The organism is Citrobacter telavivensis (assembly GCF_041807075.1).
Taxonomy (GTDB): domain Bacteria; phylum Pseudomonadota; class Gammaproteobacteria; order Enterobacterales; family Enterobacteriaceae; genus Citrobacter_A; species Citrobacter_A telavivensis.
The window spans coordinates 228,377-272,574 of sequence record NZ_JBGUBF010000005.1; the positions used below are offsets into that span (position 1 = coordinate 228,377).

The 44,198-nt window shown below is 50.8% G+C and carries 34 protein-coding genes and 2 pseudogenes (1 of these 36 cut by a window edge); 15 read left to right on the forward strand and 21 right to left on the reverse strand.

Annotated elements, in window-relative coordinates:
- On the forward strand, nt 1-50 hold the end of the coding sequence (locus tag ACERJC_RS19755) for a cold-shock protein (protein ID WP_152403149.1). The gene continues 433 nt to the left of window position 1, outside the view; 50 of the gene's 483 nt are visible here — the last part of the coding sequence; its start codon lies beyond the left edge, outside the window; the stop codon is at nt 48-50.
- Between the two features lie 36 nt (nt 51-86).
- Here ACERJC_RS19755 and ACERJC_RS19760 read toward each other — a convergent pair whose 3' ends face one another.
- Together ACERJC_RS19760 and ACERJC_RS19765 are read right to left on the reverse strand one after the other, a co-directional pair.
- Entirely contained in the window at nt 87-821 is a 735-nt protein-coding gene (locus ACERJC_RS19760) for a LytR/AlgR family response regulator transcription factor (protein ID WP_373672313.1), read from the reverse strand.
- A gap of 14 nt (nt 822-835) precedes the next feature.
- Nucleotides 836-2,533, reverse strand: a complete 1,698-nt coding sequence (locus ACERJC_RS19765) for a LytS/YhcK type 5TM receptor domain-containing protein (RefSeq protein WP_373672314.1) — start codon at nt 2,531-2,533, stop codon at nt 836-838.
- A 388-nt stretch (nt 2,534-2,921) separates the two neighbouring features.
- Between ACERJC_RS19765 and alaC the strand changes: the two genes are divergently transcribed.
- Nucleotides 2,922-4,160, forward strand: coding sequence for an alanine transaminase (gene alaC / locus ACERJC_RS19770; RefSeq protein WP_152403156.1), 1,239 nt, complete (start codon nt 2,922-2,924; stop codon nt 4,158-4,160).
- 66 nt (nt 4,161-4,226) lie between these two features.
- Here alaC and ypdK read toward each other — a convergent pair whose 3' ends face one another.
- Both ypdK and lpxP read right to left on the reverse strand, forming a co-directional pair.
- The gene (ypdK, locus tag ACERJC_RS19775) at nt 4,227-4,298 is read right to left on the reverse strand and encodes a membrane protein YpdK (RefSeq protein ID WP_172907307.1); all 72 of its coding nucleotides are present in this window, start codon (nt 4,296-4,298) and stop codon (nt 4,227-4,229) included.
- Between the two features lie 370 nt (nt 4,299-4,668).
- On the reverse strand, nt 4,669-5,589 hold the full coding sequence (gene lpxP, locus ACERJC_RS19780) for a kdo(2)-lipid IV(A) palmitoleoyltransferase (RefSeq protein ID WP_152403158.1): 921 nt from the start codon (nt 5,587-5,589) through the stop codon (nt 4,669-4,671).
- 422 nt (nt 5,590-6,011) lie between these two features.
- Between lpxP and ACERJC_RS19785 the strand changes: the two genes are divergently transcribed.
- Nucleotides 6,012-6,254 (forward strand): DUF2545 family protein, encoded by a 243-nt coding sequence (locus tag ACERJC_RS19785; RefSeq protein ID WP_152403160.1) that lies wholly within the window; start codon nt 6,012-6,014, stop codon nt 6,252-6,254.
- 150 nt (nt 6,255-6,404) lie between these two features.
- On the opposite strand, the gene ACERJC_RS19790 is transcribed toward ACERJC_RS19785, so the two are convergent.
- The 4 genes and pseudogenes from ACERJC_RS19790 to ACERJC_RS19805 all read right to left on the reverse strand — a co-directional run bounded on the left by ACERJC_RS19790 (nt 6,405) and on the right by ACERJC_RS19805 (nt 9,264).
- Complete coding sequence (locus ACERJC_RS19790) at nt 6,405-7,586, reverse strand: cyanate transporter (RefSeq protein WP_152403162.1); 1,182 nt, start codon at nt 7,584-7,586, stop codon at nt 6,405-6,407.
- Nucleotides 7,583-8,041 carry a nucleoside deaminase gene (locus tag ACERJC_RS19795; RefSeq protein WP_373672315.1) on the reverse strand — a complete coding sequence of 153 codons (459 nt, stop codon included), beginning with the start codon at nt 8,039-8,041 and terminating at the stop codon, nt 7,583-7,585. The genes ACERJC_RS19790 and ACERJC_RS19795 overlap by 4 nt, the downstream gene beginning before the upstream one ends.
- 61 nt (nt 8,042-8,102) lie before the next feature.
- Complete coding sequence (gene cynS, locus ACERJC_RS19800) at nt 8,103-8,573, reverse strand: cyanase (RefSeq protein ID WP_046483436.1); 471 nt, start codon at nt 8,571-8,573, stop codon at nt 8,103-8,105.
- A gap of 32 nt (nt 8,574-8,605) precedes the next feature.
- A pseudogene (locus tag ACERJC_RS19805) lies at nt 8,606-9,264 on the reverse strand (carbonic anhydrase).
- Between the two features lie 110 nt (nt 9,265-9,374).
- On the opposite strand from ACERJC_RS19805, the gene cynR reads away from it, so the two are divergent.
- The 4 genes from cynR to ACERJC_RS19825 all read left to right on the forward strand — a co-directional run bounded on the left by cynR (nt 9,375) and on the right by ACERJC_RS19825 (nt 12,681).
- A complete protein-coding gene (gene cynR, locus ACERJC_RS19810) occupies nt 9,375-10,268 on the forward strand; it encodes a transcriptional regulator CynR (protein WP_373672316.1) in 894 nt (297 codons plus the stop codon).
- Between the two features lie 106 nt (nt 10,269-10,374).
- Nucleotides 10,375-11,142 carry a basic amino acid ABC transporter substrate-binding protein gene (locus ACERJC_RS19815; RefSeq protein ID WP_373672317.1) on the forward strand — a complete coding sequence of 256 codons (768 nt, stop codon included), beginning with the start codon at nt 10,375-10,377 and terminating at the stop codon, nt 11,140-11,142.
- 65 nt (nt 11,143-11,207) lie between these two features.
- The gene (locus ACERJC_RS19820; RefSeq protein ID WP_042317723.1) at nt 11,208-11,972 is read left to right on the forward strand and encodes an amino acid ABC transporter permease; all 765 of its coding nucleotides are present in this window, start codon (nt 11,208-11,210) and stop codon (nt 11,970-11,972) included.
- Nucleotides 11,959-12,681, forward strand: a complete 723-nt coding sequence (locus ACERJC_RS19825; protein ID WP_178823065.1) for an amino acid ABC transporter ATP-binding protein — start codon at nt 11,959-11,961, stop codon at nt 12,679-12,681. The genes ACERJC_RS19820 and ACERJC_RS19825 overlap by 14 nt, the downstream gene beginning before the upstream one ends.
- Nucleotides 12,682-12,731: 50 nt before the next feature.
- Here ACERJC_RS19825 and ACERJC_RS19830 read toward each other — a convergent pair whose 3' ends face one another.
- Nucleotides 12,732-13,064, reverse strand: a complete 333-nt coding sequence (locus ACERJC_RS19830) for a YegP family protein (RefSeq protein ID WP_152403172.1) — start codon at nt 13,062-13,064, stop codon at nt 12,732-12,734.
- Nucleotides 13,065-13,190: 126 nt separating this feature from the next.
- On the opposite strand from ACERJC_RS19830, the gene ACERJC_RS19835 reads away from it, so the two are divergent.
- On the forward strand, nt 13,191-13,664 hold the full coding sequence (locus ACERJC_RS19835) for a methyltransferase family protein (RefSeq protein WP_373672318.1): 474 nt from the start codon (nt 13,191-13,193) through the stop codon (nt 13,662-13,664).
- Nucleotides 13,665-13,679: 15 nt separating this feature from the next.
- Here ACERJC_RS19835 and ACERJC_RS19840 read toward each other — a convergent pair whose 3' ends face one another.
- Together ACERJC_RS19840 and ACERJC_RS19845 are read right to left on the reverse strand one after the other, a co-directional pair.
- Nucleotides 13,680-14,267: a dienelactone hydrolase family protein gene (locus tag ACERJC_RS19840; RefSeq protein ID WP_373672319.1), complete on the reverse strand. Its 588-nt coding sequence runs from the start codon at nt 14,265-14,267 to the stop codon at nt 13,680-13,682.
- A gap of 7 nt (nt 14,268-14,274) precedes the next feature.
- Nucleotides 14,275-14,526: a zinc ribbon domain-containing protein gene (locus ACERJC_RS19845; protein WP_152403178.1), complete on the reverse strand. Its 252-nt coding sequence runs from the start codon at nt 14,524-14,526 to the stop codon at nt 14,275-14,277.
- A 290-nt stretch (nt 14,527-14,816) separates the two neighbouring features.
- Here ACERJC_RS19845 and ACERJC_RS19850 point away from each other — a divergent pair, with 290 nt between their 5' ends.
- Entirely contained in the window at nt 14,817-15,428 is a 612-nt protein-coding gene (locus tag ACERJC_RS19850) for a DUF1062 domain-containing protein (RefSeq protein WP_373672320.1), read from the forward strand.
- Nucleotides 15,429-15,545: 117 nt separating this feature from the next.
- Here the strand turns inward: ACERJC_RS19850 and ACERJC_RS19855 are convergent, their stop codons facing one another.
- Complete coding sequence (locus ACERJC_RS19855; RefSeq protein WP_373672321.1) at nt 15,546-16,424, reverse strand: nucleoside deaminase; 879 nt, start codon at nt 16,422-16,424, stop codon at nt 15,546-15,548.
- Between the two features lie 944 nt (nt 16,425-17,368).
- On the opposite strand from ACERJC_RS19855, the gene ACERJC_RS19860 reads away from it, so the two are divergent.
- The 3 genes from ACERJC_RS19860 (at nt 17,369) to ACERJC_RS19870 (ending at nt 30,502) form a co-directional block, all read left to right on the forward strand.
- A complete protein-coding gene (locus ACERJC_RS19860) occupies nt 17,369-25,297 on the forward strand; it encodes an autotransporter outer membrane beta-barrel domain-containing protein (RefSeq protein ID WP_373672322.1) in 7,929 nt (2,642 codons plus the stop codon).
- A 304-nt stretch (nt 25,298-25,601) separates the two neighbouring features.
- Nucleotides 25,602-26,249, forward strand: coding sequence for an HAD-IA family hydrolase (locus ACERJC_RS19865; RefSeq protein ID WP_373672323.1), 648 nt, complete (start codon nt 25,602-25,604; stop codon nt 26,247-26,249).
- 1,277 nt (nt 26,250-27,526) lie between these two features.
- Nucleotides 27,527-30,502, forward strand: a complete 2,976-nt coding sequence (locus ACERJC_RS19870; protein WP_373672324.1) for an autotransporter outer membrane beta-barrel domain-containing protein — start codon at nt 27,527-27,529, stop codon at nt 30,500-30,502.
- A gap of 576 nt (nt 30,503-31,078) precedes the next feature.
- Here ACERJC_RS19870 and ACERJC_RS19875 read toward each other — a convergent pair.
- From ACERJC_RS19875 to ACERJC_RS19890, 4 genes are all read right to left on the reverse strand, one after another.
- Nucleotides 31,079-32,377 carry a hypothetical protein gene (locus ACERJC_RS19875; RefSeq protein WP_373672325.1) on the reverse strand — a complete coding sequence of 433 codons (1,299 nt, stop codon included), beginning with the start codon at nt 32,375-32,377 and terminating at the stop codon, nt 31,079-31,081.
- Nucleotides 32,374-33,060, reverse strand: a complete 687-nt coding sequence (locus tag ACERJC_RS19880; protein WP_373672326.1) for a fimbrial biogenesis chaperone — start codon at nt 33,058-33,060, stop codon at nt 32,374-32,376. The genes ACERJC_RS19875 and ACERJC_RS19880 overlap by 4 nt, the downstream gene beginning before the upstream one ends.
- 67 nt (nt 33,061-33,127) lie before the next feature.
- The gene (locus ACERJC_RS19885; protein WP_373672327.1) at nt 33,128-35,722 is read right to left on the reverse strand and encodes a fimbria/pilus outer membrane usher protein; all 2,595 of its coding nucleotides are present in this window, start codon (nt 35,720-35,722) and stop codon (nt 33,128-33,130) included.
- Nucleotides 35,723-35,860: 138 nt separating this feature from the next.
- The gene (locus tag ACERJC_RS19890; RefSeq protein WP_373672328.1) at nt 35,861-36,442 is read right to left on the reverse strand and encodes a fimbrial protein; all 582 of its coding nucleotides are present in this window, start codon (nt 36,440-36,442) and stop codon (nt 35,861-35,863) included.
- Nucleotides 36,443-37,172: 730 nt separating this feature from the next.
- Between ACERJC_RS19890 and ACERJC_RS19895 the strand changes: the two are divergent.
- Nucleotides 37,173-37,283 (forward strand): annotated as a pseudogene (locus ACERJC_RS19895) (recombinase family protein); the annotation flags it as partial.
- A gap of 373 nt (nt 37,284-37,656) precedes the next feature.
- Here the strand turns inward: ACERJC_RS19895 and ACERJC_RS19900 are convergent.
- The 5 genes from ACERJC_RS19900 to ACERJC_RS19920 form a co-directional block, all read right to left on the reverse strand.
- Nucleotides 37,657-38,166: a hypothetical protein gene (locus ACERJC_RS19900; protein ID WP_373672329.1), complete on the reverse strand. Its 510-nt coding sequence runs from the start codon at nt 38,164-38,166 to the stop codon at nt 37,657-37,659.
- Nucleotides 38,167-38,475: 309 nt separating this feature from the next.
- Complete coding sequence (locus tag ACERJC_RS19905; RefSeq protein WP_373672330.1) at nt 38,476-38,676, reverse strand: hypothetical protein; 201 nt, start codon at nt 38,674-38,676, stop codon at nt 38,476-38,478.
- A 215-nt stretch (nt 38,677-38,891) separates the two neighbouring features.
- Nucleotides 38,892-39,476: a LuxR C-terminal-related transcriptional regulator gene (locus ACERJC_RS19910; protein WP_373672331.1), complete on the reverse strand. Its 585-nt coding sequence runs from the start codon at nt 39,474-39,476 to the stop codon at nt 38,892-38,894.
- 392 nt (nt 39,477-39,868) lie between these two features.
- The gene (locus ACERJC_RS19915) at nt 39,869-40,294 is read right to left on the reverse strand and encodes a hypothetical protein (RefSeq protein ID WP_373672332.1); all 426 of its coding nucleotides are present in this window, start codon (nt 40,292-40,294) and stop codon (nt 39,869-39,871) included.
- Nucleotides 40,295-41,300: 1,006 nt separating this feature from the next.
- Nucleotides 41,301-41,900: a helix-turn-helix transcriptional regulator gene (locus ACERJC_RS19920; RefSeq protein WP_373672333.1), complete on the reverse strand. Its 600-nt coding sequence runs from the start codon at nt 41,898-41,900 to the stop codon at nt 41,301-41,303.
- A gap of 613 nt (nt 41,901-42,513) precedes the next feature.
- On the opposite strand from ACERJC_RS19920, the gene ACERJC_RS19925 reads away from it, so the two are divergent.
- Nucleotides 42,514-43,326: a winged helix-turn-helix domain-containing protein gene (locus tag ACERJC_RS19925; RefSeq protein WP_373672334.1), complete on the forward strand. Its 813-nt coding sequence runs from the start codon at nt 42,514-42,516 to the stop codon at nt 43,324-43,326.
- Nucleotides 43,323-43,814, forward strand: a complete 492-nt coding sequence (locus tag ACERJC_RS19930; protein ID WP_373672335.1) for a YqeJ family protein — start codon at nt 43,323-43,325, stop codon at nt 43,812-43,814. Before ACERJC_RS19925 ends, ACERJC_RS19930 begins: the two co-directional genes overlap by 4 nt.
- The last annotated feature ends 384 nt before the right edge of the window (nt 43,815-44,198 follow it).

Below are 44,198 nucleotides of genomic sequence, written 5' to 3' on the forward strand. Positions count from 1 at the left end.
CGGAAGATGAGATTGATATCGAGTCCACGGTCAAAATGCTCAAAGTCTGATTTCTGCGCTGCCTGTCGACAGCACAGCGCAGTCCACTATAAATGCATTAGCTGGCGGAACTCTTTTACCTTGCTGCGGCTTACGGGAATCTCAAATTCCAGATCCTTGAGCCGCAGAATATAAGTATTGTTAAACCACGGCTCAATCTCGCGGATCTTGTTCAGGTTGACGCAGAACGAGCGGTGGCAGCGGAAAAAATGCGAGGGTGGCAGTTTGTTGCAGAACTCGGTGATATTGATGGGCATCACGTACGACTCCCGCCGCGTATAGACAAACGTCATTTTCTCATGTGCTTCGGCGTAATAAATATCGTTGATCGGCGTGACGATAATCCGCTCATCTTTGATCAGGTTGATGGTGTCGTTTTCACGCGTAACCGGCCCAACCGCTGCGGCGCCGGACTGTTGCTGTTGCCAGGCTGCCTCCAGCTTTTGCAGCATCCCGACGATCCGTGATTCCTGATACGGCTTGAGAATATAGTCAAACGCTTCCAGCTCAAACGCTTCAACCGCGTGTTCTTTCCACGCGGTAATAAACACAATAAACGGCTTATGGGCGAACTGACTGATATTTTGCGCCAGCAAAACGCCGTCCAGAGACGGAATATTGATATCGAGAAAAATGGCGTCGACGCGGTGATGCTGCAAAAACTTCAGCACATCCAGACCGTCGTCAAACGTGCCGACAATCTCCATCTGGCTGTGTTCTTTAATCAGCCAACTGAGTTCCTGTTGGGCAAGGAATTCATCTTCAACGATGATGACTTTCACAGTGTTACTCCGGCTTAAAGCAATAACGTGACGGGCGTCGCGGTCGCCGTGCGCTGGTTTGGCACATAAAAGGCGATTTCGGTACCTGGCTCCAGGCGGCGAATATGCAGGCCTTCACCGTATAACAGCTTAACGCGATGATGGACATTAAGCAGACCAATTTTATTGCCCGGCATTTCGTTGGATTCCACACGCTCAATCACTTTTGGATCGATACCGTGGCCGGTGTCTCTTACGGCAATGCGCACCCGGTTACCACACTCGGCGACGCTAATCGTCACCACGCCTTTCCCTTTACAGGGCTGAATGCCATGGACAATGGCGTTCTCGACTAACGGTTGTATCAGCAGGCTGGGGATGGAGCAGTTGACCTCTTCATCAATATCATAAATCACGGTCAGCTTGTCACCAAAACGGGCCTGTTCAATGGCAATGTAATCCTTGATTTGGTACAGCTCTTTTTTGATGTCGATTTGCTCGTCATCCTTTAACTCAATGTTATAGCGCAGGTAACGCGACAAATTAAAAATGAGCTGACGGGCCGTGTCCGGATTAAGCCGAATCGATGACGAAATCGCGTTCAGGGCGTTAAACAGGAAATGAGGATTAATTTTACTTTGCAGCGCGCGTAGCTCTGCCTTATTTGCCATCTCCCGCAATTGCTCGGTGCGGGACACCTCGAGCTGGGTCGAGATAATTTGCGACAGACCTATTGCCATCTCCTGCAATGACGAGGTGATCTGATGGGCGTGGCAGTAATAAATTTTCAGCGTGCCGGTCACGACGCCTTTTTCCCATAATGGAATGACCAACATGGAGTGAATTTCTGGCGTGCGGTGTGCTTCATCATTGTTTTTAATAATGATTTCACCGTGATTGATCGCCTGCTGGGTGGTCGGGCTGACGAAGTCATCGTGGTTGCGGTAGTTGGCTTCTCCGACACCGACGTAGGCCAGCACGTGCTGGGTATTGGTAATTGCCACCGCATCGGCGTGGATATCGTGACGAATAATTTCGCAGATCTGGCGCAGCGATTCGCTGTTGACCTGGCGAAACAAGGGCAGGGTTTTATTGGCGATATCCAGTGCCAGCTTGGCCTGCCGCGCGGCGCTCGCTTCCTTCTCACCCTCAACGCTCTGTACCAGCAGCACGATAAACCCGATACAGACGCTGCCGAGGATCATCGGAATACCAATTTTCGAGACGATATCCAGCCCCAGTTCGGTGGTTGGCGCCCAGAGGACAACCAGGATCATCGTCAGCGTTTCACAAAGCATGCCGCCTAAAATCCCGGCGCGCCAGTGTTGGGCTTTGGGGATCTTACGGTTAATCCAGCCGGCAAGACACCCCGCCAGAATACTGGTGATAAAGCAGGGGATCGCCGTCACGCCGCCAATGTCAATCAGATAGCGGTGCGTCCCGGCAATCACCCCCGTAATAATGCCTACCCACGGACCAAACAGGATCCCGCCTGACATCACGGCAATAATACGCACGTTCACCAGTGAACCTTCTACCGGCACGCCGGACCAGGTACTGAACAACGCGAACATCGAAAAAATGGCGGTGACGGCGAGCAGTTCTTTTGGCGTATGGGCAGACTTATGCAGCAGCTCGCGAAACAGGCGGATGCGGATGAGAAAGAACAGACAGAATAGCATCAGCGCAGCCCGGTCAAAGACGGCCAGCAGCATGGTAAATATTTCGTGCACGGGGGGACTCTTGCCAAAGGGTTAAAGGACTATGATAGGTAACCGCAGGGCGGATGACCAGCCTGCTGAGATCGGGTGGCTAATGAGGAAAAACCTCAATTTTAAAAGGGGATTGATGAATGATTGGTGTATTTACAATACATCTCATAAAACGCGGGCTTTCATGGTTACTACCATAACAACAGAGTGTTATAAAAACGTAACATTTAACGGCAACGAAAACGAATCACTTCCTCTTTTAAAATTGATGTTCCTCTTTTGAGAAACAAAAAAATATTTTCCTTTCCCTCTCGACAGAGGGATTTTAATCAGGCTATTTTCTAAACATGCCACCATCGTGGCAGCGTCGCTCGGACGGTCCGGGCGCTAACGTGAATCTGAGGAAATTATGGCTGACTCTCGCCCTGAACGTCGCTTTACGCGTATTGATCGTCTCCCCCCCTACGTTTTTAACATCACGGCTGAACTGAAGATGGCTGCGCGTCGGCGCGGCGAAGATATTATCGACTTCAGCATGGGGAACCCGGACGGCCCAACGCCGCCTCACATCGTCGAAAAACTGTGTACCGTGGCGCAGCGTCCCGATACGCACGGTTATTCCACTTCTCGCGGTATCCCACGCCTGCGTCGGGCCATCTCCCGCTGGTATCAGGAACGCTATGAAGTTGATATCGATCCGGAATCTGAAGCGATCGTCACCATTGGTTCAAAAGAGGGGCTGGCGCACCTGATGCTGGCGACGCTCGATCATGGCGATACGGTGCTGGTGCCGAACCCCAGCTATCCCATCCATATCTACGGCGCGGTGATTGCCGGCGCTCAGGTGCGTTCTGTTCCGCTGGTGGAAGGTATCGATTTCTTCAACGAACTGGAACGCGCGATTCGCGAAAGTTATCCGAAACCGAAAATGATGATCCTCGGTTTCCCGTCTAACCCGACGGCGCAGTGCGTTGAGTTAGAATTTTTTGAGAAAGTGGTCGCGCTGGCGAAGCGTTACGATGTGCTGGTGGTGCACGATTTGGCTTACGCCGACATCGTTTACGATGGCTGGAAAGCGCCGTCCATCATGCAGGTGCCAGGGGCGCGCGACGTGGCGGTGGAGTTTTTCACGCTGTCGAAAAGTTACAACATGGCCGGCTGGCGCATTGGCTTTATGGTTGGCAACAAAACGCTGGTCAATGCCCTGGCGCGGATTAAGAGCTATCACGACTACGGTACGTTTACCCCGCTGCAGGTTGCTGCCATTGCGGCGCTGGAAGGCGATCAGCAGTGCGTGCGTGATATCGCCGAGCAGTATAAGCGTCGCCGTGACGTGCTGGTGAAAGGGCTGCATGAGGCCGGGTGGATGGTCGAAATGCCGAAGGCCTCGATGTACGTGTGGGCGAAGATCCCGGAACAGTATGCCGGGATGGGGTCGCTGGACTTCGCGAAAAAACTACTGAACGACGCTAAAGTGTGCGTGTCGCCCGGAATTGGCTTTGGTGATTACGGTGATACCCATGTGCGTTTCGCGCTGATTGAGAACCGCGATCGTATCCGTCAGGCGATCAGAGGGATTAAATCGATGTTCCGCGCCGATGGCTTGCTGCCTGCCGGAACGAAGTCGGCCTCTGAAACCCTCGAGTAAAACGTTCTGTCCATCCAAACGCAAACAGGAGCCATCGGCTCCTGTTTTTTTGCTGCATTGTTGTCTTTAGATCATCAGAGCAAACGTACCGGCCCAAATGATGACCATAAAAGAAATGCCCATAAAGAAATATTTCACTTTCATCTCTCCGCGTAATGACTGATACGCCTGAATGAATTTTATCTCATCTGATTATAGAGAGCTGATACCGGTAAAAACGAAACCCGGAATGTTCCCCGTTTCGTCTGCGGTATCACCTCAGAATTCTGTGCGTTGATTGCTCCAGACGGCGCTAATGTACGCCTAAAAAAGGGGCAAGACAATAGACATTTTCTTATTTACTTTTAGTAACTTACAACTGTCGGGATTCGGCGACAGTATAATTGCAGAGGGTAATAAATCACCATTGAGCGACGCGATTTATAGCGCAAAAAACGAGGATGAAAACCATAGCGTAATCAAGGTTGTTGGTGGGTGGCAGACAATAAAAAAGGCCTTGCGGCCTTCTTTAAATGTAGAGTGAGGCTTCACCCAATGGACGGGTTTTAAAGCGGCGGTGGATCCAGAGATATTGCTCAGGGGCGCGCATGATCTCTTTTTCGATAATCTTGTTCATATAGGCGGCTGCCAGGTTTTCATCTGCCGGGTAGCCCTTCATCTCAGGGGAGATATACAGACGGTAGCCGGCGTTACCCGCTTTTCTGACCATCGTCACGGTGAGCATGGCCGAACCTGACAAGCGCGACAGCACATAGGTACCATTAGTGGTCGCCACGTCTTTAACGGCGAAGAACGGGGCGAATGAACTGCCTTTCGGGCCGTAATCCTGGTCCGGTGCAAACCAGACGGCTTCACCTTTCTTCAGGGCGCCGACGATGCCGCGCAGATTGTTTCTGCCGATCATGGCTTTATTCGAACGCATCCGTCCGCGGGTCTGTACCCACTCCATCAGCGGATTGTTGTGCGGACGATAGGTCGCCATCATCGGTTGGCAAAGACCCATCACCCGGCCACCGAGTTCCAGTGACATAAAGTGAACGCCAACAACCATCACGCCGCGATTTTGCGCTTGTGCGCGTTGCAGGTTGTCCAGTCCCTCAACATCAAACCATTTACGCACGCGACGGTCCGGCCAGAACCAGGCCATGCCGGTTTCTAGCAGCGCCATACCAAGAGAACGGAAATTCTCTTCGATCATCTTTTCTCTCTGTTCCTGAGAATAAGACGGGAAGCAGAGCTCAAGGTTTTTACGGGCGATGGATTCGCGACGTTTCAGAAAAGGGCGTGCCAGTGACCCCGTCCGGGTGCCGAGAAAGCACAAAACAGGGTAGGGAAGTTGCACCAATAACCAAAGCACACCGAGACCAAACCAGGTGAGCCAGTAACGCGGATGCAGAAACGCGCGGGAAAATTTGCATGTGGGGAACATAAATACCTTCTATTGATACCCATTTTTGTATCGCAGAAGACGTATTCTCCAACGCGGTACACTCAATGTCTTAGGCCATCATGTACGACAATGGTTCCTGCAAAGAGTGTAAAACTGCGTCAGGATAAAACCACGAGGGGCATGAATGCTGGACGTATAATGTACCATCCGGGGATTAATGTAAGCCACAAATAATTAATCAAGAAGCGTAAATATTTGCATTGCGTATAAAAAATAATGACGTTGTTTTTAATGGGTTGTTTTTAATAAGGTTAGAAAAGCACAATGCGGAATATTCGTATAATTACAATTGTTATAAATGGGTTATGAGATTTGCCGGAGGGGCCGCTTTAGCTTATGATTGAAAATATAAGGAGAGTAAGTATTTACGTTTTGAGTTCACGCAAAAAGGAGGTACAGCGATGATCTTTTTTTTAGCCTTTCTGCTCGTGAGTATGCTGGGCGTCAGCGGCTATATCGCGCAGGTTTTAGGTTGGGTATCAGCCATTAGCGCGTTTGTCGGCATGGTCATTCTGGCGGTGCTGATATACTACACCACGATGTGGTTGACTGCGGGTGATGAAATGGTCACAGGATTGTTTCTTTTTCTTTCACCTGCCTGCGGCCTGATCATTCGTTTTATGGTGGGGTACGGTAAGCGTTAATTGGCCCGGCAATAAAGCATTAATAGTGATGATTGCCATTTTTTATATCGGGTGATCACGTCGTATGAGAAAGTGCCAGTTAACTGGCACTTTCGTTGTCAGGATCAACAAAACTGACCCGGTTAATTCCCTTCTTACTCCCTTCGCGCCTTAATCGGCGACTGACCACTCCTGCGGATAGCGTGCGGGCACGAAACGCAGCGTGAGCGCCATCAACCCGGCCACACAGAGGGCGTGGAACGTCCAGTCAAGCCAGTAATTGCCGCTCAGGCTACGCAAGATACCGGAGAACCAGGGAGAGAGGCCGGCGATAATAAAGCCAATTCCCTGCATAAAAGCGACTAATTTGCCAGATATTACCGGATGCTGGGCATGGTCGAGCGCCAGCACGAGGCATAAAGGAAATGCGCCGCCAAGGCCGATACCACAAACCACGGCCCAGAGGATTGGCAGTTGCGCAGGCCAGAGAATAAAACCGCAAAAGCCAAGCATCTGTAGGGCCAGCGTGAAGAGCAGCAGTTTACGGCGATCCTGATGACGCGCGAGCATCGGTAATACCAGCGCCCCCGCCGTCTGACCGACGGTCATCAGAGCCAGCAGCGTGCCGCTGAACTGCGCGCTTTCGCCCAACTGAATATAGTACGGTGGCAGCCAGGCGATCAGGCTGCCGTAACCACCATTGATCACGCCAAAATAGAGTCCCAGCGTCCAGGCGCGGGGGTTGAGTACAACGCGCACGGCAGCACTTTTCGGGTGAGATGAAGGCATCTCTGTTGAGCGACGTTGCGCCAGCCAGCCGACCAGGGCAACCAGCGCGGGCAGGGCCCACCATGCCAGCGAGCGGTGCCAGAGTTCACTGTGCTGTGCTATCCACGGCGTCATCGCCGCACCGAGTCCCCCTCCACCCATCAGTGCAGCTGACCAGAGCCCCATGACCTGCGGCATGCGACGGTGAAAAAGACGCTTAATCACCGTTGGCATTACGACCTGAACGATCCCAATACCGATGCCGCCCAGTAGAGCGCTGCTGAGCAGCACAACGCTGTGCGGCGCCAGCTCGCGAAGCAACGCGCCAGCCATAATCATCAACAAACTTAAGGCGACGCTGAGACGCTCGCTGATATGGCGATTGATCCACCCACCGGCCAGCGCCAGCGCGCCCATGGCGATCATTGGTAATGCCGTGAGCAGCGACGCCACGGCAAAGCTCATACCGCTGGCGGCACGCAGTTGCGGCAGAAGCGGGCCGACAGAGGTCAGCAGCGGACGCATATTCAGGCCAATCAGTACCAGAACCAGCAGGACCAGGCCAACGCGCGGGGTTTTGTTCATGACTGTTTTTCAGCGAAGCGTTGGTAAACCGCCAGCCCATTGGGCTGTGGAAGATGATGAACAGGCAGGGTTTGTTGAGTGAGGGGCTGCTGTAATTGCTGATAAATTGCCGCAGTGGAGAGACGGAATGTTTCGCCATCGCCATTGCTGTTGGCGAACCAGACTTCTTTTATGCCGGTGAGATACATGGCGCTAAGGCACATCGGGCACGGCTGGCCGCTGGCGTAAACCACGCATTCACGAAGCGCCGCGCTGCCTGAATGGGCCGCAATCGCCCGAATGGCGTTGAGCTCAGCATGCCCGGTGGGATCATCATCCAAGTGCAGGGTGTTGACGGCTTCGGCGATCGCTTCGCCGTTGCGGACGATGACCGCGCCAAACGGGCGTCCACCCTGTTCAACGTTGCGGGCAGCCAGGGCCAGCGCCTGTTGCAGATAGTTATCATGTGCAGACATGCTTTACTCCTGTGAGCAGAGAAAAGAAGAACGATACGCCTGCGCGTACCGTTCTGATGGATTAGAAAGGCTTCGTCGGTAAATATTTACCATCCAGGGTAATCACGGCGCGCTCGCCGCCTTCCGGGTCTGCCACTTTTTTTACATCCAGCTTGAAATTAATGGCGCTAATAATGCCGTCGCCAAATTTTTCGTGAACCAGCGCTTTCAGCGTGGTGCCGTAAACCTGCAACATCTCATAGAAACGGTACATCGTCGGGTCTGTCGGTACGCGATCGTCAATACTGCCGCGCAGTGGAATGGTTTGTAACAACAGTACCGCATCGTTGTCGAGGGCCAGTTTCTCGCCAACGAGACGCGCAGCATCGGCCGGGAGGGCGTGTTGACCGAGCAGTGCGGCAGTGACAAACGCTTCTGATAAACCGGTGCCGTCCGCAAGTTGGGCAAACGTGAGATCTTTTCTGGCTTTGCTCAGCAGGATCTGATCGGCCAGGGCCAGGCGAATATCACGGTTAATTTGCGACTGAATCATAATGGAACCTCTTTGATAGATTAATAAATAGCTCAGGCTGCGGATGACTGGCGATAAGGCATCGCGCAGGTGTTCGGGTTTTCTGCCAGTGAGACGAACCGTCCGCTGGCGCCGTCATACGCAGCAATCTCTGCGCTTTCGATGTCGTAAACCCAGCCGTGGAGCGCAACGCGCCCCTCTTCAAGCGCGAGACGCACTGAGGGATGGGTCTGAATGTTGGCGAGTTGCGCGATAACGTTTTCACGCACCATCGAGGCCGTTTTCTCGGCTAAAGAGGCGTGCTCGCGCGACTCGTTGACCACGCGAGCGGAGTCCGCATAGCGCAACCAGTGATCGACGGCGGGCATGTGGTCCAGGCAGTGACATCCGGCTATCGCGGTCATCGCCCGCAGTCGGAGTGCCCACAGATAACAATGTCGGTGACACGAAGCGCAGAGACGGCGTATTCCACTGAGGCGGTCACCCCGCCGGGTTCCGGTCCATATGACGGCACAATATTGCCGGCGTTGCGGATCACGAACAGATCGCCTGGCTCGCGCTGCGTGACCAGTTCGGGGACCAGACGGCTGTCCGAACAGGAGATGAATAACGCACGGGGGTTTTGTTGGGTGGCAAGGCGTCTGAATAATTCCGCGCGTTCAGGAAATACATTGCGCTGAAATTTCAGGAAACCATCAATAATCTCTTTCACGAATAATCCTCTGTCTCGCTATGCGATGAACACAGGCTACGCGCTTCGTATCATAAGATAAAAGACTCATTTATAATGGAGTCTATTGGAAAAACTTATAGGTAAAGGCGATGCTGGATCGACACACCCACTATTTTCTTGCCGTGGCGGAGCATCACGGATTCACCCGTGCAGCGGCGGCGCTGCACGTTTCGCAACCGGCGCTTTCGCAGCAAATCAGACAGCTGGAGGAGATGTTGGGCGTGCAGTTGTTCGATCGCAGCGGGCGTACGACCCGGTTGACCGACGCGGGAGAGGTCTATCTGCGCTATGCGCGCAGCGCGCTACAGGCGCTGGAAGAGGGCAAACGCGCCATTCATGATGTGGAGGATCTGAGCCGGGGTTCCCTGCGCGTTGCGGTTACGCCGACCTTTACCGCCTGGTTTATCGGCCCGTTACTGGCTGAATTCTATACCCGCTATCCCAATATAACCTTACAGCTACAGGAAATATCGCAGGACAGAATCGAAGAGCGGCTGGTCAATGATGAACTGGATGTCGGTATTGCCTTCGACGAGGTTCACTCTCCGGATATTGACGCGCAGCCGTTGCTGACCGAAAACCTGGCTCTGGTCGTGGCGAATCACCATCCGCTGGCGGCGCAAACGTCGGTAGATTTGAGAGTGCTCAATGACGAAAAGTTGATTTTATTGAGCGCAGAGTTTGCTACCCGGGAACAGATTGACCGTTACTGCCGTCAGGCAGGACTGCGACCGCAGATTCTCATGGAGGTCAACTCCATCAGCGCGGTGCTGGAACTGGTGCGGCGCACCGGATTATCCACGCTGCTGCCGGCGCCCATCGCCGCACAGAGTCACTCTCTACAGGCAATTTCACTGACCCCACAACTCCTCGAACGTACGGCCGTATTAATGCAGCGAAAAGGTGCCTGGCGAACCGCTGCCGCCAGGGCGTTTGTCGCGATGGCGCAGGAAGGCGCGAAGGCAGTATCAACGGCGAGCTAAGCGGGGATCCGGCAAGGCAAACTGCGGATCAGATAGTGATTGCATAAGGAAATCAGTTTGGGTATTTTTATGCAGTAAATGTGCATAAAAATAACAGGAGAAGGGAATGTTCAGTCAGTGGATAAAAGCAGGATGTTTGATGATGGCGTTGACCGGGGCCGCTTTCGCAGCACAAGAAACTTACGTGGTCGGCGCGGGTGGCACCTATCGCCCGTTTGAGTTTGAAAACAGCCAGAAACAGCTGGAAGGCTTTGATATCGATATTATTGAAGCCATCGCGAAAGCGGAAAATTTTGATGTCAAACTGGTCAACACGCCGTGGGAAGGTATCTTCGCGACGCTGGGTTCCGGGGATCGCGACATCATTATCTCGGGGATCACCATCACGGATAAACGTAAGCAGATGGTGGATTTTTCTCTTCCTTATTTCCCGGCGGAGCAGTCAATTGTCGTTCCGGCTGATTCAAAAGTGAGTTCTCTGGACTCGCTGAAAACGGAAAAGGTTGGCGTCGTTAACTCCAGCACCGGCGACATTGTGGTTTCTGGCGTTCTGGGGAAAAACAGCACCGCGATCAAACGGTTCGACAATACGCCGTTAATGTTGCAGGAACTGTTTGAGGATGGCGTCAGCGCGGCGGTCGGCGATGTTGGCGTGGTGAAATACTACATCAAGCAGCATCCGGAAAAACAGTTCAAGCTTGTCCCGGATGCCAAGTTCGAGCGCCAGTATTTTGGTATTGCGGTCGCCAAAGGGAATACCGAATTACAGCAGAAAATTAACGCGGGATTGAAAAAAATCATCGCTGATGGCACCTACGATAAAATTTATAAAACCTGGTTTGACAGCGAAGTCCCGACGCTTCCGTCAGAGTAATTTGCGGTATTAATTTTTTTTAGGCTGGCACGCTGTCTGTGCCAGCTTTTTTGCAGGGGAAAACCATGACGGGATTTCGTTGGGAAATCATCCAGGAGTATGCGCCATTGTTTATGGAAGGCGCATGGATGACCATAAAATGCACCATCATCTGTGTCTGTCTTGGCACACTCTGGGGGCTGACGCTGGGGCTGGGCCGCATGGCAAAAGCCGAGCACGGCTTCTGGAAATACGCGCTCCGCTATTGTGTTCAGTATCCCGTTCGGTTCTACGTCAGCGCCTTTCGCGGAACGCCGCTGTTTGTTCAGATCATGGTCGTCCATTTTGCGCTGGTGCCGCTGTTCATCAATCCCCGGGATGGGATGCTGGTTACCAGTGGACTGATGAGCGCCGATGTTGCCCGCGAATTGCGCTCGGGCTACGGTGCCTTCTTATCCTGTATTGTGGCCATTACGCTGAATGCCGGGGCCTATGTTTCCGAGATCTTCCGTGCGGGGATCCAGTCGATTGACCCCGGTCAGATGGAAGCGTCGCGGGCGCTGGGAATGCCGTGGTGGAAAACCATGCGCAAGGTTATCCTGCCTCAGGCTTTTCGCCGTATTCTTCCGCCGCTGGGCAATAATGCCATTGCAATTGTCAAAGATTCCTCACTCGCCTCGGCGATCGGGCTTGCCGATCTGGCCTACGCGGCGCGAACGGTTTCAGGAGCTTACGCGACCTACTGGGAACCCTACCTGACTATTTCGCTGGTGTACTGGGTACTCACCTTCCTGCTGGCGCAGCTGGTTAACCGTCTGGAAAAAAGGTTTGGTAAAAGTGATCCACATTAAAAATTTACATAAACACTTTGGTGACAACCACGTTCTGCGCGGTATTGACTGTGATATCAAACCCCAGGAGGTGGTGTGTATCATTGGTCCGTCAGGGTCGGGGAAAAGCACCTTCTTACGCTGCATGAATGCGCTCGAGACGGTCACCGAAGGCGAAGTCGTGGTGAACGGTTTTGCCGTTCACGATCGCAAGACCGATCTCAATAAAATGCGTGAAAGCGTGGGAATGGTATTCCAGCGTTTTAATCTGTTTCCGCACATGACGGTGCTGGACAACCTGATGATGGCGCCGCAAATGCTGTTGGGGATCTCCCGCAGTGAAGCGGTCAGCCGGGCTGAAATGCTGTTGGAAAAGGTCGGGTTAAGCGATAAACGCGATGCCTGGCCTTCGCGCCTGTCGGGGGGGCAGCAGCAACGCGTGGCGATTGCACGCGCGCTGGCAATGAATCCCTCGATCATGCTGTTCGACGAGCCAACCTCGGCGCTGGACCCGGAGTTAGTCGGCGATGTGCTGGAGGTGATGAAGAATCTGGCCAACGAAGGCATGACCATGGCGATCGTCACCCACGAAATGGGGTTTGCCCGTGAAGTGGCCGACCGGGTCATTTTTATCGATCACGGTATTATCCAGGAAGAGGGAACGCCTGAGGTGCTTTTTACGTCGCCAGCAAATCCGCGAACGGCTGAATTCTTAAGTAAGGTTCTCTGATATAAGGTGCCAGATCGGTATTTCCCGATCTGGCCATTTACGTCAAAAAATCAGATCTGCTCTTTTATTGTTTTGCTGCTGCCGTTTGTTTTTACCGACGCGATACCCACGTCACGCGACTGCGTGGAGGCATACATCTGGCTGGTGCCAATGATCTGATGATTGCCTGCTTTTAAATTAAAGAAGAACTTACCGTTCGACGCCGTTTTCGTTTCGTAGCGCTCGTCCAGCGGACTGTTCGACTGAACGGAGGCAATGCCATTTTCTGCCGCCGCTTTCGTGGTATACAGTTCGCTCGTGAGGATCACCTCGCCATTACCTGCTTTCAGTACAAAGCGGAACTGATCGTTTGTACTCTTACTTAATTCAAACCAACCGGCCATAATTATCACCTTTTTGAAAAGAGAGGAATTACCGCACCGTATTGAGCATAGTTTAATAATAATTTATCAGGCAATATTCGAAGGGATCTGAAAAGTCTCAAATAATTGCGGTGCAAAAGGAGGGAAATGAAACACGTCAACGTGCGTCTCGAAAAGCTCAGGAGCCGATTTCCGCCACCGGTCCTTCTGTTAATCTTTGTGGTGGGAGATTGTCTTACCGCAAATCCGCGTTTTACCTTTGGTCTGGCCACCCAGGTTCTGAGCCTGGCGATAGCCGCGGTAAGCCTTGGCGTCATCCTGACAACCGCGTGGCAAATGCATGTGAATCGCACCACGCTCAATCCGCTTCAGGCGGATAAAACGACGACGCTGGTCACGCGCGGATGTTATGCCTGGAGTCGAAACCCCATTTATCTTGGACTGAGCGGAGGGCAACTTGCCGTTGCGCTCTGGATGGGCAGCCTGCCTGGCGTGATTGCCGTACCACTCTTCATGCTGGCGGTGGCACGGTTGCATATCGATTTTGAAGAGTTTCAGTTACATAAGCGCTTTGGCGCAGAGTGGGAGCGCTACGCTAAGCAGGTTCGCCGCTGGCTATAAAGGCCATCGCGCTGACTATCCGCAGATTGCGTCAACAAAGGCGATGGCATCGGCAACGGCATGACGCGCCTGCCACGCAAGGTATCCGGGGCTGTCCGCGTCACAAAAGCCGTGCTGCGCATCGAACATATGACATTGCACCAGGGGCAGTGTTTCCAGCTTCTGTTGTAGTACCGTAGGATCGAATGACGGCTCGTGGCGAGCCATGATCATCAGCGCAGGGCAGTGCGGTAACTCATCGCTGTACTGACGAATGCGAGAGCCATAATGGCAGATAACCCCGTCACACAAGCCGCTTCCCGCGACTCGCCATGCAAGCGTTGCGCCGGTGCTGTAGCCAATGACAATCAGTTTGCGATGTTGCGCGCGGAGTGTGGCAAGCAGCGTTAAGACGGGTTGCGGATCAAAACCCACGTGGTGCGAAAAATAGCGATAAGCCTCGTCCTGTTGCGCGTAGCTGTAGGGAATCTCATGCGGGAAAAGCGCGGGAGTATAGACCTCGAACCCACGCGCTCGCCACATCTCGCTGGTACGCCGGATATGCGCATTGATGCCGTAGATTTCATGCAGAATGACGACGGCATCCGACCGTGGACTGGGCATCTGCAGTTTAGTCGTCTGCTTTGTGAGCCCAGGCGGGCATGGACGTCAGGAAGCGAATCGCGCGCTTACGTGACTCCTCGGGACCGACTTTTTGCCAGGAATCAAGAAACCCCGCCAGGCCAGAAACGGCATCTTCCCAGGGTTTCAGATTGCCTTCGGCATCGCTGCAATACGCACAGTACGTATCGCTCACCCCTTTAGCGTTGGGTATCGATAATGGCATTCCACAGGCGTGGCAATATTGTTCTGTTTCTGACATTGCATCCTCCTTGTTTTATGATCGCCTAATAAATATACGGTTATTTGGCGGGCTGAATCCGATGCCAGATCAAATAACCCTTACGGATGTGTAACAAATATTGATTTGGTTTATGTATTGAGAAAATGAGGGTCTGTTAGTCTTACTGTCTCATCGATGACTCAAGGGATTGTTGTGCTGGAAATCTTTTCTTAACCCACTGAAAAATATCTTCAAATATTTTTCACATAGCAAAATTTATGGTTCGTTCAGAGCGAATCCGTTTTTGTATGGGTTAAAAAAGGGTCAATATGCACGTCACATGGACCGTCAGTCCCGTGGGCTATCAGCGCATCACGAAGCGCTGTCCTGCCTGCAATATCAAACGCGATTTCATCCCTTCCGGGGCTTTCAGAATGAATTCACAAAAGAAGCTGCTGGATGTCTGGAGCATCTATAAGTGTCTTCATTGCGATTACACCTGGAATATCAGCCTGTTCTCGCGACTCCCTGTCAGTCGTATCAACCACGCGCTCTATATGCGGATCGTTGCTAATGACGCAAGCGCAATTCAACTTTTCGCTCACGATCGCCAAATCCTGAAGCGAAATAATGCTGAGCTTTCCGGGATCCCGGACTTTGCGGTTCGCGAGCAGTGGCGGATGACGCTTGCCCGACATCAGCAACTGAAGGTGAGTATCAGGTTAACGATCGCCTTTCAGGTCAGCCTGTTGGCGGTGGTGAAAAAACAGTTGCGACTCAGTACGGGGGAGGTCGCGCGATGGGTTGCCGAAGGTAAGATTCGCGGTATCACGCTGCGCGAGCTCAAAAATCGTAAACGTCATGGAACAGCTTATGATCTCTGGATGAACCCGGACGCGTTTTACGCAACCCGGAAAATGCGCATAGGAGTGAAACGCTAAGCCAGACGACGCCCGGCCTACAAGGCGGGCGTCGAAGGTTGATGAGTGAACACCGCGGGAGATATAGCGTCACCGTGATGATGTCTTTTTATTTCGCGAGCGATTCCCCCTGAAATATCACTCTTCAATTGAGAGGAATTCTTCGCAAAAAGGCGTATAAGGACGCAGATTAGCGTAATTTCGCGAGAAACGAAGTCTCCGGTCTATATTTTTGACCAGCCGGTCTGTGGAATCTTCATTCAGGAGTTTGCACACGTGCCGTGTATCCAGACGCAGTATTTTGCATGCCTCAAGCGTTGGGCAGAAATTCATGGAATGGAAAGCGATCTGCTTTTCACTTCTTGCCACAACAGGCATTTCATCCTCCGCGGCGTGAAATCGGGTCACCAGCAAGTGGTGGGCCGCCTCTAACGGATGGCTATGTTCAGTACGCAGTACCGCGCTATTTTCACAGAACCAGGCTGTCCGACGGGCAATAGAATCCGCATTCAGCGCCCTGAGATCGTCATCAGTCGCGGAACGGAGATTATTGATTTCATGTCGAACATCCGCCCGATACAGAATTGAACATTCCCGCTGAAGAATGCCTTTATGAACGGTAATATCCATTCCTGCTTTATCAAACGCCTCGGTACAGAGGAATAAAATCCGCCGCCGCCCCTGGGCCAGCGCATCCTGAATAGAGTAGCCATAGGCAATCTCTTTGATACCAGACCATGCAATGGCAAAGGCACACATCGGACAGGGTTCACTGGTCGAGAGAAGAAGACAACCCGATAAGTCTTTGCCGATCTTTTTTCCGGCGAGTTTTATGGCATTAATTTCCGCGTGCGATGTCGGGTCTGCTTGCGTTTCCTCACCATCATGCGCGCAGGCAATGATTTCTCCATCCTTGATGATGACCGCGCCAAATCCTTTATTTCCTTCACGCAGACTTTCTTCAGCCTCACGAATAGCATGACGCATATAAGATTCAAGTTGAATAATATCATCCATAAGTTATTTATTCCGTGGCGTTTTTTATGAATTATTACACCGGCTTTCTAATAATGGCAAGGAACAATAACAGGCCCCTCTGTCGCTCAAGGAAACGCTTCTCATCCGTCTAACGCACACTGGCGTTGTGGTTCAGATGACCACGCAGAAAATATTCCGATAGCATATGTTCCTGTTACATTTTTGTTTGATAAAGTGAACATTACTCAATGATAATTTAACCAACGTAATACAAATTAGTTCGCGTTTCATTTTTTATGGTGTGTTTTTATAGCGTTAGTTGTAATGCTGAAATAATATGCTTATCGTGGTCAGGTATTTTTATCTAATATTCTTAATTATCCCTGATTTATTTAAGTGTTATAATGTACTAAGGATATATTTAAGAATTTTCTTTGTTTCAAAGTTAATCTTATCTAATTATAATAAGTTCAGAAAAGGATTTTGGAGCATAGAGTATCTTACCGGATTTTATTTTTATCTGTTTTGTTCTTATTTGATTATTGTGTTAATTAACACTCGGTCGCGTGTTTTGGTAAGTTAATATTTGGTATTTTCTCATTAAAAATTAGTTACGTTATTCTGTTAACCTTCTGATTTTCTGTCGCTCTTAACTCTGCCCCTGTTAGCCTTTCCTTCTATGGCGAAAACTCCTTTTTATCACGGTGTTAATTACGTTGTTTTATTTATCAGACAACCAGAACACATTATTTTACGCATCATCACAGGGATGATACAGATATAAGCGATTAAAAACAGGATGTTAAATGACATATTCAGTTTTAATTCATGTACAAAAAGCCAGTACCCGGAAAATTAAAAAGCCCGCCAGCGAAAGACGGGCAGCGTTCTCATTTCTGAGTAAAAGCATTGGAATAACTCAGGGTGAATTTATCAGTAGCAATATTACAACCCGTACAGACAGGGTGTAACAGAGGGATCTTATGAACAAAATCTATCGCGTTATCTGGAACAGCACCTTGATGCAATGGGTTGTCACTTCGGAATTTGGTCGCGCCAGAATCAAAAGAGCCGTCAGCAATGCGGTGAAGGCGACCGGCCTGATGGCGGTAATGACCGCCGGGGCGTATGCCGCCACCTGCGATCTTGCCACTCTGAATTGCCAGCTTGATGCCACCTGGAGCGCGGCAACAAACAGCAATGAGACCGGCGCTGCGGTCATTACTGACGGCAATACCTGGTCGGTGTCGGGGCTGGACACATGGCGGGCAGGAGATATGACCTATAAGTATTATACTCATCTCCAGCAAGTCATTGACGCAGGCTACACCGTAATGCAAGGCGGGAGTGCTGTGACGTCTTTGCCTGCGGCCGGGAACACGATTATTTTCCCTGGCCTGACCACGGCGGTAACCGTATTTGATCCGATCACCTCGAGTAACAAAACGGTTATGGTCTATAGCTCTGGCGCGTTTACCGAGCTTGATGCCTACTATTTCAACCCTGCTGAATCCTTTGTCTTAGCGGATGCTGAACCTTATATTGATACCCGACTGGCAACGGTAACCAATGGTGTTGCTAATATATCGCTGAATAAAAGCCAGTATAACCTTGGGGAATTAAGAGAAAGCGCCCTGGTTTATGTGGATGGCACCACGGCAAATGACGCCACGGCTAACTGGACGTCACAACAACTCATTTATGCAAATATTCCGAGTGACCTGGATACGCTGGGTTCACCCATTAACCGGAGCATTAAGACTGACAGTTATGTGGGGAACTTTACCGCGTTTGACGGTTCATCGCATACCGTCAGTTCCCTGGCCGATTTTAAAACCTGGAATAACTGGCTTATCAGTAAATTGTCTTCCGGCGATTTAGTTTACACCAGCTATCAGTCTGAACTGAAAAAAGCGTATACCTCAACCTCGCAGACTTATCAGGTCTCTCACTCCCCGGATGGGTTTGACGTTTCTGTTTATGGTGAGCGTGATGTCGCTGTTCTTCAGGCAAATGGGCAAAATGCCACTATCAACATTGCTCCGGGTGGTTCAATTGATTTGAGAGCAAGCAGCAGCGCATCATTTCTGCTTGTCAAATTGAATAATAATGCCACGTTTATTAATAACGGTACGGCAATGACCACTAACAGGATCGCCCACATTAACAGTGGCTCATCCTTTATCAATAATGGGTTCCTGAGTCTTGGGGGGAATATCCCGGATAGCGCTTATCAAAATATCGCAATTCTCGTTGATGGCAACAACAGTCGTTTTATAAATAGCGCCCAGGGGACCTACACCATTTCGCCCCGTTACAATTACACCAATAAAAACCAGAATGGGATTGTTGAAGGGGTTCAGACACATATCGGAACCACTGCTGAAAATGCCGGGACCATTAATACCGGTTACTGGAGCAACGCTGTCGATAAGTTTCAGACAGGCAGCGTCTGGATTGCCAAGGTGTATAACGCGTCTACTTTCGTTAACACGCCGACGGGTCATATCAATTTAGGCTACACCCAGGATGGCAGTGACGAAGCCTATCTGAATACCGAAAGTGCCGCGATTCACACGGAAACCGGTGGCCGCGGTGATAACCAGGGGACCATTACGCTGAGTTCGATGGCCAACGGTGTCTATGGTCTGCATGCCCTTGATGGCACTGCGTCCCTGGTAAACAGCGGTACTATCAATGTCAACAGCAACGGGGACGACGGCACATTTGTTCCCTCTGAAAGTATCGGGATTTATTCGTTCAGCCAGACGGCGGGGACTGTCGGCAGCTCCGGTGTCATCAACCTTAATGGCGTGAATAACACCGGGATCAAAGCGGTTTCCGGCGGCAAAGCGTCATTATCCGGCGACATCAATATTACCGGCGGCGCAGAGCTGTCAACCGGACTGCGTAACTACGGTGTCTGGTCTGAAGGCACGGGCTCGCAGGTCGATATTTCCGGTCAGATCAATCTGGACGGAGACGGGGCGATAGGCGTTCACGCCCGCTATGGCGGCAATGTCACCATCTCCGGTACCGGTGAAGTGAACTTTACTGACGGCAGCAACCAGATTGGCTACTACGTCTACGGGCAGACGGCTTCCATCACCAACAACGGCACCGGCGCGCAGAATGTCAGCACCGAAGACTCCGTGCTGTTCCGCGTCGATGACGGGGCTGACTTTACCGGCGGCGCCGGTGCGGCGTCCGTCCTCACAGCGTCTGGTCAGGGGTCAACCGCCGTGGTCGCCAACGGTAAAGACGCTACCAGCGGCAATGTCTCCGCCTTTAACTCCGGTGGTATGACCCTTAATCTCTCCGGCCAGGACGCCACCGGCGTGGTTATCCAGGGCGGTGCGCAGGGTAAAATCTCGTCTAACGCCACCATCAACATGACCGCCACCGGCGCAGTCGCGGGGATTGCCGACGGTCAGGGCTATGACATCAACGGTAATGCACTGGGCAGCCCGATTGCGGGCGTGCTGTCGAACGCAGCACTGGCCGCGGGCGCGGCAGGTTTTGGGTCCGGCACCCTGCTGGTCACTGAGGCGGCGCTGAATTCCGCGCTGGATGCCGTCACTGGCTTCATTGCCCGCAACGGGGCGGAAGTCAGCAACGCCGGGAACATCGTCTTTACCGGAAGCAACACCACCGGCCTGCTGGTTGAAGCAGGTGCCCGCGGCAATAACACCGGCAGTATCACCGTCGGTGCTGGCGGTACCGGGATTGTGGCACAGGATGCAACCGGTACTCACACCACGGTGGTCAACACCTCGGGTAACCTGGTGCTGAACGGTGGCAATACCGCCAACCGCACCACCGGGATCGTTGCCAGCGGTGCCAGTACCACGGTCAACATGACCGCCGGAACGGTGACCCTGAACGGCAACGGTGCCACCGGCGTGCGCGCCTCTGACGGCGCGACCGTGAACCTCTCCGGTACTGCGACGCCTGCGTTTTCTTCCTCCGCGACGGACCAGATCCTGTTTGCCATCTCCGGCGCGGGCTCCACCATCAACACCAGTGTCCCGACCGGGACGGTGCTGGACGCCTCCGGTGAGCGTTCCACTCTGTTCCGTCTGGAAGATGGGGCGGCGATGGACGGCGACATTCAGGTGGCGGCCAGCGGGAAGGATGCAACTGCGCTGTACGCCACCGGTGAAAATACGACGGCGGTTATCGGCAGCGGCAGTCAATTGGATATCAGTGGTAACGGCGCCACCGGGGTGATCTCTTCGGGGAGTGCGACCGCCACCATCGAGAGCGGTGCGACGCTGGCGCTGACCGGTAGCGGTGCCACCGCCGGGCTGGTTGACGGTAACACCTATGCGTCTGACGGCGCGCTCTTGCAGCAAAATACCGGCGCGGAACTGATTAACGCCGCAACCATCAGCTCCACGGTTTCCGGTGCCACCGCCTTTACGGCGCAAAACAGCGGGACACTGACCAACAGCGGTAATGTCCTGCTGACCGGCACGAATTCCACCGCCATTAAGGTAATGGGCGGGAAAGTTAACAACACCGGCAGCATCGAAGCGAACGGGACTGCCCTGTATATCGGGGCCGGTGACCAGGGACAGGCCTCTACCGTCACCAACAGCGGCACGGTGCTGGCGACCAACGGGAATGCCGCCATCGAACTGGCGGCCGGCAGCCTGAACCTCGTCGGCAGCGGCGTGGGCACCGTTGAAGCCCGCGGCACGGCAGACGGTGTGCTGGTCAGCAGCGGCGCCAGCGGACTCGACGTGACGAATGCCCATATCATTGTCAGCGCGGCGGGCGCGTCCGGTAACGGCATCGAGAACGCCGGTAATCTGACCGACCTGCAACTGACGGGCACCACCATTGATGTGGCGAATGGTGCCGGGGTCCGTACCTCGGTGACCATCGACGACACCAACAGCGGCACTATTAATGTGGGCGGCGCGGGTACCGGGATTGCCTTTGCAAACGCCGATGGCAGTGCGACCAGCGGCAACCTGGACCTCTCCGGCTCGTCCGGCCTGACCATTAATGTCAGCGGTACCGGTGGTACGGGGATTTATGCGAACACCGCCGGCACCACTGACACCGCAGTGAGCGTGAACGTCAGCAACGCCGCTGGCGGCGCGGCGCTGAAACTCGGTAACGGCGTCACCTCCGCCACTAACCGCGGTACGCTGACCTCAGCCAGCACCACGACGGCGACGGTGGAGACGGCGAATGCCACCGCCTTTACCAACACGGCCACCGGGGTTATCACCGCGTCAGCGTCCGGTAACCCGGCGCTGGCGATGAACGCGGCGAATGCCACAGTGACTAACGCCGGGACCATCAACGGCGATGTGGTGATGAACGGTGCCAGCGGTACGGTGAACAACAGCGGTACGGTCAGTAACAATATCACCACCACCAGTGGCAATAACGCGGTCACGGTGGACAGCGGAACCGTTGGCGGCAACATCGCCCTGAACGGCAATGGCACGAATACCGTCCTGCTGAAAAATGCCGCTGACGTACGCACCGTCAGTGGTTCGGCGGGTAGCGATACGGTCACCGTTCTGGGTAACGGCAACACTTTTACTGCCCTGAACGGCGGCAGCGGTACGGCCACGGCGGTGTTTGACGGCGTGACGGCGGGCTTCCATATGGACGGCACCGGCGCGCAAATCAACAACTATAACCAGGTGAATCTGCGTAATGGCTCGTTGTTCAGTCTGGATAACAACTATGCCCTCGGCGGTAAACCGGCCGGCGGTGCCGGGTTCAATATTGATGCCGCCTCGGTTCTGGCGGTGAACAGCACGGTCGACCGGACGCTGACCAATGCCCTGACCGGCACCGGTACCGTGGCGGTAGAGAACGCCGGACAGGCGTTTAACTTCGCCACCACCACCGGCAGCGCGTTTGCCGGGACCGTGGACCTGAGCAATGCGACCCTGGCGCTGGGAGGGGTGAACACCACCGCCCTGACGAATGCCACCCTGAAGGCCGATACCGGCAGCGTCACCACCGTGGCGGACGGGGAACAGGTTATCGGCGGTCTGACTTTCGCCAGCGGTACAGTGGCGTTTAACGCCAGCGCGCCAGCACAGAAAGTGGCGACCAGTCATATGACGGTCAACAGACTGGATGCATCCGGTAACGGTACGGTACAAATTAACGTTCCGGCACCGTATGTCCCGGGCCATGAAACCAGCACCACCGCCTCACTGATGACTCAGGACGACGCCAACATTGGCCTGGAGCTGGTTGGCGCCGCACTGGTTAACGGTGCTGGCGGTAACCTGGTACTGCAGGACCAGAGCGGCAATGTCATCACGGACGACACGCAGGTGGATATCGCTCAGGGTGGCAGCACGGTGGCGAAAGGCACTTACGATTACCGCCTGACCACCGCAGGGACGTCCGGCAGCCAGGACGGTCTGTATGTCAACTACGGCCTGACAGAACTGGAGCTGCTGGCAAACCAGACCCTGACGCTCGACGGCACACCGGGTGCCACCGGTGCGGCAGCGGACCAGTCCGCCCGCATCACCGGCAGCGGCAGCCTGGCGGTCAGTACCACAGGCAGTGACGTACTGTCCCTGTCCAATAGCAGCAACGATTACACCGGTGATACCACGGTCCTGAGCGGGACTCTGCGTACTGACGTCGACGGCGCGCTGGGGGATACCGCCAGACTGGCGATTAACAGCGGAGCGAAAGCTGACCTCAACGGCACACAGCAGACTGCTGGCATCCTGGCTGGTGAGGGCGGCTCACAGCTTGACTTCAACGCTGGTACTCTGACGCTGACGGGGGGCGGGGACAGTAACGGCATCCTGAACGGCGGTGGGAAACTGAACGTTGAAGGCGGCGTGCTGACCATTGACGGTGCCAACAGCAGTCTGAGTGTGGTCACTAACATCAGCAGCGGTGCGGAAGTGGTCCTCAGTGATGCTCAGGGCGCAGGTAGCGGTGATATCACTGACGAAGGCACCCTGACGCTGAACAATGTCACCGGGATGCTGGCAAACAACATCAGCGGTACCGGTAATGTGGACGCCACAAACACCACGGACGCCGCCCTCTCCGGTGACAACAGCAGCTTCAGTGGTCTGTTTAATATCGACAGCGGCAGCAACCTGACCGTCAGTGAACAGAACCATCTCGGTACGGCGACAGTGAACGATAACGGTCTGCTGACCGTCGACACCGCCAGTGACTGGACGCTGGTGAACAGCATCAGCGGTAGCGGCGGCCTGGACAAACAGGGCGCAGGTACCCTGACCCTGACTGCGGACTCTGCTGCGTATACCGGTACTACCGACATCACCGCCGGCGAACTGACGCTCGGCAGTGACGCTGACTCTGCGTTGGAAATGGCGAGCCAACAGGTGAATGTACACAACGGCACCACCTTCACCGGTTACGGCAGCACTGCCGGGAATGTGGATGTCATGCAGGGCGGGACGATGCAGATGACGGACTTCCTGGTCGGCGGCAACCTGAACAACCGCGGTTCCGTTCTGCTGACCCGTGCGGACGGTCAGCCGGGTAACACCCTGACCGTCAACGGCAACTACATCGGCAGCAACGGCCTGCTGGCGTTCAACACCGAACTGGGTGGCGACAGCTCTCCGACCGACAAACTGACGGTGAACGGCAACACGGCGGGTAACACCCGGGTCAGTGTCACCAACACCGGCGGTACCGGGGCGCAGACGGTGAACGGTATTGAGGTGATTCAGGTGAACGGCAGCTCTGCCGGCAACTTCGCCCTGACCACCGGCACCGTGGAAGCCGGGGCTTATGTCTATGCGCTGGCGAAAGGCACCGGCAGCGCGGCGAAAAACTGGTATCTGACCAGTAAATGGAAAAACAGCATCACCCCGACAGACCCGGTCTCCCCGGCCACGCCGGATAAGCCAGGGACCTCACCGGTGGTTGACCCGACAGCACCGGATGCGCTGCGTCCGGAAGCGGGCAGCTATATCGGCAATATTGCGGCCGCCAACACGCTGTTCAACACCCGTCTGCACGACCGTCTCGGTGAACCACAGTACACCGATGCGCTGAAAGGCGAGGGACTGGCCGCCAGCATGTGGATGCGTCATGTCGGCGGACACGAACGGTCTTCTGCCGGTGACGGTCAGTTGAAAACACAGAGCAACCGCTACGTGCTGCAACTGGGTGGCGACATCGCGCAGTGGAGTACCGACGGCGCCGACCGCTGGCATCTGGGCGTGATGGGCGGCTATGCGAATGCGCACAGCAACACCCGCAGCGACCGCGCCGGTTACGGTTCAGACGGACGCATCAGCGGCTACAGTGCCGGGCTGTACGGCACCTGGTACCAGAACGAGGCGGACAAAACCGGGGCATATGTTGACAGCTGGATGCTGTACAACTGGTTCGACAGCAGCGTGGAAGCGGACAACCGCGACAGCGACAGCTACAACTCGAAAGGGCTGACCGCCTCGCTGGAAGCGGGTTACACCCTGAAAGCCGGGGAGTTTGCCGGCAGCCAGGGCACGCTGAACACCTGGTATGTACAGCCACAGGCGCAGGTCACCTGGATGGGCGTGAAGGACAGCGCACACACCCGCAACGACGGCACCCGAATCGAAACGCAGGGTGACGGCAACATTCAGACGCGTCTGGGCGTGAGAACGTACCTGAACAGTCACCACAAAATGGATGACGGTAAACAGCGTGAGTTCCAGCCGTTCGTGGAAGTGAACTGGATCCACAACACCGAAACCTTTGGCGTGAAGATGGACGGCACGAAAGTCAGTCGTGACGGCGCACGCAACCTGGGCGAAATCCGCACCGGGGTGGAAGGCAAAGTGAATGACCGTCTGAGCGTCTGGGGCAACGTGGGCGTACAGATGGGGGATAAAGGCTACAGTGACACCCAGGGCATGCTGGGAGTGAAATACAGCTGGTAACTGACAGCCAGGGAAATGTAGCTGAAGTAAAACAGGAGTCGGGAAACCGGCTCCTGTTTTTACTTATTCTTGCCCAATGACAACGTCTGTCGCAAGTCGCTTGCGGCATGATGGCGTTTAATGTTGAACATCAGAAAAACCACTATAAGAATGACAATGTAGATATCCGTTTCGTCGTTCCTGAGTGTTGATTCGAGCTGTCGCTGACCCGGATCGAACCAGAAGCGTTCCATACCAGTATCCGGATCGTCCGTGAAGGTGGCAACGCGATGCGACTGAAATACAGCTTAGAAAGGAGAAGGACATGTTACAGGCTAAAGCGTTTCTGTTTGATATGGATGGCACCCTGGTAGACTCAACGGAGGTGGTTGAAAATGAATGGCGTAGGTTCAGTGCCCGCTTTGATCTGGATGCAGAAGAGGTTATCGCCTTTGCTCATGGGCGACAAACGATTGATACGGTTATTCATTTTTTAGGCGCTGGCGAAGAGGCCGTGCCGGCAGCAGAGGAGCTGGATGCACGTGAACTGGTGATCCTTGACGGGATTGTCGCCATGGCCGGGGCGGCCGATTTGTTGAAGCGCCTGCCGCAGGAACGCTGGGCACTCGTTACCTCCGCAAGCAGAGAGTTGGCTATTAACAGGATGCGGGCAGCCGGATTACCGCTTCCGGCCGTGATGGTCTGCGCAGAGGATGTCGCAGAAGGAAAACCCTCGCCTGAAGGCTATCTGAAAGCAGCATCGATTCTTGGTTATCACGCCCGTCACTGTCTTGTTTTTGAGGATGCGGAGGCCGGAATACGGGCCGGGAATGCAAGCGGTGCGCGCGTGATTGCCGTCGTCCCCGATGCTAACGGTGCTCAGGACGCGTTTGCCTGCGCAACCTTGACCATGCTAAACATCGTCCCCGACAATAATGGCTTCAGGATAACTTTACGCACGGCTGAGGAGTAAGCGTCATTCCAGCCCCGTCTGGCAGAATCTGAAACTCCTGAAAAGGATAGTGGTCACTATCCATGAAATCATTAACTGCAGTGGGTAAAAAAGCCTATATATCCCGTTGCGTTCAAAATCAAAAGGGGTGAACTCTCACACCGTTCAGCGATGTCCGTCGCGCAGCTCGCGCGTGAGGACAGGCAATGTCTACTGTTATTCTAAACCCCTAAACGATTATTGATTTACGTTTAATTGGGCTGACGTCGTGTAGTTCGCGCATAGGTTTCATCTCCGGATTGGGAATCAAACTGAAGGGAAACAGGCCTCATCGAATGTGAGGCTGTGTGATTCAATGGTTACTCCTTACGCTAATTTCTTATACAGTAGCGGAATGTCAGTAGTAGCCGCACATATCTCGCTTACTGCATGTATCGAATACGTCCCGTCATCCAGTGTTTCGGAACTCTGCGAAGTATTTTAATTCAGCCTTAATCCTTGCCTTTCTGGCTTCCTGTGGAGTTTTATGCAGGCAAGGATACTTGACCCGTGAATTGACAGTTATTTGTACATACCACTTTTGGTTTTTGTATTATAATGAACTCAGCGTATACACATCACTGATCTTTTCCCACAGTATCGACAACCCTTAATGCGACAAAACCACCTTGCTCGTTCACAGGGAATGCAGTTCTGACCTGATAACTTGATCTTTATCAATATATTGTAATCTAGCTATTGAGAAATATCTAATTAAAAAGCTTACAAACAACATTAAATGCTATGCATTTATAACAGAATGAATCTTACCTTCTTAGAATAATTAAGGAAAAAGAAAAGTTGTAATCAGAGTAAAAATGCAATCGCTTGTTTTATTGGATTTTTTAAAATTGTCTTTGAATGAAATGCAAGAATGCATTAATCGTTTTAATCTGTTGGAATAAAAAATTGATCGTTAGCAACGATCTGTATTATTTCATTGATAGCTAAAAACTATTGGTGTTCTTTACTATGCACTATTTAAACAATTTCCTGCCTGACATTGATAAAAATACTATCTCTTTATCCTTTATTAAAAATAACACATCTGGCAGGAGGGGGACAGGGAAGAATCCTATTATTTTTTATTTTATTACTTTTTTAATTATACGTGTAATAAGTTTTTTTTGCAGAAGTGGAGCCTGGATATGAATACAATTAAATGGAAAAAAATCTGTTCATTAGCATTTGGGTGCACTTTTTTAGTCGCTCCCTGTGCCGAATCAGAAGAACTGACAAGTGGGATATACACAACAGGCATGGCTTCCATTGACGATGGTGGTACATATACTGTCAGTCAGGGGGACGTCATCCGGGATGCCAGTGGATATACCGGACATTCTAGTGGTCAACGCCCTCTGGCCAATACCGTTAACGGCTCGATTGATTTCATTATTGACCCGGGAAGAACGTTGACGTTCAGAGGCTTTAACAACCGTCCGGCATCAGGTGAAAGTGCCACGCTGTATGCCTATGAGCGGGGCGGACCTTACGGCGGTATAATGAGCTTTACCGGGGGGAACGTTGTCGTCAGTAACGAGTCGAATACCGGTAATTCATATATTTACGCCCTGTTTGCCGGTCGGGGAGGGAAATTTGATTTCAAAAGCGATGGTGATAATAAAATCAATCTTTCAATTCTGATGCCAATGGTCGGCCCCGTGAGAGCTGACCGCCATGGGATCGGTTTGTACCAGGGACAGTTCGCCTTTGATGGTGGACATTTCAGGATCGAAATTGGCGGTGAACCCGAGGACGGTGGTTTCTCTCACCGGGAAGGGCTGGTAGTTGCTGCAGGCAGTTCTGTTGACATTAAAGCAGATCTTATCGAGGTTGACGTCAGTGAAGTAGGGATGTCTTTAGCATCACGCATGGGTACCACTAATTACCCTATAGTCAGCGGTGCGATGAATCGTGTTAACTTCGAGGCAGACTATATATCGATTAAAGCAGGTCAAATAGGCCTTTGGGGAGGGGGAGATATTGACGCTTATGGTGTCAGCAGTCAGATTGAGTTTACCGGTCAGACTAAAATAGAAGCGCTCTCCAGAGGTGATGTGGATAACTACTATGGCGAAGTTGTGGGTGGTAAAGCAATTGAATTGAGTTCAACCAATATTACTTTTAACGGGATCACTGAAGTAGTTGGTGAGAACCTGACCTTTTTGGGAACCAGACCCGGCTATGATCATGAATTTCTCGGCTGGCTCGATGGGTACTGGTTACGAACAATAACAATTATGGACCACTCCAGGCTGACGGCTAATGATGACTTTATAGTAACCAGCAATGGTGGTTATTATAATACCGGCTTCTACCTCTGGGAAAGTGAAGCGTATTTCAATGGTAAAGTCCGTATCAATATGCTGAATGGCGGAGATACCACGCGCGGAGTCTATTCTATAGGCACGACCGAAGACACTACCCCCACCCGGGCTGAATTTAGAGATGATGTTATTATCTCCCTTGCCGGTTCTGACGCCCGATACGTTTCCGGTATGGAAGCCGCAGGTGGTGGCGTTATCGAAGTACAAAAGGGATTACAAATTACTGACAACGACAATGCCACCTGGTCACTTTTCTCCCGGGAAGAAAACAGCCTGATCGATGTGAATACTTCTGGTACGGGTACTATTCAGCTCAAAGGTGATATTGGCGCGATTAATGATGCTACGCTCAACATGGTTCTTAATAATGAAGACTCCTGGGTGACAGCGGCCAGCTATACAGAAACCAATTTTGGCACCACGCCTGGGACCGTCAATCTGGCGCTGACAAACGGTTCTGTCTGGAATATGACCGACAGTTCTCATGTTACGAACCTGACGATGGACAACAGTACCGTGAACTTTCTGCCGCCGGGTAACGCCGGTAACTTCAAAACGCTGACGGTTGAAGGCAATTTCAATGGCGGCGGTACGTTGAATATGAGCACGAAGCTGGGCGGCGATAATTCCCCTACCGATAAATTAGTCGTGGAAGGCGATACTTCCGGAGAAACCCTTGTTGCGGTAACAAACGCTGGTGGCGCGGGGGCGACGGCGGCAGGTGGCATCGAACTCGTTGAAGTCCTTGGCAATTCAGCAGGAACCTTCGAGAAAGTGGATCGAATCGTTGCGGGGATCTATGAATATGACCTCGTCAAAAGAGGGAAAAACTGGTATCTGACGAACAACATCGTGGTCGAGCCAGAACCGGGTCCAGAGCCCGTTCCGGCAGACACGCCTCCAGTAGAACCAACGGCCCCGGGTGGTGGACAGCAGTACCGTCCTGAGCCGGGTATCTATCTGGCTAACGCACTGGTCGCGAATACGCTGTTTACCACCACAATGCACGATCGGCTGGGTAAAGCGCAGTACACAGACATGTTAACCGGGCAGCAAAAATCAACCAGTCTATGGATGCGCCATACGGGAGGTCATACCCGTTTCAAAGATACCTCTGGTCAGTTGAGCACTCAGAGTAACCGTTACATTGTGCAACTGGGAGGGGATGTTGCACAGTGGAGCACCAACGGTGTTAACCGTTGGCACCTTGGCCTGATGGCCGGTTATGCCACCAGCAGTAGCCATACCCACTCTAACCTGACGGGATACTCCTCTCGTGGGAAAATTCACGGCTACAGCGCGGGTATCTACGGTACCTGGCATGCCAACGATATTGATAAAACGGGAGCCTGGGTTGACAGCTGGTTACTGTACAACTGGTTTGATAACGACGTTTCCGGTGACTATCTGGAAACCGAGAAATACAAATCGGATGGTATTACGGCTTCTCTGGAAACGGGGTATAACTTCCGTGTTGCGGGAAGCAGTGACGCCCGCACCAGCTACTGGTTACAGCCGAAGGTGCAGGCAATCTGGATGAACGTGCGCGCTGACGACCACACAGAGAAAAACGGTACTCGCGTGGTTGATAATTCAGAGGGCAATCTGCAAACCCGTGTTGGTGTGAAAGCCTACCTGCAGAGCTATAACAAAATGGATGAAGGAAAGGACAGAAGTTTCCTGCCGTTTGTTGAGGCTAACTGGATCCACAATACCAATCAATTCCGCCTGAAAATGGACGGTGTCAGCAATGAGATTAGCGGCACGCGCAACTACGGTGAACTGAAAGTGGGTGTGGAAAGCCAGATCAACCGGAATTTGCACCTGTGGGGGAACATCTCACAACAGATAGGCAATAACGGTTATAGCGATACCCAGGGAATACTGGGCGTGAAATACAATTTCTGATCCCTTGCCCACCCGCATGACTGTGGGTGGGCTTTTTCAGGTACAGCCGCATTAAGGGCTCGTCGGGTACCCGGTGTCTGGTATTTCTTTGTGGTAAATGTCCCGAGGGGCGTCGGTGGTGAACGGATGAAACGTACATCAGAGAGGGGGGATGGAAATACCGTTACCGGGCGGTTGATACTGTGCAGAATGCACTCGATTTTCTACTGATCTTCAGACGCGATACCACCGTTGTGTTTCTTTCGCCAGACTATTTTTCAGCATGGCAAGCTGAGGATAGTGACCAATCTCGTTTTCGTAGTTGCAGCCGTGTCTGTTCTCATGAATATAAACGCGGAGGGGACGGGGAATGTCAGTGCGGCAGTCGGGGGCGGTATCGTCAGTATGTGTTCCAGGTCAGCCTTCGTTAAGCCCAAGCCCCCATCGTTCATATTTCACCAGTCCTGAGTAAAATCCTTACACCGTTGTCGGACTTACTGAGCGATTCCCCCGCAAGCTGAGAAACGGGGTTGCGCTATCAAACCTGCGGGCAGCACACGTAGCCCGCAGGGCAGAGCAGCATTGATTTCAGACGTATCAGTTGTACGTGACCCAGACGTTGACCTTTCCGGAAACCGGTCCGGTATGATTATTCGCGCCGACCCGGATGGCGCCGTTCTGGATATAATTCGCCGTGAACATGGCCTGACTGGTTGATGTGTAAAGCGGCACTGCCTCTGCGTCAGTGCGCACTGCGCCATGGCTTCCCGTACTGGTCAGGGTTGTTCCGTCAATGTTGACCCGGTTGCCGTTGTATTTCATCTGAACTTCAAGCCCGTCAACCTTATTTCCCCCACTGTCGTACAGGGTGACGTTTTTCTCTGCCAGCGTGGAAGGCGCGCTGCCGGTATCTTCAAATCGGAACTGGACATCCGCCACCTGACCTGAACACTCCAGATCCAATCCGACAGGCACGGCCGGGCCGGTCGCCGGATTCCCCATATGGCTCATCGTGTCAGCCGCCCAGGTGCCCATGCTGATAGTGTAATCGGTGGTGCGCAGTCTGCACGATGGCGACACCACGGTAATGGCATTGCCGGTCAGTAAGTCGGTTGGCTGCGTTCCGTTCAATATTTCTGCTGCGTTAGTCATTACCACTCTAGGGTCGCCAGCCAGACCGAGGCTGCCATACTGGACGGTGTCTGCGGTCTTTACCAGCTCCGCTTTAACAGAAAATCCCGCTTCAGCATTCGGTATTGAGTACCGGACAGGATATGAGATTCCACTTCTGTAGGGCTTTATACCTACATATGCTTCAGGATACCCGCCTCCTCCCCACGTATAGACGACGTCCCGAGCCGCCCCTACAGATTGGTACTGCCCGTTAGCCCAGATCAGCGCCACATACTGGTAGTAATCAGTACCATCATGTTCTGTATCCGTATCCACTTTGACGGACAGACGCAGCCCGATCCCCGCCAGCGTGGTGGCATATACCGGATTGGTATTGCTGCTTACTGGACTAACTGTTATGCCTCTGATTCTGACATTCATTCCAATGGGACCATAAGATGCAGTCCCGTTCGCCACCCAGTTGTTAGTATTGTTATCAATACCACTGCCTGTACACTGAACCCTGAATCCCGGCAAAAAACTGTTAAAGTCCCACGAATACAGGACCGTTCCGACCGGGACGGCACTGTCCACCACCAGTGTCCTCGGTACCTGCAGTGGCCGGTTATCCGGCACAATATAGGCGCAGGTGCCCGCCGACTGCCCGTCATTCTCACCATTGCCCCAGGTATAGTTTAACGACCCTGTCTGTGCCTGAGCCGGGGCCAGCGTTATGGCCAGTCCCGCCACCAGAGCGGCCGTCACTTCCCATAATCTGCTCACGGACGAACCTCCTGGCGGTGCTCCTCTCCGGCGCCGCCCCAGTCGTTCATCGCGCTCCATGTTACGGTCAGGGATGTCCCCGTTTGTGACGGCAGGCTGTAACGCTGGCTTCCCCGTGGCGGAACCATGGTGTTCTTCTCTGCCGGCGTCACTTTTTTGCAGGTTTCACACCCCGCCGTCAGACGCCCGAAACTGATGTAATACGGCGTTGGGTTTGTCGCGACCAGCCATGTCTGACTGCCTTCCTTTTGCAGACTCCAGCGTAACTCGCCCGCCGATGCTCTTGCCCCCGCTGACGTCAGACCCGCCGGGCGCACAAACACCTTTATCCGGCTTCTGAAGGCCACCACCAGACGGTTGGCCACATCCTTTGCCTTCGGCGGGATTTCCTGCAGCGACAGCCAGTACACCGATTCCCGGTCCTGCGGGATTTCCCCTCTCATTACCACCAGACGGAGTTTGCCCTCGCTCTTCCCCTCCATCTTCATCACCGGCGGGGTCAGCACCAGCGGCAGACCGTCATCCCGACCCTGTAAATCCTCCAGCCATGACTGCAGCATGTAGGTGGAATCACTGTCATTGATAACCCCTATCGCCGTCTCTTTGTCTTCCGCATACGCGACCACTCTCGTCAGTTGCGGGCGAAGGGCCGCCTCCGCGGCGGAAAAAAGCAGTCCGGACATTAACAGTCCTGCACCTATCTGTCTGAAATTCATTGTTCTGTCCTGATCTGTTGTTTTTCGACTGCCGTTACCGGCAGTTCACGATAATTTTCTGGTACCAGTTATCCGGTTTCCGCTGTTCCTGCGTGGCTGCTGGCAGAGTAAACCGGCACTGTTCTTCCGGACGGTCACCCCAGACCACCCGCAGGTGTTCCTCATTGCGCGCATCCAGGCCACTCAGATAGGTCAGCCCCCGGTTGCCGACAATCCCGGCCTCTTCGCGGGAATTCCCGTCACTTTCGACATACACCAGCGCCCCGAGCGGAATTTTTCTGGCACTGTGCAGTTCCGCCATGGCCCGGCGACCAACCCGTGAAGCGAATTTCAGTAACACCGCCGCCCCTTCACTCGGCACGACTCTGCGCCCGCTCTCTTTGAGCTCCACATCATCCGCGCCGGAGGCATCCAGGCTGATGTCGTTGTAACGGTACGGTGTCAGCCAGGTCACCATGGCATGACCAAACATATCGGTTCTGGCATTTCCCGATCCGGAAACCCCAATCCCCTGTGCTCCCGTGGTGTCTACTATCGCCACCGTGTCACCCAGCATCGGCGACAGCACCACGCCGCCGCTATACAGCGTCACACCACCGCTCATCCCGGCCGATATCTGGTTGTAGTTGTTGCTGTGGCTCAGACCACCGCTGATATTCGCCATATTGCCGTTGTAGCCCAGGGTGCCGGACTGGCTGTATTTCCCCTGCATATCCCGGAGCACGTTTGCCGAATATGTCATCGTGTTATCCAGCGCACTGCCGGAGTAACCCAGCGACTGGCTGAACTCATTGTCCTTGTTACGCACAAGTCCATAGTTGAGTGAACCGTAGTTTCGGCTGCTGTCGTTTCCAGAACTGAGAGGGATGCTCACGGATAAACTGAGCTGTCGGTCTGAAAAGTCATCATCCCGGGTGTCCGTCAGCGAGAGCGAAACCGTGCTGCGGCCAATGTTTGTCCCGACGCCCCCGGTGACTGACGTGCTTTTATGATGGGTGCCGTAGTAGCTGTCCTGACTGACGGTCAGGTACAGACTGCCCAGGTCGGACACGGTCTGGTTAACCGTCATCTCCAGCCGGTTACGCTTGCGTCGCTCATAGCGGGCGCGTTCTTCTTCATCAAACGCGCGATCTTGCCAGCTGTCCCGCATCAGGTACTCCTGAAATTCGAGGAAATCCTCAGAGCGATACTGGTAACCGAGGATCTGTAGCGAAGTGTCTGATGCTTCAAAATGGCGGGCATACTGCACCCGCACCGCTGAGCCGTCGCGGGTGTTATCGGTGTCGAGTGGGTTGCGATAGCGGGCGTGAGCGACCTCAGCCGAGAAGGCGCCGATGTTTCCGGCATTCCAGGACACCCCGGCGGAGAGGGTCTGGTAATGATCAGATGCCAGCAGTGCGCTGCCGAGCGTGAAGTTTTCAAAACCGCGATCCAGCCCACCGGATATCACCACCGGTTCTCTCACGTCACGCCCCTGGCTGCGATACTTCCCGGCGGCCACGCTGTAACGTACCGCGCCCGGGCGGATCATGTCCGGCAGCGCCGTATAGGGTATACGGAATACCTGCCGCTGCCCGTCAGACTCTTCCACCGTGGCTTCAAGATCTGCACCGACCTGAGCGCTGTACAGGTCATCAATGGCAAACGGCCCCGGTGTCAGGGTGGTGCTGTAAATCACTCTGCCCCGCTGACGCACGGTCAGACGGGCGTTTGTCCGGGCCACCCCGCGGACAACTGGTGAAAAACGAAACTGATTGTCCAGTGACATCTTCTCGCTGGTCGCCAGAGAGACCCCGCTCAGCGGAACGGTTCCGGTCATATAGCCCGATGTCCGGGTGTAGATTTCCCCCACCTGCAACTGGCTACGCAGGGCGGCAATGTCCCGTGCCAGATAGCTGCGATCGTGATCCGACTCCCAGCCACGTTGGTCACCTTTGTAGAATGAATCGATACTGTACAGACGCCATGCGCCCAGCGACCCCACGCTGTTAAGGTTCAGATAGGCATTGCGGGAGATATCTCTGCCGGACTCTCCCTGCCCACCGCTGGTGTGGTCTGTTTTGATCCGTGAAGAGTAATAATAGCCATTGTAACTGGTGCGCAGGCTGGGCACGCCATGATCCCATTCCAGAGGGGAAATCATGGTGAAACGCTTTTTGTCCACCGCCTCCTGGGGGACGGTGATATATAATTTTTGTTCACTGTCTTTATAATGCAGTGCTGAGGCGGGGATATTTTTGTTCAGGTTATAGCACTGCCCGGCAGTCTCTGTCGCAACGTTCTCGTACAACTCCGTTTTAATCCCGAGGGTCTTCAGCATGGAGGTATTCAGGCATGGAAACGTTTCATTTTTGCCGTTACTGATAAATTCCACATCCATCTTTCCGGCCAGTTGATCGTTCACCATGATATCGGTGATTTTTAAACCGGGCGTCACGGCGTCTTTATAGATAAAGACATCCGCTGATGCACCGTTTTTGTCCCGATGCAGGTAGGACTCTTCAAAATGAGACTCAGCAAATGACTTACCGTGCATCAGTCCGCAAATAATAATGCCTGCGACGATACTTTTAATGCCGGTCTTTGTTCCGGGAATTAAGCAAACCTGCAGCGGCATTGATACAAACATGGCACTATCCCTGTACACCCGAAAATATCTGCCAGTAAGTGGCTCTGGTTTTATAACCACTCACTGGTATGAAAATCATTGTACTGCCCTGGTGAGAACCCAGGGCAGACAACGCGCAGCCTGAAACGGCAACCCCCGTCAGAAATACGAAATGATGTAATTGGCTGTTCCTGTTACGTCTCCAGCGGTGACGGTAGTGGTCAGCGACCGATAGGCCGCCTGGTAGTTCAGCGTTACCGGGCCGGATACCACCGGAAGAGGTTCACCTTCATCAGTGGACGGACCGCTGTTGAGGTCAATCTCAGTTCCGTCGGTTTTCAGGATAGCGATAGCGACGTTCTGCGCGCCACCCGGAGCGGTGTTACCCATGACATGGCTGTCGCCCGCTGCTGGTGTAGCAGTAGTGAAGATGGCGCGGACGCTATCCAGCCCCGCAGTGGCCTCGCAATCCTCGAGAGAAATAGAAAAAGGAGTATGACCGGCATACGTACCCACGGCTTCATTAAGCGTTGTACTCGTCACGTTAGGCAGAGTGACCGTTGCCGGGAGCCCCATGGCGCCACCCGTCGGGCCAGCCCCCACAAGGGTGGTGCAGGCGCTTGCTGTCACTTTTCCGATGAAGTTAATCGTGCCATCAGCAGCACTGGCATTTGCGCTGACCAGCGTCGCGAATATCGCTGCAGCCAGTAATTTTTTATTGATTTTGGTCGTCATATCCATATCAAACTCCTTGTATTACACACATGTTTGTTTAATCCCTTATTAGTCCGGCATTAAACACGAAACATGAACATATAGTGAGAGGCGTTATACCTCTGTCCGATAAAAAATCACCACCCGAAAATCGCAGATATAACGTAAATTATCTTATAAACATCTTCAGGTAATTTCGAATGCATATATTCGGGGATTTATTAAACACAATGCCATAACTTCAGAGAAGAATTAAGATTGTATCAATGCAATAATGGCTTGGTATCAAATCACAAGCGTTCTCACTCACGGGTAAACATTCTTTTGCAAGCAGATGGAATACCGGGCATCTTTGAAAGACTGATGGCAGATATAATCCTCTGATGCAACAAGTCCGAGGTGCATGTTAGTACAGTTCCGGGGTTTCTTGTTCCCTGAAAATAACCACCGTCAATGTTACTCATCCTTTATTGATATATTTTTATTTTACCGTACTTGTGGGCAAAGAATGTCACAAGCGAAACTGCAAAGACAAGTGTCGCATTTCATTATAGGACAATAACTTTTGTCGATGGGTTATTCTGATGCCTTCCCGTCACCAATGCTCCTGACAACAATCATAATTAGAATATATTCAAGGTGATTTTTCTACCAATGAATTGGGGTGATTTGATCTGAGATTAAGTCGTTTTTTCGAATGACGCATTTTGTACCTTAAGCTATAGGCAAGATAGACTGGCGCAGGGTGAGGTAAGGTGTGGCTGGGTTTGAGATAGACATGCTACTTGAACGTACATATTCAGGGATTGTTAAAGCAAAAACTGTGGGGAAGCGGTTTGGTCGTCCTTCTGTACTTAACGAAGAACAGTAACGTGAAGTGATTGATCGTATTCATTTGTAAGCCGGGTTAAATTGATTTAGTGAGCGTTCTTTGCCTGTTTTATGCCTAGAATAACTCACTAGATCTGCTGACCACTGATTCTCTGGAGTGAATACAACTTGCTTCAGTCGGTCCTCATATTGCCCCTTTGTTGGCTGGCCGATGCCCGAAAACAGAAAAGATTCTCCAGATATTTAATTGAGCATAAAAGCTGGTTACTTGCTCAGGGGAGAATATTTGGCGCTCTGGGGCGTCTGAATCAGAAACTGCATTATTTATGGTTTATGAGCCGCGGCGATCATCAAAATATGCCGGATACTTACGCCAGTGTGTGTTGACAAAAGACAGTGCTGCGGCCAACTCAATGAAATTGACCGTACCACGGGTCGTTCAACGTCGGGACGTACGGCCAGTCAGTCTTGCGTGGAAGCGCACTTTGCGCGGCCTTTGCCTCTTCTGGTGCGAGAAAAAGGGCACTCAAGTCGTTGCCACCGTTTATCGCGTAAAGCTGCACGTCGGTGCCCACAAGCTGCTTGTTTACGCAGAGGAAGAAAAAATAGGTAGCTCTTCCCCAACTTTCACTTTCAGTGCCAGGCTCTTCAGCGGAGTAGATGAGATACTCTTGCCCGTCGCATTGAATCTTGTAATCTGGAACGTCGGCATCCAATATCTCTGTGAGATCCGCTGGATGCGCAACGTACCTGGTGAGTTCCGGCAGTAGTTTCTGATAAGCGTCGGCAATACCCTGTTCGGCTAGGTTTTCAGCATCAAGCATGATCATCTTCTCATCGTCGAGTGGTTGAACGGGTATTTCCGCAGTATTCGTCCGTAATTTTAATTGTGAAAATAGCTTCGAAAAAATAGAACCCATCGGAATCCTCTTCTGTAAGTCGGTATTATCTTAAACGAGCCATATGAAAGATGCGGTCACAGCAATGTAGGACGCAAAGCGTTCAGATAGCATGTCGAACCACGTAGCAATACGGCGGAACTGGCAGGATGTAAACAGAATTCTGTTGTAGTTACAGCCCCACAACAGAATTTGTCAACGCGCCCTGGTCGCCTGAAGCCCTCTACACTATCATACTGATGATGCGCCAGTTGATCAGAGCTGGCGCTGATATCGACGTGAAGGGGATGGACGGAGACTTTTCGCCGGATTCGATATATCATTAAATGATTATAAGCGAATATTAAAGAGATTGGCTTGTCGCTCAAATGACAATTTTACTTTCTTTAGCGCACTTAGATAACCCGCCTGGTAGCTTTCATCCTGGAGCGTCTTTAACGTCTCTTTTTTATTGGTAGCATCAATAATTAAATTTTCCAGCACTTCCATGGCTGTAATGTAAAATAATTCATATCTATTTGAATCTTTCATACTGACACCTTTGTGTAATATATTCTCATTCATAGGCGAGTCATGGTTTTTATGACGACCTGCGAAGCCTTATTAAATAATGATATTCCCATAAGGGAAAATGACAACGTTCTTACATAAGAGTATTACCCGTAACATCCATAACCTCAGGGTGGAGATTGAACTCTCTGACAGGTTAATAAAAACACAGCTATGAAAGAAAACGAAAATGGATTCTATTTTCGTGGGATTCGGTTGATCGGGATTTTTATTTTTTTCTCAATCTTAGATTTGTAAGCATACACCGTCTTTACAGTTAAATTGCAAAATGATGCTACTTTTTCAATATCTGCTCCGGAGAATATTAATTTTAAAATGCTATATTCTTTTAGGGAAACAGAAGGTGTTTTTGCATTATCAGTTAATGGAATGCTATTAATAACTGAAGATATCTTTCGGACAATCTCATCCATATTGTCCACCGGGTAAATAATAGTGCCGGAGATACCTAGTGTTAGCATCCTCAGGTACCAGTAGTGGGCAAATGGTGTCATTTTTTTATCACATACTAAAATTAACCTGCAATTTCTGAATGACATAAGCCATTCCTCGATTATGATAGCATGGAAAGTCTGAAGAGAAATATCAACAAAAATAATATCTGTGTCACCCACATTATTCCGTGAACGTAAGGATGCAAGAATACCGGTTAATCCTTTTGCCAGCAAACTGTTATCGGCGGGCCATATATAGAATGGTAAATCCTGGATCATGTTATCATCAGACAGTTGTTTTACTTGTTTGCCACTAACTTCTATCATGGAACCCTCTTAATAAGAAACCAGAATAATGAGTAATATGAAAGACAGTTCTGCACATGTAACTATTACTGAGAGACGTTCTTTCTGGCGGAAAATATAAGGCCAATACCTGAAAGTGTATAGCCTGAACGTTTTAATAAGATCTCATTTCATTTTTCTTGATGAAAATAAAACGCTAATAATCAATGAATTCATAAAGTTAAAGTGATTTATATTTTCTTTTTCATGATAACTCTCCCGAAGAGAATTAAGTGTTCTCACAATAAATATCACCTTGCAGGAGGTAAGCAAACTCATGAATGAAATAGTAGGTAACTGAAGCATGGAGCACCGTAAAAACCATGGTTCATTCTCTGTATTACCCGATTGACACCCACATAATTATGACAGAGTTAACGTCGCTGCGGCATTCCATGCTGCGAAGATGCCTGATTCTGGTCCCACCATTTTGCCATCAGGGATTGTGGCGTCACAATGGCATGGGGATACGCAGAAGATGAGCAAACATTGGTCTGTGTTCCATCACTCAAAAACCTGAAATCAATTTTCCCTGTCATTGAGCATGACCAGGATTGCAGAATATTAACGTTCTCATTAGCACCCACATCCCGGGTGAGATTGTCACTACTGGTGACGGTAAAAGGTTGCTCAGTCGTTGTCGTACGATAAGAAGAAATCGTCCCTGCGTTAAATGTTGTGGATGGAAGAATATTAATCGCCGTAATATTTCCTATATTGATGACTGAGTTATCAATAATGGGTAATGCAGGGGTGAAAGTCACTGTAGGGGCGTAGGTTAGCCTGTTGGTTGTTGTCACTTATATAATCCTTTATTTAATATCAATCCTAGTAAAATATATATACATGAGTCTGTGTCAGGTATATGTATTATCCAGATATCGCGGAACCATTATGGTAGCCATTAAATGATGACAGAAGCCAGTCACCAATGGAATATGAGATTGTTAGCTAATAATCCGACATGTTCCTAAATTTACGGAAAAATTAAATATGTGAAACAGGTAAGTCTGAAATGCCGCAATCCAAAATAATGTTTTGAGCTACTGCTAGCCGGAGTGCTTGTCGCCTATAAATTTCAATATTTTGTGACTCCTGATACCGGAGTGCTGGCAACGTCAAAAAACAGTTTTTTATCGTGATCAATTCGAAGCACGAACGATATTTAAACAGATGGTGTATTTTATATTGACCTCACTACGTTTCAGACAGCTCTACCCTGTTTCATCCAATGCCATGCATTCGGGTATTCTCTCCGGCGTGGGGGAGAGGCATCCTTAGCGGCGATGCTGGTAGTACAGGATAGAATTCCAGTTTGTTCTGTCATCCTGCGAGTGCCGGAAGTCTCAGCTTTTCCACTACCATCCGGTTGGACAAAAACCAACGTCGCACATGTCCGCACGTGCTTCTCCAGGATGTGCTTTATCAACAGTAGTATCAATGACTGGCTGAACGACAGATCTTCAGACGGCCCGGTCATAAGTTCAGAAAGCAGATTCCATCGTCATAGTACGCCAGTAAGGCACCCGACATCGGCAGCTTTTTCAGATAGAAATCCGGGTACTTTGCTGCCTGTCGGGCATGTTTGTCGCTTTTACAAAATATACGTTCCACTGCTCCTCTCTCTGCTCTTTTTTCCAGGCCGAGGATAAAACGCGTCCATTCATCATAATTCCTGCATGGTGAAGGGCGGTGTTGACACGATGTATATTCAACTGACGAGGTTCAGAATGAACACTATTCTGCCACACATCGATACCACCAGGTTAGGTTGCTTCGTCCAAATAAAATATCTTTCAGCTATGCTTAACGTGGAATTCTGTTTATGGGTATGCTTATTTTTCTTTCGATCGATGATTTGTGTGCATAAATGGTTTTTACAGTTGAGTTGCAGAGTGATGCTATTCTCTTAGCATTAGCACCAAGATATAATAACTGTAAGATACTGTATTCCTTTAAAGAGATTTTAGGCGTAATATTGTCAATAATAATAGGTTGACCGCTAATGATTATCGTAATCTTCCGAATTATTTCATTAATGTTATCATGAGGGTAAATGACACCTCCGATGACCCCGAGGGTTCTCATTCTTAAGAACCAGTAATGAGCAAGAGGACTCAGTTTGTTATCACAGATTAGTATTAACTTACAGCCATTAAAGGCTTGGATCCATTCCTCCATGATAATTGCATGGAAATTCTGCACCGAAATATCAATGAATACAATATCAGCAGGATCCTGGTTGTTAAAATGGTCAGGTAGTGATGAAATGATGCTGGTCAACCCTTTACAAAGTAGATTGTTTCCTCCAGGCCAGACATGGTAACAGTTCTTATTACTATTATTAACAATTGAGACCGTTTTCTTATCGAATAAGTGCTTTACTTGCTTTCCACTAATTTCCATTATACGCATTCCTTTTCCAGATAGTGAAGTTGTGTGCGTCTTAAGAATGTTCACAAAATTTATATTTTATATTCTTATAACATACACTTAAGGAAGCTTGTTATTCAGAAAATTCCTCATCAGGTGGGAATAATCTCAATAATGCAGGGTGATGGTTGCGACGAACATAATGTTGTAGTTGATTTTCAATTAAAATAATCATATTGTAATTATAACTTTTTGAATTAAATGTTTCCTGAGACTCAGTGTCGATTTGGACAAGTGTTACAGGCGGCATGCATGATAAAACTTGCCACATCAGTCATTGATAACAACATGACAGTAATAAGTGTGCTTACATCATTATCATATGGTTATATTTTAAATATTTTTCATTTAGTTAATTAGTTTGTTGCAAGGATGGTGTAAATGCTGTTCTTGTGTATATAGTTATACGGCAATACTAACGTAGTTAAGTTTAATGCTTTACTGGAATATTAATAATATTGACGAGTTTAACATTGAGTATCAATAACTTGTTTTTTTTTAACATAACCTATCATTCTTTAAATTTATTAAGCTCTCCTAAAGAGTCGTTCATCCCTTCTGTAAGGGCAGATATACAGGAAAGAACATGACACAGGGTTTACTGATTAATGATGCCTTCGAGTTCTGGCCTGAAGATAATCTGCTGACTTCATGCAATGATAGAAAAGCGATTTTTCATCTGCCAACGCCAGCTTCACGTTGTTTTCTTGCATTACTTAATAATGCTCCAAATGTTGTTCCGCAGTCCATGTTATTTCAAAGTGGTTGGGATGATGGCGGGAAGCACGTCCCGCAGAATACATTATATCAAAACATATCAATCCTGAGAAAAGGGATAAAAGCAGTTACCGGGAGTGATGCCGTTGTTGTAAAAACCGTCCCTAAGATAGGTTTTAAAATTGACGGAAAAACTACTTTGAAGGAGATTACCACGCCAGATAATATCTGTGAAGAACTGCCGAGAAATTTTGAAGGACAACATTCAAACAAAATTTCTACTGAATTTTCGTGTTATGGAACATTTAAAACGTTATTCTGGCGTACCTTTTGTTTTAAATGGACTGTGTATGTCTATTTTTGCATTTTCATGGGTGTAGTTATTTCCTTTTCACTCGGACTATACAGTCAGGGGCCCGATTCTTGTAATTTCTTTGCTGAATATAAATTGATTGGCGAAAAAGATGGGTGCCATTATATGGGGAATTTTGACGCGTTATCCTGGCAGGATGCAATAAAGAATTCAAAAGTAAATCTTACTTGTGATATTTACCCATGGATTTATATTTCCGCACACAGAAATATGCCGACGCATACATTAATAAAATGTAATGAACCACTTACAACAAAAGATAAATTAAAATGTATATCGGTACATATCAAAGGGTTGAAAGCAGTATGAAAAGAACAATAGTGCATTCGGTATTTTTGATGTTAACTATCGGAATTATCGGCATGGCGATTCATTTAACCAGCCGTAATGAAATTTTCAGTTTTGATGATCAACTCAAAACGTGCTCTTCTAAAATGGTAATAAAGCATGACAAAGCGACAGTTGTCATTGAAATGACATTTATACTGAAAAATAAAGATAATACCGGTTTTATCAAGATTGAAGGTACAGAGTTTATTGATAAAAAGTTTAATTCCATAGTGGATCGCATGGTCAGATTTAACTATACAAAATCTGAGGAAAATTACATGTTCACATCTACTAAAATAAGGCGTTTGAAAAGTGAAACAATCTCATCTGAGATGGCCCAAATAGTATTACCTGCAATATTTACTGCTCCCAATGAGGAGATTTCATATTCTCTGATTTCTTTATCTGATAAGGGGATTTTGTTTACTCATGGTAACACACCACGATTCTTCTGTGAGTTAGTTTAATCATATTGTAAATGTAAATAGACCCGTTTTAGTTACACGCACTTTTGAGACTCCGCCCCGGTAGACGATCCTACCCTATAGTTTGAGCATAGGGGGAGCATATGGGCACACCACGATTTACACCTGAATTTAAGGAAGAAGCCGTCCGTCAGAGCATATGGGTGCTATTCGGTGGAAATGGTTGGATATTGATTTTAGCTCTAAGCCTTGTGTGGCGCGGGCTGTGTGGGCTTTACCAGATATGGTGAAAAGTGGTCATGGTGTCCCCTGCATACATCGAATTGGCATGGCAGGGGATTGTTAGGAAAGGGATTTTTCAGAAGTGGATTTTATTTTACCCGCAGTTTTACCCATCATGGCGATTCAGGAGCTTTTCTTTGAATG

What these genes read in the sequence shown, in the direction of transcription:
- ACERJC_RS19795 (WP_373672315.1), bottom strand. Translation starts at nt 8,041, where the DNA reads ATGTCTGCACATGATAACTATCTGCAACAGGCGCTGGCCCTGGCTGCC.
- ACERJC_RS19785 (WP_152403160.1), top strand. Translation starts at nt 6,012, where the DNA reads ATGATCTTTTTTTTAGCCTTTCTGCTCGTGAGTATGCTGGGCGTCAGC.
- ACERJC_RS19830 (WP_152403172.1), bottom strand. Translation starts at nt 13,064, where the DNA reads ATGGCCGGTTGGTTTGAATTAAGTAAGAGTACAAACGATCAGTTCCGC.
- ACERJC_RS19855 (WP_373672321.1), bottom strand. Translation starts at nt 16,424, where the DNA reads ATGGATGATATTATTCAACTTGAATCTTATATGCGTCATGCTATTCGT.
- ACERJC_RS19865 (WP_373672323.1), top strand. Translation starts at nt 25,602, where the DNA reads ATGTTACAGGCTAAAGCGTTTCTGTTTGATATGGATGGCACCCTGGTA.
- ACERJC_RS19890 (WP_373672328.1), bottom strand. Translation starts at nt 36,442, where the DNA reads ATGGATATGACGACCAAAATCAATAAAAAATTACTGGCTGCAGCGATA.
- ACERJC_RS19845 (WP_152403178.1), bottom strand. Translation starts at nt 14,526, where the DNA reads ATGTCAGAAACAGAACAATATTGCCACGCCTGTGGAATGCCATTATCG.
- ACERJC_RS19930 (WP_373672335.1), top strand. Translation starts at nt 43,323, where the DNA reads ATGAAAAGAACAATAGTGCATTCGGTATTTTTGATGTTAACTATCGGA.
- alaC (WP_152403156.1), top strand. Translation starts at nt 2,922, where the DNA reads ATGGCTGACTCTCGCCCTGAACGTCGCTTTACGCGTATTGATCGTCTC.
- ACERJC_RS19905 (WP_373672330.1), bottom strand. Translation starts at nt 38,676, where the DNA reads ATGAAAGATTCAAATAGATATGAATTATTTTACATTACAGCCATGGAA.
- ACERJC_RS19840 (WP_373672319.1), bottom strand. Translation starts at nt 14,267, where the DNA reads ATGCCCAGTCCACGGTCGGATGCCGTCGTCATTCTGCATGAAATCTAC.
- ACERJC_RS19815 (WP_373672317.1), top strand. Translation starts at nt 10,375, where the DNA reads ATGTTCAGTCAGTGGATAAAAGCAGGATGTTTGATGATGGCGTTGACC.
- ACERJC_RS19860 (WP_373672322.1), top strand. Translation starts at nt 17,369, where the DNA reads ATGAACAAAATCTATCGCGTTATCTGGAACAGCACCTTGATGCAATGG.
- cynR (WP_373672316.1), top strand. Translation starts at nt 9,375, where the DNA reads ATGCTGGATCGACACACCCACTATTTTCTTGCCGTGGCGGAGCATCAC.
- ACERJC_RS19925 (WP_373672334.1), top strand. Translation starts at nt 42,514, where the DNA reads ATGACACAGGGTTTACTGATTAATGATGCCTTCGAGTTCTGGCCTGAA.
- ACERJC_RS19880 (WP_373672326.1), bottom strand. Translation starts at nt 33,060, where the DNA reads ATGTCCGGACTGCTTTTTTCCGCCGCGGAGGCGGCCCTTCGCCCGCAA.
- ACERJC_RS19790 (WP_152403162.1), bottom strand. Translation starts at nt 7,586, where the DNA reads ATGAACAAAACCCCGCGCGTTGGCCTGGTCCTGCTGGTTCTGGTACTG.
- ACERJC_RS19900 (WP_373672329.1), bottom strand. Translation starts at nt 38,166, where the DNA reads ATGGGTTCTATTTTTTCGAAGCTATTTTCACAATTAAAATTACGGACG.
- ACERJC_RS19870 (WP_373672324.1), top strand. Translation starts at nt 27,527, where the DNA reads ATGGCTTCCATTGACGATGGTGGTACATATACTGTCAGTCAGGGGGAC.
- ACERJC_RS19850 (WP_373672320.1), top strand. Translation starts at nt 14,817, where the DNA reads ATGCACGTCACATGGACCGTCAGTCCCGTGGGCTATCAGCGCATCACG.
- cynS (WP_046483436.1), bottom strand. Translation starts at nt 8,573, where the DNA reads ATGATTCAGTCGCAAATTAACCGTGATATTCGCCTGGCCCTGGCCGAT.
- ACERJC_RS19910 (WP_373672331.1), bottom strand. Translation starts at nt 39,476, where the DNA reads ATGATAGAAGTTAGTGGCAAACAAGTAAAACAACTGTCTGATGATAAC.
- ACERJC_RS19885 (WP_373672327.1), bottom strand. Translation starts at nt 35,722, where the DNA reads ATGTTTGTATCAATGCCGCTGCAGGTTTGCTTAATTCCCGGAACAAAG.
- lpxP (WP_152403158.1), bottom strand. Translation starts at nt 5,589, where the DNA reads ATGTTCCCCACATGCAAATTTTCCCGCGCGTTTCTGCATCCGCGTTAC.
- ACERJC_RS19920 (WP_373672333.1), bottom strand. Translation starts at nt 41,900, where the DNA reads ATGGAAATTAGTGGAAAGCAAGTAAAGCACTTATTCGATAAGAAAACG.
- ACERJC_RS19835 (WP_373672318.1), top strand. Translation starts at nt 13,191, where the DNA reads ATGAAACACGTCAACGTGCGTCTCGAAAAGCTCAGGAGCCGATTTCCG.
- ACERJC_RS19820 (WP_042317723.1), top strand. Translation starts at nt 11,208, where the DNA reads ATGACGGGATTTCGTTGGGAAATCATCCAGGAGTATGCGCCATTGTTT.